This is a genomic window from Desulfobaculum bizertense DSM 18034 (assembly GCF_900167065.1).
Classification (GTDB): domain Bacteria; phylum Desulfobacterota; class Desulfovibrionia; order Desulfovibrionales; family Desulfovibrionaceae; genus Desulfobaculum; species Desulfobaculum bizertense.
The window spans coordinates 460012-517682 of record NZ_FUYA01000001.1 but is presented as its reverse complement, the minus strand read 5'-3'; the positions used below and the strand labels follow the sequence as shown (position 1 = coordinate 517682).

49 protein-coding genes and 1 tRNA gene (2 of these 50 only partly in view) are annotated in these 57671 nt (G+C 53.0%); 18 read left to right on the top strand and 32 right to left on the bottom strand.

Features of this window, described 5'->3' with window-relative positions; genetic code table 11:
* Together B5D23_RS02365 and B5D23_RS02360 are read right to left on the bottom strand one after the other, a co-directional pair.
* A protein-coding gene (locus B5D23_RS02365; RefSeq protein WP_078683900.1) for a chemotaxis protein CheW crosses the window boundary here: on the bottom strand, positions 1 to 65 show its start. Its footprint begins 508 nt before the window's first position; only the first 65 of its 573 coding nucleotides appear in the window; it begins with the start codon at positions 63 to 65; its stop codon lies beyond the left edge, outside the window.
* Between the two features lie 351 nt (positions 66 to 416).
* Positions 417 to 971: a hypothetical protein gene (locus B5D23_RS02360; RefSeq protein ID WP_078683783.1), complete on the bottom strand. Its 555-nt coding sequence runs from the start codon at positions 969 to 971 to the stop codon at positions 417 to 419.
* Between the two features lie 272 nt (positions 972 to 1243).
* Between B5D23_RS02360 and rfaE2 the strand changes: the two genes are divergently transcribed.
* Positions 1244 to 1753, top strand: a complete 510-nt coding sequence (rfaE2, locus tag B5D23_RS02355; protein WP_078683782.1) for a D-glycero-beta-D-manno-heptose 1-phosphate adenylyltransferase — start codon at positions 1244 to 1246, stop codon at positions 1751 to 1753.
* Between the two features lie 588 nt (positions 1754 to 2341).
* Here rfaE2 and B5D23_RS02345 read toward each other — a convergent pair.
* The 8 genes from B5D23_RS02345 to B5D23_RS02310 all read right to left on the bottom strand — a co-directional run bounded on the left by B5D23_RS02345 (position 2342) and on the right by B5D23_RS02310 (position 8939).
* Positions 2342 to 3946: a DnaA ATPase domain-containing protein gene (locus B5D23_RS02345; protein WP_078683780.1), complete on the bottom strand. Its 1605-nt coding sequence runs from the start codon at positions 3944 to 3946 to the stop codon at positions 2342 to 2344.
* A gap of 561 nt (positions 3947 to 4507) precedes the next feature.
* Positions 4508 to 4711, bottom strand: a complete 204-nt coding sequence (locus B5D23_RS02340; protein WP_078683779.1) for a hypothetical protein — start codon at positions 4709 to 4711, stop codon at positions 4508 to 4510.
* Between the two features lie 3 nt (positions 4712 to 4714).
* Complete coding sequence (gene thyX, locus B5D23_RS02335) at positions 4715 to 5392, bottom strand: FAD-dependent thymidylate synthase (RefSeq protein ID WP_078683778.1); 678 nt, start codon at positions 5390 to 5392, stop codon at positions 4715 to 4717.
* A gap of 18 nt (positions 5393 to 5410) precedes the next feature.
* A complete protein-coding gene (gene ruvB, locus B5D23_RS02330) occupies positions 5411 to 6379 on the bottom strand; it encodes a Holliday junction branch migration DNA helicase RuvB (protein ID WP_078683777.1) in 969 nt (322 codons plus the stop codon).
* Positions 6380 to 6991 carry a Holliday junction branch migration protein RuvA gene (gene ruvA / locus B5D23_RS02325; RefSeq protein ID WP_078683776.1) on the bottom strand — a complete coding sequence of 204 codons (612 nt, stop codon included), beginning with the start codon at positions 6989 to 6991 and terminating at the stop codon, positions 6380 to 6382.
* On the bottom strand, positions 6991 to 7503 hold the full coding sequence (gene ruvC, locus B5D23_RS02320; protein WP_078683775.1) for a crossover junction endodeoxyribonuclease RuvC: 513 nt from the start codon (positions 7501 to 7503) through the stop codon (positions 6991 to 6993). The genes ruvA and ruvC overlap by 1 nt, the downstream gene beginning before the upstream one ends.
* 8 nt (positions 7504 to 7511) lie before the next feature.
* On the bottom strand, positions 7512 to 8255 hold the full coding sequence (locus B5D23_RS02315; protein WP_078683774.1) for a YebC/PmpR family DNA-binding transcriptional regulator: 744 nt from the start codon (positions 8253 to 8255) through the stop codon (positions 7512 to 7514).
* A 78-nt stretch (positions 8256 to 8333) separates the two neighbouring features.
* On the bottom strand, positions 8334 to 8939 hold the full coding sequence (locus tag B5D23_RS02310) for an RlmE family RNA methyltransferase (RefSeq protein ID WP_078683773.1): 606 nt from the start codon (positions 8937 to 8939) through the stop codon (positions 8334 to 8336).
* 70 nt (positions 8940 to 9009) lie between these two features.
* Here B5D23_RS02310 and B5D23_RS02305 point away from each other — a divergent pair, with 70 nt between their 5' ends.
* Both B5D23_RS02305 and B5D23_RS02300 read left to right on the top strand, forming a co-directional pair.
* The gene (locus B5D23_RS02305) at positions 9010 to 10530 is read left to right on the top strand and encodes a glycosyltransferase family protein (protein ID WP_078683772.1); all 1521 of its coding nucleotides are present in this window, start codon (positions 9010 to 9012) and stop codon (positions 10528 to 10530) included.
* Positions 10531 to 10624: 94 nt separating this feature from the next.
* A tRNA-Ala gene (locus B5D23_RS02300) sits at positions 10625 to 10700 on the top strand.
* 491 nt (positions 10701 to 11191) lie between these two features.
* On the opposite strand, the gene putP is transcribed toward B5D23_RS02300, so the two are convergent.
* The 3 genes from putP to B5D23_RS02280 all read right to left on the bottom strand — a co-directional run bounded on the left by putP (position 11192) and on the right by B5D23_RS02280 (position 15749).
* The gene (gene putP, locus B5D23_RS02290) at positions 11192 to 12667 is read right to left on the bottom strand and encodes a sodium/proline symporter PutP (RefSeq protein ID WP_078683770.1); all 1476 of its coding nucleotides are present in this window, start codon (positions 12665 to 12667) and stop codon (positions 11192 to 11194) included.
* 519 nt (positions 12668 to 13186) lie between these two features.
* A complete protein-coding gene (locus B5D23_RS02285; protein WP_078683769.1) occupies positions 13187 to 13825 on the bottom strand; it encodes a nitrite/sulfite reductase domain-containing protein in 639 nt (212 codons plus the stop codon).
* Between the two features lie 589 nt (positions 13826 to 14414).
* The gene (locus B5D23_RS02280; protein WP_078683768.1) at positions 14415 to 15749 is read right to left on the bottom strand and encodes a hypothetical protein; all 1335 of its coding nucleotides are present in this window, start codon (positions 15747 to 15749) and stop codon (positions 14415 to 14417) included.
* 117 nt (positions 15750 to 15866) lie between these two features.
* On the opposite strand from B5D23_RS02280, the gene B5D23_RS02275 reads away from it, so the two are divergent.
* Together B5D23_RS02275 and B5D23_RS02270 are read left to right on the top strand one after the other, a co-directional pair.
* A complete protein-coding gene (locus B5D23_RS02275; RefSeq protein ID WP_078683767.1) occupies positions 15867 to 16466 on the top strand; it encodes a class I SAM-dependent methyltransferase in 600 nt (199 codons plus the stop codon).
* A gap of 125 nt (positions 16467 to 16591) precedes the next feature.
* On the top strand, positions 16592 to 17773 hold the full coding sequence (locus tag B5D23_RS02270) for a sensor histidine kinase (protein WP_078683766.1): 1182 nt from the start codon (positions 16592 to 16594) through the stop codon (positions 17771 to 17773).
* Between the two features lie 522 nt (positions 17774 to 18295).
* Here the strand turns inward: B5D23_RS02270 and B5D23_RS02265 are convergent.
* The 3 genes from B5D23_RS02265 to B5D23_RS02255 form a co-directional block, all read right to left on the bottom strand.
* A complete protein-coding gene (locus B5D23_RS02265; RefSeq protein ID WP_078683765.1) occupies positions 18296 to 19120 on the bottom strand; it encodes a metal ABC transporter permease in 825 nt (274 codons plus the stop codon).
* Positions 19117 to 19941, bottom strand: coding sequence for a metal ABC transporter ATP-binding protein (locus B5D23_RS02260; protein WP_078683764.1), 825 nt, complete (start codon positions 19939 to 19941; stop codon positions 19117 to 19119). Before B5D23_RS02260 ends, B5D23_RS02265 begins: the two co-directional genes overlap by 4 nt.
* An 87-nt stretch (positions 19942 to 20028) precedes the next feature.
* Positions 20029 to 21261 (bottom strand): cation diffusion facilitator family transporter, encoded by a 1233-nt coding sequence (locus tag B5D23_RS02255; protein ID WP_078683763.1) that lies wholly within the window; start codon positions 21259 to 21261, stop codon positions 20029 to 20031.
* 273 nt (positions 21262 to 21534) lie between these two features.
* On the opposite strand from B5D23_RS02255, the gene B5D23_RS02250 reads away from it, so the two are divergent.
* The gene (locus tag B5D23_RS02250; RefSeq protein WP_159445876.1) at positions 21535 to 22458 is read left to right on the top strand and encodes an ADP-ribosylglycohydrolase family protein; all 924 of its coding nucleotides are present in this window, start codon (positions 21535 to 21537) and stop codon (positions 22456 to 22458) included.
* A gap of 119 nt (positions 22459 to 22577) precedes the next feature.
* Entirely contained in the window at positions 22578 to 23540 is a 963-nt protein-coding gene (locus B5D23_RS02245) for a hypothetical protein (protein WP_078683761.1), read from the top strand.
* 34 nt (positions 23541 to 23574) lie between these two features.
* Here B5D23_RS02245 and B5D23_RS02240 read toward each other — a convergent pair whose 3' ends face one another.
* The gene (locus B5D23_RS02240) at positions 23575 to 25494 is read right to left on the bottom strand and encodes a TonB-dependent receptor (RefSeq protein ID WP_078683760.1); all 1920 of its coding nucleotides are present in this window, start codon (positions 25492 to 25494) and stop codon (positions 23575 to 23577) included.
* Positions 25495 to 25677: 183 nt separating this feature from the next.
* On the opposite strand from B5D23_RS02240, the gene B5D23_RS02235 reads away from it, so the two are divergent.
* The 4 genes from B5D23_RS02235 to tgt all read left to right on the top strand — a co-directional run bounded on the left by B5D23_RS02235 (position 25678) and on the right by tgt (position 30598).
* Positions 25678 to 26433 (top strand): SDR family oxidoreductase, encoded by a 756-nt coding sequence (locus B5D23_RS02235; protein WP_078683759.1) that lies wholly within the window; start codon positions 25678 to 25680, stop codon positions 26431 to 26433.
* Positions 26434 to 26987: 554 nt separating this feature from the next.
* Positions 26988 to 28730, top strand: coding sequence for an ARMT1-like domain-containing protein (locus B5D23_RS02230; RefSeq protein WP_078683758.1), 1743 nt, complete (start codon positions 26988 to 26990; stop codon positions 28728 to 28730).
* A gap of 84 nt (positions 28731 to 28814) precedes the next feature.
* The gene (nth, locus tag B5D23_RS02225) at positions 28815 to 29447 is read left to right on the top strand and encodes an endonuclease III (protein ID WP_078683757.1); all 633 of its coding nucleotides are present in this window, start codon (positions 28815 to 28817) and stop codon (positions 29445 to 29447) included.
* Positions 29448 to 29476: 29 nt separating this feature from the next.
* Positions 29477 to 30598, top strand: coding sequence for a tRNA guanosine(34) transglycosylase Tgt (gene tgt / locus B5D23_RS02220; protein WP_078683899.1), 1122 nt, complete (start codon positions 29477 to 29479; stop codon positions 30596 to 30598).
* 105 nt (positions 30599 to 30703) lie between these two features.
* Here the strand turns inward: tgt and B5D23_RS02215 are convergent, their stop codons facing one another.
* The 10 genes from B5D23_RS02215 to B5D23_RS02170 form a co-directional block, all read right to left on the bottom strand.
* Complete coding sequence (locus tag B5D23_RS02215) at positions 30704 to 33322, bottom strand: PEP/pyruvate-binding domain-containing protein (RefSeq protein ID WP_078683756.1); 2619 nt, start codon at positions 33320 to 33322, stop codon at positions 30704 to 30706.
* Between the two features lie 129 nt (positions 33323 to 33451).
* Positions 33452 to 34183, bottom strand: coding sequence for a hypothetical protein (locus B5D23_RS02210; protein ID WP_078683755.1), 732 nt, complete (start codon positions 34181 to 34183; stop codon positions 33452 to 33454).
* On the bottom strand, positions 34184 to 35458 hold the full coding sequence (locus B5D23_RS02205; protein ID WP_078683754.1) for a sulfite exporter TauE/SafE family protein: 1275 nt from the start codon (positions 35456 to 35458) through the stop codon (positions 34184 to 34186).
* A 16-nt stretch (positions 35459 to 35474) separates the two neighbouring features.
* Entirely contained in the window at positions 35475 to 35909 is a 435-nt protein-coding gene (locus B5D23_RS02200; RefSeq protein ID WP_078683753.1) for a response regulator, read from the bottom strand.
* Entirely contained in the window at positions 35906 to 36316 is a 411-nt protein-coding gene (locus B5D23_RS02195; RefSeq protein WP_078683752.1) for a response regulator, read from the bottom strand. The genes B5D23_RS02200 and B5D23_RS02195 overlap by 4 nt, the downstream gene beginning before the upstream one ends.
* A gap of 2 nt (positions 36317 to 36318) precedes the next feature.
* A complete protein-coding gene (locus B5D23_RS02190) occupies positions 36319 to 36759 on the bottom strand; it encodes a response regulator (RefSeq protein WP_078683751.1) in 441 nt (146 codons plus the stop codon).
* Complete coding sequence (locus tag B5D23_RS02185; protein WP_078683750.1) at positions 36756 to 38588, bottom strand: sensor histidine kinase; 1833 nt, start codon at positions 38586 to 38588, stop codon at positions 36756 to 36758. Before B5D23_RS02185 ends, B5D23_RS02190 begins: the two co-directional genes overlap by 4 nt.
* Positions 38578 to 39039 carry a response regulator gene (locus B5D23_RS02180; RefSeq protein WP_078683749.1) on the bottom strand — a complete coding sequence of 154 codons (462 nt, stop codon included), beginning with the start codon at positions 39037 to 39039 and terminating at the stop codon, positions 38578 to 38580. The genes B5D23_RS02185 and B5D23_RS02180 overlap by 11 nt, the downstream gene beginning before the upstream one ends.
* Before the next feature lie 218 nt (positions 39040 to 39257).
* Positions 39258 to 40691 carry a sigma-54-dependent transcriptional regulator gene (locus B5D23_RS02175; RefSeq protein ID WP_078683748.1) on the bottom strand — a complete coding sequence of 478 codons (1434 nt, stop codon included), beginning with the start codon at positions 40689 to 40691 and terminating at the stop codon, positions 39258 to 39260.
* Positions 40673 to 42160: an ATP-binding protein gene (locus B5D23_RS02170; protein ID WP_078683747.1), complete on the bottom strand. Its 1488-nt coding sequence runs from the start codon at positions 42158 to 42160 to the stop codon at positions 40673 to 40675. The genes B5D23_RS02175 and B5D23_RS02170 overlap by 19 nt, the downstream gene beginning before the upstream one ends.
* A 406-nt stretch (positions 42161 to 42566) precedes the next feature.
* Between B5D23_RS02170 and B5D23_RS02165 the strand changes: the two genes are divergently transcribed.
* From B5D23_RS02165 to B5D23_RS02140, 6 genes are all read left to right on the top strand, one after another.
* Positions 42567 to 43541, top strand: a complete 975-nt coding sequence (locus B5D23_RS02165; RefSeq protein WP_234985052.1) for a DUF362 domain-containing protein — start codon at positions 42567 to 42569, stop codon at positions 43539 to 43541.
* 22 nt (positions 43542 to 43563) lie between these two features.
* Positions 43564 to 45927, top strand: coding sequence for a carbamoyltransferase HypF (hypF, locus tag B5D23_RS02160; RefSeq protein ID WP_078683746.1), 2364 nt, complete (start codon positions 43564 to 43566; stop codon positions 45925 to 45927).
* Between the two features lie 165 nt (positions 45928 to 46092).
* Complete coding sequence (locus tag B5D23_RS02155) at positions 46093 to 47205, top strand: transglycosylase SLT domain-containing protein (RefSeq protein WP_159445874.1); 1113 nt, start codon at positions 46093 to 46095, stop codon at positions 47203 to 47205.
* A 142-nt stretch (positions 47206 to 47347) separates the two neighbouring features.
* On the top strand, positions 47348 to 48256 hold the full coding sequence (locus tag B5D23_RS02150; RefSeq protein ID WP_078683744.1) for a DMT family transporter: 909 nt from the start codon (positions 47348 to 47350) through the stop codon (positions 48254 to 48256).
* A gap of 72 nt (positions 48257 to 48328) precedes the next feature.
* On the top strand, positions 48329 to 48685 hold the full coding sequence (locus B5D23_RS02145; protein ID WP_078683743.1) for a hypothetical protein: 357 nt from the start codon (positions 48329 to 48331) through the stop codon (positions 48683 to 48685).
* 281 nt (positions 48686 to 48966) lie between these two features.
* Positions 48967 to 49749, top strand: a complete 783-nt coding sequence (locus B5D23_RS02140) for a DUF169 domain-containing protein (RefSeq protein ID WP_078683897.1) — start codon at positions 48967 to 48969, stop codon at positions 49747 to 49749.
* Between the two features lie 626 nt (positions 49750 to 50375).
* On the opposite strand, the gene B5D23_RS02130 is transcribed toward B5D23_RS02140, so the two are convergent.
* From B5D23_RS02130 to B5D23_RS02115, 4 genes are read right to left on the bottom strand one after another with little or no spacing between them, the layout of a single operon-like run.
* Positions 50376 to 52265 (bottom strand): peptidylprolyl isomerase, encoded by a 1890-nt coding sequence (locus B5D23_RS02130; protein ID WP_078683741.1) that lies wholly within the window; start codon positions 52263 to 52265, stop codon positions 50376 to 50378.
* A gap of 29 nt (positions 52266 to 52294) precedes the next feature.
* Positions 52295 to 54220, bottom strand: coding sequence for an aconitate hydratase (locus B5D23_RS02125; RefSeq protein ID WP_078683740.1), 1926 nt, complete (start codon positions 54218 to 54220; stop codon positions 52295 to 52297).
* A 50-nt stretch (positions 54221 to 54270) separates the two neighbouring features.
* Complete coding sequence (locus B5D23_RS02120; protein ID WP_078683739.1) at positions 54271 to 54540, bottom strand: hypothetical protein; 270 nt, start codon at positions 54538 to 54540, stop codon at positions 54271 to 54273.
* Complete coding sequence (locus tag B5D23_RS02115; protein WP_144012509.1) at positions 54506 to 56176, bottom strand: chorismate mutase; 1671 nt, start codon at positions 56174 to 56176, stop codon at positions 54506 to 54508. The genes B5D23_RS02120 and B5D23_RS02115 overlap by 35 nt, the downstream gene beginning before the upstream one ends.
* A 359-nt stretch (positions 56177 to 56535) precedes the next feature.
* Here B5D23_RS02115 and B5D23_RS02110 point away from each other — a divergent pair, with 359 nt between their 5' ends.
* Entirely contained in the window at positions 56536 to 56772 is a 237-nt protein-coding gene (locus B5D23_RS02110) for a hypothetical protein (RefSeq protein WP_078683737.1), read from the top strand.
* A gap of 149 nt (positions 56773 to 56921) precedes the next feature.
* Here B5D23_RS02110 and sat read toward each other — a convergent pair whose 3' ends face one another.
* Positions 56922 to 57671: the 3' portion of a sulfate adenylyltransferase gene (gene sat, locus B5D23_RS02105; protein WP_078683736.1), read on the bottom strand. Its footprint extends 531 nt past the window's final position; 750 of the gene's 1281 nt are visible here — the last part of the coding sequence; the start codon falls outside the window, past its right edge — the gene reads right to left on this strand; its stop codon occupies positions 56922 to 56924.

Sequence of the window (57671 nt, the reverse complement as noted above, 5' to 3'; positions counted from 1 at the left end):
TACAGCTCACCCGCCAAAACAAAACTCAGATACTGACCAGCTTCTTGTGCTTTTTGCTGTACCATAAGTCCTCCGCCAAAAAACGGAGCGCCAGACTGAACATAAGTTTTCTTCAATAACGCGCATCCTTTCGCGTCAAAAAAAGGCAGGCTCCAGCGCTTTCCTGCCTCGCTTGGAGAAAGAAAACCCGCACCAGCTCTCGTCTGGAGAGCAATGCAGACTTCTCCACCTCACTATCAGTTCTGCCCTGTCCCGTGCCGATTTGCAAGCCCAAAAGCAGCCCCGTATCAGGAACTCATTCTCATTTTCAAAAGAGGGTCCCGATATGTCTTGAAATATATTTTTCACTTTTTTTTGCCCGCCACGCACAAAAAAAGACCCCGTTTTACCGAGGTCCTCTTTTCAGTTCCAGCGTCCTATTTCTTTTGCATGACGTGGCTCACATCTGCCATAACGTCTTTCATCATGTCTTCCAGCGAGGAGGACAGCAGTTCCTGCAAGGTCGCCTGTGTCGGCAAATCCGTGGTATCCCACGCCCCTCGATAGGTCTTGTCAAAAATCTTCCTCTCACCCTGCTCCAGCGTAATCTGGAATTTCAGGACCAGCTGCTGCTTCAGGTATGACGTCCGAAGGCGTGCTTCGTATAATGTTCCGCCAAGTCTATACGGCTGTGAAAAAGGGCCATCGTGCACCTGTGGAGAAACAACACGGCAGCCACGAAGCTCCAGCTCATCCCGCAGTGCGGACTGTATCCAGCCCGGCACATCCCTGTCGGTTTTCAGTACCTTGCCCTCTCGGACAATAAACTGCGTTTCCTTTCGGGCATCGTGCATCGGCTCAAGCTGCACCTCTCCCGTACAGCTTTCTGCCCAGCGATCAGGAGAATAATTGAGTTGTACAGGCTGTTGCGAGGCACATGCTCCAAGCAGCAAACAACACAGTCCAAGTGCTCCAATCCAAATTCTTTTCATTAGTAACCTCATGTATCAGAAGTGAGTGGTGAGTCCCTCTCTCTCCTCATTTCTCTACGTGTCTTCTCAGAAATTCTCTGTTCCTCATCATGATTTTTTCCCCGGAGCAAGCTTCATCTCACATTGTGCAAAATTTGTGACCACTTGTGTAATTTTCTGTGGACAATCTCTCCCCCCACGGAAATGACGTCTCATTCAAAAAAGGCTATACCTGTCTGCACGCCCATGACGGGCGTTTCCCCTCAACTTTTTTAGACCAAGTACACACAACTATGAGCACTCCGTTCCCCTCCGCTCAGGAAAAAATGCTGAGCCGTGACGACATCCCCAGCGTAATTGCGCCCCTGCGCAGCACCAGGCGCATCGTTTTCACCAACGGCTGTTTCGATATTTTGCATGCTGGGCACGCCGACCTTTTGGCCCGCGCTCGCCAGCTCGGTGACTTTCTCATCGTCGGCGTCAACAGCAGCGACTCTGTACGCCGCCTCAAAGGCCCGACGCGCCCTCTCAACCCCACAGAGCAGCGCATGTATGTGCTCGCCTCTCTCGCGTGTGTGGACGCCGTTATACCCTTTGACGAGGATACTCCCTACGAGCTGATTCAAGCCGTTCAGCCTCACGTCCTCGTAAAAGGCGGCGACTGGGCTATCGAAAACATCGTCGGCCGCGACATCGTCGAAGCCTCCGGCGGCTCTGTCCACTCCCTCAAGCTCTTGCCCGGCTACTCCACAACAGGACTCATTCAAAAAATCCTCCGCACCTGCTCCGCAGAAGCAAAATAAGCCCAAAACGTGGCTTCAGCTCCCACTGAGGCCACATTTCCACATCTTTTACAAGCCCTTCGCGCTTTTTCCACACCAAACTACTCAGAATTATCCACCACCGCTAAAATCGCCCAGTATCGGAAATTCTGGCTACGAGACGCCGTCTCGTGCTCTGCAAGGGGCGCCGGTGGGCGGGACTTTTGTTGGGACTCTGTCCCAAACCCTGCAAGGGGCGCTGCCCCTTGACCCCGCCCAAGGACGAGGCCCTTGGGAATCCCGCTATCGCTCAAAAAAATACGGCTGAATGGGATGAAAGCTTCGCTTTCCTCTCCATCAGCCGTATTTTTTTGAGCTAGGGGAATTTCCTCAACGCGTGTGCTTCTACCTTTTCTGCCGCACTTATTTTCATTCTGAACGCTTGCGTTCAGAATGAAAATGGTGGCACACACGCAAAAGAGAAAGAGGCTCTCGACGCTAGCCCCAACAAGTTTAAAAGCCCTGCAAGCGAAGCTTGCAGGGCTTTTAAACTCGATGAGGATACGTAAGGGAATCATTCCCTTACGCGGGGTCCGGGGCTGGCCCCGGTTAATCCCACCTTCTCCTCTCCTAAAAAGTTTTAATGCGCTCGACGACAGTGTCGAGCTGGCGACCGAGGGGAGTCTGTAAAGAGATTTCTCGTTCGACGTTGGTGATGCCCTTGAGCACCGTTGAGTGACGACGGTTGAACTGACTGCCGATCTGCTTGAGACCGAGGTCAGTGTAACGACGGGCGAGGAAGAAGGCAGTGTTACGAGCCATAACAACGCTGCGCTTGCGAGTCTTGGAAGAGAGCTGCTCATACGTGAGGTCAAAGCTCTCACAAATGAAGCGCACAATCTTCTGTAAACTAAAGTGACTGACGTTGTTGCTGGTCGTGTAGTTCTGAAGAATATCGGCGGCGAGATCCATCGTAATGTTCTCACCAAGGAGCCGAGCCTTGAGAACGAGATTCTTAATGCAGCTTTCAATCTGACGCACATCATCGCGCAGATTGTCGGCAAGATACTCAGAGACCTCACCGGGAAGCACGACCTGATGCAGACTTGCCTTGGAGGTCACAATGCGCCGACGGGTGTCGAAATCAGGAGTATCAATAGTTGCGAGGAATCCCGCATTGAGACGCGAGGTCAAATGACCGTCAATGTCCTTAAGTTCCCTTGGAAGGAACGAGCTGGACATAACGATTTTGCATCCTCTGTTCTCAAGGGCGATAAGAGTCGCCAACATCTCATCCTGAGCAACCTGCCGTCCCTGAAGGAAGTGCACATCCTCAAGAAGGAGAACGTCGAGGTTCTCACGATACTGCGCCTTGAAACGTTCAACTTCTTTGGCGCGAATGGCGAGAATAAGCTGACGAGTAAATTCTTCTGCTGTTGCATAGCCAACGCGCACATTGCTGCGGTTGGAGGTGGTAGCGATTTGAGCACCAATAGCCTGCAACAGATGCGTTTTTCCCAGCCCGGGAGCGGAATTCAAAAAGAGCTGGTTTGTCATGAGCTGGTTGTTGCACATACCGCTAGCGGCGGCAAAAGCGAGCCGGTTGCAGGGTCCAACAACGAAGTCATCGAAACAGAAACGCCAGTTGTGGTAATCGAAAGTTTTTGGAGCCGCGGGGGTCAAGTTGGGAAGTCCCATCTGCTGCATGTGCTGCGGAGCAACGTGCTGGGGCTGCTGGGCAGGAGACGCGAGGCGAGCACGACGCTGCTGCGCCTGCTGGCCACGCTGGGCAAGTTCTGTAAAGGCCTCAGGAATGTTCTGAGTAATAATACGCTGCGCGGAGACAGGGCCTTCATGCTCACGAGCGGGAGCGGAATACTGAGGGGCACTGTTCGGCGCGGAGGGAGCGCCCGCCATAGCGAAAGCGGGCGTCGGGGCCTGTACGGATGCGGTTTGCAGCAAAGGCTGCTCAATGACAGTGGTTTTCACACGCTTTTCGCGTCTGCGAACCTTGATTTCGATGCTCGGACGACTGCCTAAGACCTGAGCGGCGGCGTCGGCGATGTCATCAGCCAACCTGTCCTTGACCCAGGAAGCAACAAAGCTGTTCGGCGCCAAAACGGTAAGCCCACCGGGGGATTGCTCGGCCTCAAGGGGTTTAATCCATACCTTGTAGGTGCCGGGTCCGGTCGTTTTCGCGAGTATATCAGATATTTGAGCCCAAGCTTCAGACATGACCATGATTCCTAGTCAGATTTCGGGGAAACAGCAATGCGGGTTGGCCCTCTGTTGCGCTTTGGTTACAGAAGGGGTTCTCCCCAATCGCCAGTGTTTCCAGCACACCGTTTTTATTTATTGATTTGAGAACACGCCGCGACCTACCGCGTGAAGCGAGGCAAGCAGAAAGAGAGTTCGCGCAAGCACTTCATGCGGTTTACACAACTTTTTCCACAACTCAGGAAAAAGTTATTAACAGGTCAATATCACCATTTCGGCGGTTATCTCAAATTTTAATTATTTTTTAGCCAATTGTTAAAAACTATGTTTTCAAAAAACACATTTTTACTTGACAGCCTCGTTTCACACTCGTCCTCACAAATGGAAAAGAGGCGTCGTCGGCAGGCGGGGGACGATACACGCTTCGTCCTCGCAACTCAACCGCAAACTTGCGAAAAAACGACGCTAAAGGAGAAAAAACTTTGTGCTTTTCTCCTCAAGCGAGTTCTGGTGCGGATTCTCCCGTGTCACAGGATCGTAAAGAAAATCCGCGCTATGTCTTTTTCAGTGGGGATTGCCCTAGGTCTGGTCCGGCCGGGAAGCTCCTTCTTGCAGCTCCTCCGGGTAATCCTCGTGGGAATACAACTTCCAGCAATGCTCGGAAGCTCCCAGCTCTATAAGGGTCTTGGCGATTGACTGCCCTCCTGCCCACCAGCGGTATTCAGGTTCGCAGTCAGTCGGAATGACGAGGACATCGTCCTCTGTGATGTATGGCTTTGACATGCCCTATGCCCTCAGCTCATCAGCTCGCTGCTGAAAGCTTTCAATGTCCTTGGCGTACTTCTCGCGAAGATCGCCAAACAGCGCCGGAAGCTCTGTTCCGAAACGATCCAGAAGCGGAAGCATAATCTCCCGAATCTGAGGATGGGCAGGAGAGTCACAGCGAAGACGGAAAACATGACGCCACTCTCGCAGATTTGCGGTCATGACAATCTCGGTTTTTAGGCTGTTCGGCAACACAGAACGGGCTTCCTGAGCCTTGGCACCCTTCTCAATCAAAGCAAGGTACAAACGCTCGGCCTGTTCCATAGATTCCTTCCAAAGCGCATATTCCTCGGAATCTTCATCCCAGAACAGCGGCCGAATCACCGTGATCTCGCTTCCGAACTTGTCTTTGGAGTAGTTGGCGTAGCGTGTGCTCTCCTGTGAATAGGAGGCAACTCGATGACGCACCAGCTCGTGGGTCACTCCACGGTCACAGACAAAGCGGACAGTTGCCGTAGCGTGCTCGATCACACTCTCGTGACCACTGGCAATGATGCGCTTCACAAAAGCCCGTGCAGAATCCGGGGTAATTTTGTCCTCGGACTTGTAGCAGGTCCGGCCAGCGGCTTCGATGTTGATCATCACGGCGTCCGGGTCGGGCATAAACATTATTTCAAATGATGCTGGTACAATCTTCATGGTCTTGTGCTGCCTGCTTTAACTCTCAAAAATTTTCATATGCGCATAGGCCTTGGAAGAGGCAACGCGCCCGCGGGGGGTCCGCTTCAAAAAACCGCACTGAATAAGATACGGCTCATAAATGTCCTCAATGGTCCGAACTTCTTCGGAACAGGCCACGGCCAGTGGTTTAACACCAACCGGACCTCCGCCATAGTGGTTGATAATGGTCGAAAGAATCTTCCGGTCCATGTAATCAAGCCCCTGCTCGTCAACATCCATTCGCAGAAGTGCTTTTTTGGCCAGCGTCTCATCAATGAATCCGCTGCCATCCACCATGGCAAAATCTCGCACTCGCCGCAAAAGCCTGTTCGCAATACGCGGAGTCCCGCGCGAGCGACGGCCAACAGTCAGTGCCCCATCCTCAGTGATCTCAACACCAAGAATACGGGCAGAGCGCGACACAATGCAGGCCAGTTCATCCGGAGAATAAAACTCCAGACGGTTAATCACCCCGAAACGGTCCCGAAGGGGTGACGTCAACAGGCCAATTCGAGTCGTTGCCCCAACAAGGGTAAACGGCTCAAGGTCTATCTTGACCGTACGCGCGGCAGGTCCCTGCCCAATCACCAGATCAAGCTTGAAGTCCTCCATCGCAGGATACAGAACTTCCTCAACCGTGGCGGGCATACGGTGAATTTCGTCAATAAAAAGGATATCGTTGCAGCCAAGGTTGGTCAAAATGGCTGCGAGGTCACCACTGCGCTCCAAAACAGGGCCAGAGGTCGAAACAAGGTTGACGCCAAGCTCAGAGGCCATAATCTGGGCCAGTGTGGTTTTACCAAGCCCAGGACTCCCATATAAAAGCGTGTGGTCCATTGCCTGCTCACGCTCTCGCGCAGCCTGAATGAACACCTTGAGGTTGGCGCAGAGATCTTCCTGTCCAACAAAGTCATCCAATCGCCGTGGACGAATCGTCTCGTCCGCCACACACTGCTCTGCCGCCATTTACCTTGCCTTCTGTGAAATCTTCTTTAACGCCTCGCGCAGGGCTTCGCCAACATCGCGGCTCGGATCTTCTGCAAAAACTTTTTCAAGAACATCCCGCGCTTCGCTTTCTTCATAGCCCAGATTTGCCAAACCTGCCAGAGCATCACGGAACGCAGCAACACTGCCACTTTCGAGATCAGGCACGGACTGTGCCGCTCCGAGCGAAGATTCCAGCTTGTATTTCAGCTCGACAAAAATGCGCTGGGCAGACTTTTTGCCAATGCCCGGCACCTGCACCAGTGTCGTATAATCATCGGCAATCACGAGACGTCGCAGATCATCCGGCCCAAACATGGAAAGAATGGCCAGTGCAAGCTTGGGTCCCACCTTGGTGATGGACAGCAGGATTTCAAACGTTGTTTTCTCGTCCCAACTGTTAAAGCCGTACAGCTCTATGGCATCTTCGCGCACGATAGTGTGAACATAAAATTCGCACTCCGAGTCCACAGGACCAAGCGAAGAAACACCGGTCGTTGTCAGGCCAATCTGATAGCCCACTCCGCCCGGTGTCAGAACTACACAGCCGCTTTCCATGCGTGCGGCAAGCTTTCCCTGAATGTATGCGATCATCATAGCCCCGTGAGCCGCTTCATGCGGCGCATGTTGAGATGACAAAGGGCAATGCCCAAAGCGTCACTGGCATCCTCTGCCCAGTCCGGTTTGGGTACCCCAAGAATCTGGGCAACCATGAAGGCAACCTGAGATTTTTGTGCCCGTCCGGTTCCGACAAGTGCCTGTTTTACTTTTGTAGGCTCATACTCGGAAACAGGCAAGCCTGCGACAGCACAGGCAGCAATTGCTGCTCCCCTAGCCTGCCCCAGCTTGAGCGCACTCATGGTGTTCTTGGAAACAAAGACATTCTCAATCGCGGCCTCGTCTGGCTGATATTTCTCAACCAGCGCGGCAATACCTTCATAGATTTTGCCGAGCCGTCGACCAAGATTTTTTTCACTCCCCATTCGAAGCGTCCCCGTCTCCACTAACCGGGCGCAACCCGAGACCTCGCGGACAATGCCAAAGCCTGTCACACGAGACCCCGGGTCAATTCCAAGTACACATACGTCTTTGGAGTCTGCACCCATAAAAAGACTTATCCCAGCTCAGCCAGAAGTTCGTCAGGAAGATTGGCGTTGTGGTAGACGTTCTGCACATCGTCGTGGTCTTCGAGCAGGTCAACAAGCTTCATGAGCTTCATGGCCTGATCTTTCTCAACGTCAATGTTGTTCTGGGCAATCATGGAGACTTCAGCGCTGGTCGGAGTCATTTCAGCCTCGGCAAAAGCAGCCTGCACGTCGGCGAAATCCTCGGGAGCAGTGCGAACTTCCCATGCTTCATCATCGTCGACCACGTCTTCGGCACCAGCATCAAGGCCAATTTCCATGACCTGATCTTCGCTGTACTGATCCTTGGGGAAGTACAGGAGGCCCTTCTTCTCGAACATCCAGGAAACACAGCCAGCTTCGCCCATATTTCCGTTATTGCGGGACAGGATGTGACGAACATCAGCTACTGTGCGGTTTTTGTTATCTGTAGCAGCGTCAACGAGCAGAGCAACACCTGCAGGACCGTAACCTTCGTAAACAACTTCAAAGACTTCACCACCGTCGAGTTCGCCGGTGCCTTTCTTGATAGCGTTTTCGATTTTGTCCTTGGGCAGGTTCACGGCCTTGGCGGCCTGAATGGCAGCACGCAGACGGGCATTGGATTCGGGATCACCGCCGCCTTTTGCAGCAAGAATGATTTCCTTTGCTGCCTTGGTGAAGGCTTTACCGCGCTTGGCGTCCTGACGCCCCTTTCTGTGCATGATGTTATGCCATTTACTATGACCAGCCATATTTTCCTCCAGCTCTGTTCTTAATGTATTATCGCGGGGGCAGCTTTATTCTCCCCCTCCCACTGCCAGGGCAAGCGCCTAGGCGTCTTCGGGAATTCCTTTAAATCCCATGCCAACAAAGAAAATTTCCTTGGACTCGGCGCGGGAACTTTTGGGCTTGAATGTCTTCACAGTCTTAAAATAGATGCGAAGCGTTTTCATATAGTTCTGGTCGTCTGGCCCCTGAAAGACCTTCACGACGAAGTGACCGCCCAATACCAAGGTTTGGCAGGCGACCGCAAGGGCTTCTTCTGCCAGATTCATGGAACGGGCCTGGTCAGTAAATTTATGGCCAATGGTTTTTGGGGCCATATCAGAAATAACCAAATTAAAAGGTCCACGTGACTCCAGTTCTGCGTTAAACTCATCACTACGCTCAAAAACGTCTTCCTGATGAAATGCCACGTTTGGCGGAAAAGACGTTTCTGTTGTCTGGATGTCTGCGGACAGGACAAAGCCCTGCTCACCGACCTTTTTTGCAGAAAAAAGCGTCCAGGAGCCAGGCGCTGCACCAAGGTCGAGAACCTTGTTTCCCTTGCGGAAAAGATTGAAGCGCTTGTCCAGTTCCTGAAGCTTATACACGGACCGGGCAGGATAATTTTCCCGCTTGGCCTTCAAAAAATAATAATCGCGGTACGTTTTCATAAGGTATCGCCCGAATGTGTCAGTAATTTACGGAATATGGTTTCCGACAAAACAGGGAGACAGGCCATCCATGCCGGAACGCCCACACAGACTGCGCATACAGACTGAGCTGGGGCACATGCAGTCCCTTTCTTCCGGGACAGCAACAGTGCTCAAGATGCCCGGCCCTGGAGACGTTCTGCTCCTCGGGCTTGGCCCAACGCCCGCCAGCCTGACGGACTTTTTCCCGGCGGGGAGAGCGGTATACGTCATTGAGGCCCCAGAGTTCAAGTCGCAGATGCCAGATTCATGGCTTGAGGAAATCCCAGAGCATTGGAAATTCGTTTCTGCGGATGATCTCAGCGACGCTCAAATACGTGCGGCACACATCATTATATACCGGCCTGCCCTTCGCTTCTTCCCCAGTTTCTGGGGGAAGATACTCGGTCGGAGCCGATGGCTCAAGTGTCAGACCAGCGGCCACATTGAGCCTCGTCGCTACGCAATTCTTCCCGGCTCAGAGAGTGATCTCCTTGTCCATGAAATCAGCGATGCCCTCGACCGTCTCTCTTTTCGCGTTCGCAGGGTGCTCCCCAGTCAATGCCCCGCTATTTTACCCCGGCTTCTCCAGTCCGAACAGCCAGAACTTTTTCTCAGCGTCAATTTTAGGGGACTCGACAAGTATGGTGAACTCTTTCACCTGCTTCAGGCTGCGGGAATCAAGGTCGCGGTCTGGTGTGTAGACAATCCATTTCATCAGATATGTGGTCTTCGCTCCCCCTTCTGGAAGGAACTGACCATCTTCGTCACTGACGAAACCTTTGTCCCGCTTCTGCGCCTGCATGGAGCGCAGAACGTCCACCATCTTCCGCTAGGAGCATGGCCAGAGCACTGCATTCCACAGGCTGAATCAAGCACAGATTACGCCCTCGAGAATCGCCTCGTTTTTGTTGGGCGTTCTGAGTTCCCGCACAAAAAAGAATTCTTTGCCGGGTGCAGCATGTCTTCTGAGCTTCATCAGGAAGGACTCGCCAAGCTCGAACAGGGCGAGCGTCCAGACTTTGAATGGAGTGCCGCCCGGTGTCAGGCCTGGCCCATGTGGCCGGGACCAGAAGTTCGCCGTGCTGGCTATGTCGCCGAAATGCTCAACATGGATTACCGCATAGCCTGTTTACAGTGCAATGCGCACAACAGGCTCACAGTTTTTGGGAACCCAGAGTGGACAGACCTTGTGCCCGACCTCTCTGACCTCCGCAAGCCGGTGGATTACTATAGCGCCCTTCCTGGAATTTACAAACAGGCAGGCTGGTGTCTCAATATGACCAGTCTTCTCCTCCCCAGAGGCCTCACTCAACGCCATTTCGACGTCTGGATTTCCGGCGGATTTCTCATCACGGACAGTACCCCCGGCCTTCACATCTTTCCCGAAGCCCTCACGCAGGATATTCGCTTCTCCTCCCCCTCCGACATCCCCGCCATCATGAAACGATTTCCACCAGAAAGCACCGCTCGCGACGACCTCCGCCTCGAATGGGTCAATCTCCTCCTCACTGAGCACACCTATGTGCATCGCGTCGGCGAAATCATGAACGTCATGGGCGTCTGTCTCTAGCACCACAGCACGAAATCCCTTGAAAAACTCAATTTTTGTCCTTGCATGTCCCGCTCAACAGGAGTAAATCCTTCTTTGCACAGCGTGCAACTGTGGGGATGTAGCTCAGTTGGGAGAGCGCAGCCTTCGCAAGGCTGAAGTCGAGAGTTCAAATCTCTTCATCTCCACCACAATTCGACTCCTTGGCGCGGACTTCTTTGGTTCGCGCTTTTTTTTGGGACGCTGTCCCAAACCCTGCAAGGGGCGCCGCCCCTTGACCCCGCCCAAGGACGAGGCCCTTGGGAATCCCACTATCGCTCAAAAAATACGGCTGAATGGATGAAAGCTTCGCTTTCCTCTCCATCAGCCGTATTTTTTGAGCTAGGGGAATTTCCTCAACGCGTGTTCTTCTGCCTTTTTCTGACCGCACTTATTCCTTTCGAACGCCAAAAGGCGTTCAAAAGGAATGGTGGCAACACACGGGGAAGAGAAAGAGTTTCTTATCGCATTCTCACCCAAGTTTGAATTTCATTCACGCGAAGCGTGGATGGAATTCAAACTCGATGAGGATACGTAAGGGAATCATTCCCTTGCGCGGGGGTTTGGGGGCAGCGCCCCCAATAACAACAATAAAAAAGGCCCCTCGCAGAGGGGCCTTTTTTATTGTTGTGAACGCAAAGGGCTAATCTTCGTTAAGCCCAGCTTTCATGCGGTCGAATTCACGCAGAATTTCGTCATTGTGCTGCGGGACGACCAAGTTCACGAGCAGAATCGTCACGAGGTTAGCGACAAAGCCGGGGACGATTTCATACATCATGGAGCCGAGTCCGGCCTGTTTCCAAACGATGAGAACGAGAGTACCGACGAGCATACCAGCGAGAGCGGACTGCCAGGTTGTTTTTTTACTAAACAGGGCGAAGAGGACAACGGGGCCGAAAGCGGCGCCAAAGCCACCCCACGCATACGCGACGAGGCCGAGAATGGTGTTGTTTGGGTTAAGGGCCATATACAGGGCGATAACCGAGATAATCAAAACACACAGACGGCCGACGAGCACCAACTCTTTCTGAGAGGCGTCGCGCCTAAAGAGCTTCTTGTAGAGGTCTTCTGTAAGAGCAGAAGAGGAGACGAGAAGCTGCGAATCGATTGTAGACATGATTGCTGACAGGATAGCTGCGAGCAGGATACCGCCAACCCAAGGATTGAACAGCTTGCTAATCATGTAAATAAAGACTTTTTCCTGATCGCCGCCAGTCAGTCCGTCAAACATGGGGATAGCGACCATACCGACCACAACAGCAGCGCCCAGGGAGATGAACACCCAGACAACGGCGATAATCGTTGCCTTAGGGAGTTCTTTCACAGAGCGAATACCCATGAAGCGGGTCAAGATGTGCGGCTGGCCAAAATAGCCAAGGCCCCATGCCATCGTAGAAATAATGGCAGTTATGGAAAGCAGCTCTCCTGTTCCGGTGTGGAACAGGCCAGTAGCGATATTTTTTGCATGCATTGTTGCTTCAATAACAGACACGCCACCGTTGTCAGCCACACCCATTGCGGGCACCACGATAATGGCGAAAAACATCAGCGCGCCCTGGAAGAAGTCTGTCCAGCACACGGCGCTAAATCCGCCAAGGAAGGTGTACGCAACAATAACGACCGCGCCAGAGATGACAGCGACATCGTAGTTGATGTGGAAAATAGACTCAAACAGCTTGCCTGCTGCGACCAACCCGGAGGAGGAATAAATCGTGAAGAACAGCAGGATAATGATCGAGGAACCGATTCTCAAAAGCCCTGTGGGGTCATGAAAACGGCTCTCGAAGAAGGAAGACAAGGTCAAGGTTTCAGTCTGCTTGGTGTAAACGCGAAGGCGGGCAGAAACAAAGATCCAGTTGAGGACAGTACCGAGGAACAGTCCAATAGCGATCCATGCTTCGTTCAAGCCTCCCAGGTACACAGCCCCAGGAAGCCCCATCAGCAACCAGCCGCTCATGTCACTGGCCTGAGCGGAGAGCGCTGTCACCCAGCTTCCAAGACCACGCCCACCGAGGATGTACCCTTCGATGCTTACAGTGCGTTTGTAATAGAACCAGCCAATTGCAAGCAAAAACACCAGATAGACAAAAAACGCAACCAACGTTTCTATCTGAATCATAGAGGCTCCTTTTTAACAGTTTCCCCACGCAGAAAAAGACAATGCATTCTCGTGCGCATTACAACAGTTCATCTTGTTCTCAAAAGGAGCTGAAAAAAGCTTTTTTCAGAATACAAGACTTATATACACTAAATTACGTTTTGGGGAAATATCCTCAAAGTATCGTCAAGGGGTCCAGCAAGATACACAAAAAATGATCAATTTCCAATGCCCCCTGTCAGGGGCCAAAATTTCACGATTATGTCAAACGAATTTGAACAAAAAATTATTTCAACTTTTTTCTAAAGAAATAAAAAGATCACGTATTTTTCAAATAGAGTATCCAAACTAGCCTTTGGCATTTCTACACATTCAAGAGGAAACAACTTTTCTCTCTATAATAAAAAAATTTCCACACTCTTTTTTTGCTCTTCACAAAGGCAATACAACTATAAAAATTTTTTTCTTTATAATTACAAACAAAAAAGGTGAGAAAGCTCTCGCCTTCCCACCTTTGTGCATTTTATTCACAAGCTCTGCTTAGCCCAGAAGTGCCTCGCGGATAGACTCGATGCCCTTCTCTTCAACAAAACGGGCAACTCGCTGCTTCTTCTTGGCATTTGCTGCATAGTAATTCAGGAATTTCTCCATCAAATCCAATGCATCTTCCGTGCTCAGCCCCTCCGCCAAGACGTCCGCAATGCGCGCACGACCAGCAGAATTGCCGCCAACAACCAAAGACCAGCCCTTCTTGCTGCCAATCAGGCCAAGATCCCGGACGTAGCTCTCTGCACAGCACATCGAACAACCAGAAATTCCAAGCTTAATCTTCGCCGGAACTGCAAAAGAACCAAAGCGCTCCTCTGCGGCATGAGCTGTCTCAAGTGCAGGCTGCATCCCAAAACGGCACCATGTGTTCCCAGGACATGCCTGCACGTAGTGACCCGCTACCTTGAAAGGAAGCTCCTCACACGCTGCATGCAACTCGTCCTCTTTCAATCCTATCAATGCAAAACGCTGTCCTGAGGTGATCTTCACCATCGGGGCATTATATTTACGCGCTACCTCTGCAACCTTCTCAAGCTGCTCAGGCGTTACAACACCAGAAGGCGGAGTTACTCGTACTGCGTAACTCTCCTTGTCCCTCTGCAAAATCGAACCAGCTGGTAAATCTGCCATCACTTTTCTCCTTGCTCATACCACAGCTCCCACTCTGGTATTCACTGCTTTTCTCCGCACAGGCCTCACCCGCGCAGAACGCGCACTCTGCACAAATACGCCCCTATTGGCAAATCTATCACCATGGTCCAACCAACATCCCTCTCGCGCTCCGCAAGAGGCACTGGGGTGGGCGGGTGTTGTTTTATTGGGACGCTGTCCCAAGCCCTGCAAGGGGCGCTGCCCCTTGACCCCGCCCAAGGACGAGGCCCTTGGGAATCCCGATTTCGCTCAAAAAATACGGCTGAATGGGATGAAAGCTTCGCTTTCCTCTCCATCAGCCGTATTTTTTGAGCTAGGGGAATTTCCCCAACGCGTGTTCTTCTGCCTTTTTCTGACCGCACTTATTCCTTTCGAACGCCAAAAGGCGTTCAAAAGGAATGGTGGCAACACACGGGAAAGAGAAAGAGGCTCTCGACGCTAGCCCCAACAAGTTTAAAAGCCGTGCAAGCGAAGCTTGAACGGCTTTTAAACTCGATGAGGATACGTAAGGGAATCATTCCCTTACGCGGGGGTTTGGGGGCGGCGCCCCCAATCTCTTCCCCACTCGCTAAAACACCTTCTCAAGCCAGTCATATGCACACTGCGAAAGGGTCAGCGCGGGTGGAATACCAGCTGGCGCACAAAAAAGTTTCGCTGGACAGTCGACGGGATGCGCAGGGAGCGCAGAACACCCCGAACAGATCAAAAAGTCAGTGGAAAACGACGGGGAAAAGAGAGAGGAGGCAGAACCGTGAAGCCAAACGCCACAAGGGGAAGAAGACGGGAGCGATGCATAAACAGCCTGAAAATCACGCTGAAGCTGCTTAAGAGTAATCTGCCCAGAACAGTAACTACTCTTGCCGCAACAACGCGGATCATACCGAACAAGCTGTATTCCTCGAATAGCGAGAAGAGAGGCAAGGGCTTTGCCAAAGGCGGAGCGCCCAGCATGAAGCGAATCCACAAAAAGAATCGTCGCCTTTGGAGACCGCTTTGGACACACCAAAGACTCAATGAAGAGAGAAACACCATGAACATCCAGCGTAGAAGAGGTCGACTTGGTAAAAAGGCGGGTTCCATACCGCATGGGATGCCCTTCGACCATCCACATAAGCTGCGCGGGATTCCGAATAAGCTCGTTGTGATAACGGTCCTTCTTGGGAAGAATAGTCAAAACTCCCTGCACAGGCTCAAACTTCGAAGACGATGGACCGTATAAGAAAATCATTCGTGACCGGCGCTTGAGCTTCCGATAGAGCCGCGTTTTGGAGTCATAAAAAAGGAAATCCCCGCTCCCCTTTGCCCCACTCAAGATGCTCACGACACGCCCTTTGCCCATGTCGTAATGCCCCCAGTATTCTTCGTCAGTGAAGACATCAGCTCCACACATGTCGAGAGAAAACGTATCGGCAAAGCCAGCCATTCCACACATCCCACCGACATGGATAACGCCGGACGTATCTTTGTACACACCGGGCAAATCTTTGCTTTCAGGCTTCTTCCCAGAAATGCGGGGGCTTATCCGACGCGCAGGACTTACAGAGGCAGGAGGACTCTGGGCATGAACAACAGCTTTCGCCCGAGCAACAGAAGGAGACGGCGCTGGACGTGATTTCGCTTTGACAGATTGTTTGATGGGGGCAGGAGCCTTGGGGATGGGAGCAACCGAACGCTCCTCCTTCGCTATGACATGCTCCTGCAAAGGCGGCGAGGCCTGTTGCTCAAGCTGATGAGAAGCCTTCTTTGCCACAGGCGCAGCAGAATACAACTCCATCGTACAAAGAAACCGATCAGAAAGAGGAGATGGGAGGTGTACATCAACACAAAAGACAAGCATAAGGGCAATGAGTCCGTGAATTACGGCGGACACGGCGAGACAGCTCAACGCGACCCAACGCCTCATGGTCTTTTCCCCTACATTGTGTAAGATTCAGTGCGCTTCCACTGGAATGAGCGTATACGATTTTACATTTATTCTAAAGCGCCTTTGCTGTATCGACAAAATCAAAGGAACCTTTTCATGAGCACAAAAAATCCAGTACTTGAGTATTACAACACGCACGCCGACACATTTTTTCAGGAAACGGTTTCTCTCTCGCAGCCCGCAGGCATGGAGCCTTTCACATCGCTTTGCCCTGCTCCTGCGCACATTTTAGACGCAGGCTGCGGCTCTGGGCGCGACAGCATGACCTTTCTCAAAAAAGGATACACCGTCACCGCCTTTGACGGCTCAAAGGAACTGGCCGCAAGAGCGTCACGGTACACAGGACTACCAGTTCATGTCCTGAATTTTCTCGACCTCGACTGGACCGAGCAGTTTGATGGAGTCTGGGCCAATGCGTCGCTCCAGCATCTCCCCTACACCACTTTGCCCAAGGGCTTTCTTCGACTTGCCCAAGCCCTGCGCACCGGTGGGATTATGGGGCTAAGCTTCAAGTATGGGACAACTGAAGGCCGCTCAGAGCAACGAGGCATTCCGTACAGTGGCATGGACGAAACCCGGCTCCGCGCCCTCTTGCCCACGGCTTCGCTTCGCGAAGAAAAAATTTGGGTAAGCGAAGATAGAAGAAAGGAGCGCAAAGGCGCGAAATGGCTTCACGCAATGCTTTCAAAGTATTAGCGCAAAATGTCCAAGATAAAGGACAAACCTTTTGACTCATTTTTTGCAAACAGCGTAAGATGGAGAATACAACTTCATCCATCACTCAAAGATTTTTCTTTCCCCCGACCCACGAGGTGAAGAGCATGAACGAATTCGAAGCTTCCCATATTGCGGATGAGCAGCACAGCGCTCAGGACAGCCCCCTTGGGAAAACTCTCCTCGTCATCGACGACGAAGAACTTATTCGTCAGAGCATCAAAGGCTATCTTGAGGATAGTGGCTATGTCGTTCTGGAAGCAGCTGACGGCCGAAATGGCCTCGAAATGTTTCGACTGCACGCCCCAGATCTCGTGCTTGTCGATCTCAAACTCCCTGAAATTGCGGGACTCGATGTCCTCGCTCAGATTTTAGCCGAATCGCCCCTCACTCCCGTTTTGGTGATCTCTGGAACTGGCGTGCTCTATGACGCCATTGAAGCACTGCGCCTCGGTGCGTGGGACTACATCACCAAACCAATTCAGGACATGGGTGTCCTCGAAGAAGCCCTTCTTCTCGCTTTTCGCCGGTCTGAAAAAATCCAGCGACGTGTTCGCTATCGCGAAGAACTTGAGCGCGAAGTCGAGCGCCGAACTCACGAGCTTTTGCTCGCCAATGAAGAACTCAACAAAAATATTGAGGATCGACTAAAAATCGAAAAGAAGCTTTCTGCCTCTCTCGAAGAAAAAGAGGTCCTTCTCAAAGAAATCCATCACCGCGTGAAGAACAATCTTCAGATTATCTCCAGCCTTCTTTATCTCCAGTCACAGCACATCCCTGACCCTCTCGCCAAGGAAGTCTTCACCGAAAGCCGTTGCCGCGTTAAATCAATGGCTCTCGTTCATGAAAAACTCTATCAGTCCACCGACATCGCTAAAATTGACTACAACGAGTATCTTCAGCAGTTTGTCGATTTTCTCAAGACCACGTATCTGCCGCCAACACACGACATTGAACTCAAACTCAATGTCAACGACGTTTACCTCCCCGTCGACAGTGCTATCCCTGTCAGCCTTATCATTAACGAACTGATTACCAACGCCTTTAAGTATGCGTGGCCGCAAGCCGTGACGGGCACCCTCACCCTTGACCTCGTCTCCAATGGAAGCCGCGTCGAGCTTGGCGTCGCAGACAACGGCGTCGGACTCCCAGAAAACTTCGACATACAGCAGGCTGAATCCCTCGGCATGCAGCTTATATCAAGTCTCGTTCAACAGCTCGGCGGAGAAATCCGCATCGACTCAGAACCACACAAAGGAACTCACGTTATTATTCGATTTAATTTTTAAGCTCAGGGGCTAGAATTACGAGACTCTATCTCGCGCTCTGCAAGGGGCGCTAGGGTGGGTGGGGTTACGAGACTCCGTCTCGTGCTCTGCAGGGGCGCTGCCCCTTGACCCCGCCCCAGGACGAGGCCCTTGGGAATCCCGATTTCGCCCGAAATAAAATGGGACCGAAATGTGATGAGAGCTACGCTCTCCTCTCCATTTCGGTCCCATTTTTTTCGGCCTAGTTAACTGAACGTGTGTTCTTTTTCTTTGCGCCTCAACCCTTTCTTTCTGAACGCTTGCGCTCAGAAAGAAAATGGTGGCAACTCGCAGAAGAGAAAGAAGCTCTCGACGTTATGCCCAACAAGTTTGAATTTGATTCACGCGAAGCGTGGAACGAATTCAAACTCGATGAGGATACGTAAGGGAATCATTCCCTTACGCGGGGGTTTGGGGGCTGGCCCCCAATCTTCCCCCCCACCCATCCAGCACTACCGCGCTGGGGCTGGCCCCCAATCTTTTCCGCCACCCGCCCATCCTACTTTAACGAGCAATAAAACCTCGTTTCTTCATAAAAAAGTCGTAAACGCCAATGAAGAGGTAAGAGACAACGGCGACGGCGATAATGGAGGCGCCGGAGGTCAAATCGAAATGATAGGCACAAATCAGGCCCACACAACAAAAAAGAGCCGCGAGAAGAGTGGAACGCCACATCATGCCGAGCAAACTGTTGGTGCGGTGAATGGCAATCCCAGGGGGGATAGATAACAGCGCAATCACGAGAATAAGGCCCACGACCCGAATAATCATCACAACAGAAACGCCGACCATCGCGAGCAAAAGAAAATAGAGACCGACAACGGGAACGCCACGCACCTCGGCAAACTCGCAGTCATAAGAAAGCGCCTCAAAATTCTTGTAAAAAATCAGTGTTGTTAACAGGATGGCACAATCCAAACCTGCCATAACCCATAAATCCTGAACAGGAACGGCCAAAATGCTGCCAAACAAAAAACTCATGAGATCGACATTGTAGCCGGGAGTAAAATCGAGAAGCAAAATACCAAAAGCCATGCCACCAGCCCACATAACACCAATGAGCGTGTCTGAACGATGCCTGTCCCGGGCTGTTACGGCGGCCATTGCCCCACTCGCGGCGAGCGAAAATCCAACAGCGCAGGGCATCACAGGCCACCCCATAAAAGAGGCAAGTCCAAGGCCACCATAGGCCGTATGGGCAACGGCACCGGAAAGAAAGACGAGCCTGTTCACAACGACAAGAGTCCCGATCACTCCACAGGCAATGCTGGCGAGAAGACCGGCAGCAAACGCGTTGCGCATAAACTCAAACTGTAAAATATCCATCATAAACGACGCCCCTCCGGAGTAATGAGTGCAGGAGCCTCTTCATCGTCGCACTCTTCCACAACACGGTGCGGAATATCTCCGTGAGCAAAAATTTCAACAGGACAACGTCCTTTTTCATCTCCGCCATACATCATCTGTAGCATGTCTTTTGTAATCTCTGGACGCGGATGAAAATGAAGAGTCCTGTTCACGCAGGCAACGCTGTGCGCTCCTGCGGCCACAACACTCAGATCATGGCTGACATGAATGATGCTCATTTCCCTGTTCAGTTCCATAAGCAAAGTCAGCAAGGCAGACCGCCCACCAGCATCGACACTGGCAGTCGGTTCATCAAGTAAGAGTAAGTCTGGGGAAGAAATAATAGCGCGAGCAATGTAAACCCGCTGCCGCTGCCCGCCAGAAAGCCGATCAATGCGCCGGTGCTGAAATTCCAACATACCAACGCGATCAAGAGCCGCCTGAGCGAGTTTTTTTTCTTTTCGACTAAAAAGCCAACCTCTCCCGGTCGCTCCGATGAGTCCCATCAAAGTGACTCCCAAAACAGAAATGGGGAAGATGCGTGTCGCTTCATTTAGCTGAGGCATATACCCAATGCGAGTGCAGACTTCGGATGGCTTCTTTCCAAGGATTCTGATTTCGCCAGAGCTTGGAGTCAGAAGGCCAAGCAGAAGTCGCATAAGCGTGCTTTTGCCACCGCCATTGGGACCAAGGACAGCCAGATAATCGCCCGCTGCAACGGTCAGATTGACGTCGCGAAGGATTCGGGTCAGGCCATCGTAGGAAAATGAGACGCCGCGCATTTCAACCACTGGATTATCCATGCGCCCTCCTCTTGCAAAAAGGAGCGGTGATCCGCTCCTCAAAGACAAAAAGGCAGTTGTAATTACAGAAAAAAAACTGTCAAGGGTTTAGGACGCGGGAGTCTCATTTGAAGAATGCAGATGCGCCACATCAGCACAAAGAGTACCATCCATTTCCAAAAGACGCACGCCAGCCTCTCGCAGCAGATAGCCTGCGGTTTTGTTCACGCCTGCCGAGCCAATGCACACCTCGTCAGGGTCCAGCTCCAAAAGCCACTTTCCAACCAAAAGCCCCTTGGTCTTTTCTGCGTCGCTGTGGGGATTGGGGAGCACCTCAAAATGCAAAACATTCCCGGTACCAGCGTCTACAGTTTCGACACGAAAATACGGTGCAGAGGCAAAGTGCTCTGAACTCTTTCCGCTCTCATCCTGCGCAGGGACAAAACGCCGTATTGTTACCGAATGGCCGTGATGCGTCCGTATGTGCGCCATCACGACACGCGGGAATTCCGCATAAAGCTCTTCTTCAAGCCGATCTGCAACCCGGTCTGCAACCTCATGCGAGGTCGTGTGCAAAATAACATCCAGATTGATGATATAGCGCCCACCAGCAGTGCGGCCCATGCAGTCCTCAACACTGCGGACCTGCGGATGTGCTTTCAGATAGCTCGAAATTTTCTCCTGTTCCTCTGGATCCATACCGGCATCCATCAAGTCTTTCAGAGTCCGAAAAAGTAATGTGCCTCCGGCCCAAAAAACAAACAGAGAAACCGCACCAGCGGCGTAACGCTCAAGATGGTAGCCAAAGGATTCACCGATCAGACTGGCGATAACCACGAGAGTCGAGGCACCGTCGACAAGGTAGTCACGAGCATCCGCGACAAGGGCTGTGGAGCCAAGCTTTCGCCCCTGAGCAAGCTGATACAGACCAAAAGAAACTGTAATAATCAGGGAAGCGACAGCAACCGTAAGAGCCAGCGTTGTGTTGGGAGCACCGGGAGTTCCTACAATTGCCCAGCGCCCAATCTCATAGGCGGCGAGAATAACGACAATACTGATAATAAGGGTCGCGACGGTTTCTGCCTTGTACAGACCGTACGGAAACGAGGGATGACGGCGCCCGGCGAGCCATAAGCCAACAAAGGCCGCGCCAGAAGCCAAAACATCAGTTGCAGAATGCAGGGCGTCGCCAATGAGCGAGGCACTCCCTGCGGCAAATCCCGCAATGCCCTTTGCTCCGGCCAGCGACGCGTTCACAAAAATTGAAAAGAGAGCACGTTTTTGCGCAGAACGCAGTTCCTTTTGCGCGGTTTCGTGAGCTTTCACAATACTTCCTTTCATGGGACTTTTTCCCATGCGTCATGCGGTGAAGGGTACGCACGGAAAACAGACAGTCAAGGTATTTGGCCTGTCTATTCTGCAAAAAAAGACGCATTTCTCATATGTTAGAGAAATGGGAACAGAGTTCCATGCTCTGTATGTAGCTCTAGTATAAAATATTTTCTAACGGTACGACCAGAAGCCGGGGAGAAATCGCTGAGATTCGCTTGCAACAAAAGACAAGAGCACATAAATAATAAAGAACCCCTCACCATTTCAACTGGAGTGATGCGTATGAGTACTTCGCTTTCACCACAGGAACGGGCGGCTGGCGCTCTCTTGGGAATGTTTGCTGGTGATGCTCTGGCTTTGGGTCCTCACTGGATATACAGCACGGACGAAATACATAAAAAGCTGAGCAATCCAGAGCAGTATTCTGCTCCAATCCAAAGCCAGTATCACAAAGACAAGGGAGCAGGAGACCAGACGCACTACGGAGATCAGGCTCTGGTTCTGCTGGAATCCGTCAGCGCTGCTCACGGCTTTGAACTGGAAAACTTCTTTGAAGACTGGCAAAAGCTCTTTGAAAAGTATTCGGGATACCGGGACAAGGCCACAAAAGAGACACTCAATAATATTGCGTCTGGCAGTGGTCCAGAAAGCTCCGGCTCAAATTCTGCGGACATTTCTGCTGCGTCACGCCTCGGAGCGCTTATTCCCGCGCTTTACGGAGACTTTGATGCACTGGAAGAGGCCGCTGTTGCGCAGGCCAGGATGACGCACAACACCCCGGTTGTTCTGGATGCAACCCGCTTTTTCGTCCGCGTCCTTCGGGATATTTTTGACGGCAAAAGTATGCCTGAGGCCATCGCATTGGCCTGTGCCGCAGACTACGAACAGGCAAACATGGAGCAGTCGCTTGAAGAAAGCCGCTTCATGCTCAACCTGACCAGTGTTGAGGCCGTCCCAAAGCTTGGACAGGGTTGCACCATGAATGCCGCATTTCGATCCTCGCTGCACCTGCTTCTTCGCCATCCTGAAAACATCAAAGACGCACTTGTCGAAAATGTTTTGTGCGGAGGCGACTCTGCCGCACGTGGCATGCTCCTCGGAACAGTCCTTGGGGCGGTCTATGGTCCGGCCGCAATACCAGAAAACTGGCTTGCCGAACTCACGGCAAAAGACCGGATTAGCACGGCACTCCAAGCTTTTTCCTAAACACAAACACCAAGGGGCTTCGGCCCCTTTTTTCATGCTTTACCTTCACCCAAAGCTATTCTATTCCAAGCTCGTTGGCACTACTTTCTCTATCAACCTCATTACAACACAAGAGAGCCATGTCAAAAGAGCTTCTCCAGGCGACACTAAAAACGTTTCGCGATGCAACAGAGGCTTCCATTGAGCTTTTTAAGGTGATGGTGCCTATCATCATTATCGTTAAGCTCTTGCAGGAATTTGACCTCATCCAGTATCTGGCCATCCCGCTTGGCCCCCTCATGCAGCTTGTCGGACTCCCTGCAAGCATGGGGCTTGTCTGGGCGACAGGCCTTCTCGTTAACAACTATTCGGGACTTGTTGTCTACATCAGCCTTGCTCCTGCGGCGATGCTCAACGTGGGGCAGGTCACGGTGCTCGCCACCATGCTTCTCATTGCCCACGCCCTGCCCGTCGAATGTAAAGTTGCCCAAAAGTGTGGTCCAAGCCTCTGGTTTCAGGTGCTCTTTCGCTGTGCAGTCGCCCTGCTCGCAGGCGTCATCCTCCATCTAATCTATTCAAACTTTGGGCTTCTTACCGAACCAGCACAAGTACTCTGGAATCCCGGCACGCCCCCGGCAACGCTTATGGAATGGGGCATCGATCAGCTTAAAACACTTGTTTCTATCTATGGCATCATTGTCGCCCTCATGTTCATGATGAAGCTCCTGAACAAACTTCGTATCACCGAAGCCATCAACTTTGTTCTTCGCCCCATCCTGACCTTTATGGGTATTGGCCCGCAGGCCGCGACGCTTACTGTTGTGGGCCTCACTCTCGGCCTGTCTTATGGTAGCGGACTCATCATGCACGAAATCCGCGAAGGAGCAGTCCCCCAGCGCGACATCTTTAGCGCCATGACCCTCATGGGCGTCGCTCACTCGCTCATTGAAGACCCACTTCTCATGGTCCTCATCGGTGCGGACTTCTCCGGCATCATGTGGGGGCGTCTCATCGTGAGTCTTGGCGTCATGGCCCTCCTCGTTAAGCTCGTCAAAACAATGCCTCGACCCCAGTTTATGAAAATATTTATGAACGCAGCCTAAAAAAAAGCCCCCGCCAAAAGCAGGGGCTTTTTTTTCAAAATTTCCACGACATCCCGACCGAAAGTGTTCGTCCAGACCACGGAAGCCGGTAGCCATCCTCCTCCCGGACATCCAGCAGGTTGTCACCAACGACGTACCCTTCCAGTACCCGGCTAAACTTCTTGGAAACTCGCATATTCACAATATGGAAGCTCTTTCGCGAAAGATCTTCCTCAGAATCCACGCTCTCGCTCCAGCCGTAGCCCAGATAGTTCCACGAAAAATACACTTTCAGTCCTTCTGGCAGCTTATACCAGCCCTCAAGAGCAAAAGTATTATCTGGCCGTTCCTGAAAAGCCTTATAGTTTCCGCTTATGTCTGCGGAAAGCGGGTCCAAAAACGTGTAGGCAAAGCGAAGTCGCAAATTTTTAATTGAGGAATTCGAAACAGAGCTTTCAAAACCATAAAATCGATAATCACCGTCATCTACATAGTGGTCATCAATATTTCTAATGGTGTTCTGGGTATCAATCCGAAAAACACTCAGGTTTACGCTCGTCTGCCAGTCCGGAATTTTCTGGATCACACCAAGCTCGTAGTGTGTTGCCAGTTCTGACTGCAAAGCCAGATTCCCCGCGTCCTGATCGTAAAGCTGCTCCATGGACGGGAAGCGCACCTTTCGGGACACCAGCGCCCGCAGTCGTGTATTTTTTAGTGGATCAACGTACACGCCGCCTAGCCCGCTCCACTGTACTTCATCCTCGCGGTTGGCGCTGCTATGACCATGCCAGCCGGAACCCAGCACAAGCCCGGCGTGCTTCCACAACTCCAGCTCATACTCCAGCGCAGCACTCCACGTATTCACCGTATAATCTTCCTGCACCTGCTTATTTGAAGTCGTCCCCGACTCCTCAGCCGTAAACGTCTCAAAATCGCTACTTCTCCACTGGTCACGCTCAACGGAGAACCCTGCCGACAGAGTTCCCGGAGCACCAAGGTGGTATGCGGCCTGCACCGTACCACCCGTGCGGAAGGTTTTCGTGCTTGAGTCCTGCACGGTGTTTTCCGTGCTGTAATTCAAAAAATCATCCCGGTGGACATCTCGCTCATTCAGGCGACTCGCGTAGACCCAGCCCCGCACATCCAGCGGAATCACAAAGCGATGTTCCGCCCCAAGCTGGATAGACATTGCTTCAACATCATCACGAGGTTTCAGCTTTCCGCGTGAAAGCACTCTGGGTTCATCCTCTTTCTTTCGCTCAACGATATTCAGAGGTGCCGCCGTTTCGGTCCAGTGATAGCGGCCAAGAGTATGGCTCCCATCATCTCCCGGGGCAGGTCCGTTTCCAAGTTTTGAACGCAGGCGCGTATAGCCACCATTAGCAAACAGTGTCATCCCATCCAGTCGCTTTTGCGCATGGAAGCCGGATTTTGAGCCTTTTCCATTTTGGAAATTAGCGTGCATGCTTCGAAAAATATTCGGAGCGTCGCCCTTAGTCAGGATATTAATTGTTCCAGCCGTGCCGCCAGGACCATAGAGCACAGAGCTACCGCCTCGAACAAGCTCAATGCGCGCCACATCTTTCAGCGACACGAAGTCTGTCGAAATTTCTCCGTCGTATGGCGAGGTCACAGGGATACCATTCAGCAAAACTTTGACGCTCGTTGCCCCAAAGCCCCGGATATCAAGGCGCGAATTTCCATCCTGATCGGACATCAAATAAACGCCCGGCAGCAAGGCTATCGCCTGTTTCAGCGTCTTTACTCCGGCAGCATGGATGTCCCCCGCCGTAACAACGCTTGTATCAGTGACTCGCCCCGTCGCACTCACGAAATGAGAGCGCCCCCGGTCATAATTCCCCGCCTGAGCCTCCACCGCGCCAAAAGCAAGCGCACAGCAGAGCAGCAGCACCTGCACAGCACGTGCGCTTCTGTTTTGCTCGGTTCTCTTTTTTTTCTGTTTCTCTTCCTTCATCGCAAACCACACATCGGCTCAATCAAAATTATCTTCTGGCTCTCTTCTCCAAAATTTATAAGGAGAAATATTCCGAGGTCAACAGTAGGAATCTGTTTGTAAGGGCTTACTCAGCCCTTGAAAGGCACGAAGAAATCTGTACTCTACAATCACTCCCGCAACATTTTTTACAAAGGAAGAGTCATGCAGAAAATCGTCTTGATTACTGGCGCAACGTCCGGCTTTGGCAAAGCCTGCGCAACACGTTTTGCCGCCGAGGGCTGGAAGGTCATCATTACTGGTCGCCGTCAGGAGCGACTCACCGAACTCGCCGCAGAGCTGGCACCAGCGCCCGTCCACACGCTCTGTTTTGACGTTCGCGACAACAGCGCTATCAAAGCAGCACTCGCCAGCATTCCCGAGGACTTTCAGGCTATCGACCTGCTCGTCAACAATGCCGGCCTCGCCCTCGGTCTTGAATCTGCCGACACCGCCTCTCTTGAGGACTGGAACGTCATGGTCGACACCAACATCAAAGGGCTGCTCTACATGACCCGCGCCATCCTTCCCGGCATGGTCAAACGAAACTCCGGCCACATCATCAACCTCGGCTCCATCTCCGGCACCTACCCTTATCCCGGAAGCAACGTCTATGGTGGGACCAAGGCTTTTGTGAAACAGTTCTCCCTCAACCTGCGCGAGGACCTCATCGGAAAGCCCATTCGCGTGACCAACATCGAACCCGGTCTCGCTGAAACAGAATTCTCGCTCGTTCGCTTTAAGGGTGACTCCAGCAAAGCAAAAAGCATCTACGAAAACGTTAACGCCCTCACCCCTGTCGATATTGCAGAATCCGTCTTCTGGGCTGCGACCCTCCCCGCTCACGTCAACATCAATTCCATCGAACTCATGCCCGTTAAGCAGGCCCTCGGACCTCTTAAAATCGTTCACAACGACTAGCGAGCTGTTTCACACTTGTGCAAGTGTTGTGGTGGGTGGGTGTTGTGTTATTGGGGCGCTGCCCCAAACCCTGCAAGGGGCGCTGCCCCTTGACCCCGCCCAAGGACGAGGCCCTTGGGAATCCCGCTATCGCTCAAAAAAACGGCTGAATGGGATGAAAGCTTCGCTTTCCTCTCCATCAGCCGTTTTTTTGAGCTAGTGGGCGTTTCCCGATCGCCTATTCTTCTGCCTTTTTCTGACCGCACGTATTCCTGATTGGTGGCAACGCACGGGAAAGAGAAAGAGCTTCTTTACGCCTTCTCACCCAAGTTTAAAAGCCGTTCAAGCGAAGCTTGAACGGCTTTTAAACTCGATGAGGATACGTAAGGGAATCATTCCCTTACGCGGGGGTTTGGGGGCTGGCCCCCAATTTCCCCCACCCACCCATCCAGCGCTAATGCGCTGGGACTGGCCCCCAATCTTATCCCCCCACCCACTCATCCAGCACGACTTTGCTGTCTGTAGCGAATGCCTGTAGAGTTAGGGAAATGGCATAAGACTGAACGAGGAGAGACATGCAAGAGATTCCGATGAACACCGCATCGCTGTATTTTGGAAAATCCGCACGCCTTGATGCGTGGCTGTTGCACTTCTTATCTGAAAACAACCTTGAATACACGATAGATCCGGACAAGAACGCATCGCAGGAACAGATGCGTTTCATGCTGTCACTGGAGGAAAATCAGGTTTATCTGCCATGCTCTGATCTGCTGGTACCGCACCTGTTGAGTTCGAAGCTTGATAGTGATCTCACGCGCCGCTACCACGAAAAATGGGTCGCACTGGTCAAGCTGGTTCGCCGCTACGTCCCGGACAAATACACGCGAAAGAAAATTATTCTGCTGTGCAGACATAAATACCGCCAAATTCAGGCATCGCCAATTGTGATTCCATCGCGAATGATGAAGCGGTTCCTGACAATTTTCATGACCCAGTCAGGGATAGAAGACCCTTTCCGCGGCATCCGCAGGAGATATAACCGACAGGCGCAAGAGGCTATTGAGTCGCCAGAACTGGATAGACTACTCAACGTGTGCCCGGAACGGTATATGAGCTGCAAAAGGCTGCAAGACCTGCGCTTTGATCTGGACCTGATGGAGCTGGAAAGGCTGATCCACCTCTCGACCATGTCAGGAATCTGGACCGAAGCGTACTACCAGGCGGCATGCGATAAAATCACCCCGACGGACCTAAGCGCACCGGAATCAACACGCTGCCTCGAAGAAACCTTTGGGCCATGCCCTGGCCAGCCGAGAAAAATCCTGTATATCCCGGACCGCGCGGGCGGCCTCATGTTTGATATCCTGATTATCCGCTCACTGCTCCGACAGGGCCATAAAGTCACGCTGGCAGTAAAAGAAGGATTTAACTTCGTCAGCCCGTCATTCTGGGACTGGGAACATGACCCAGTGCTGGCAAAACATATTTCTGACGCCTTTTTCCTGCAAAATAGCAGCGTGAGTAAAAACGAACTGCTGAGCGTCCAGCGCCAGCATCCTTTCCTGATTATTTCTGATGGCTCGCGAGAAGATTTAAATCTGTACCGCACGTCAATCACCTTCGCGCGGGCGTGGAAAGAGGCAGACCTCATCATGGCGACTGGGCACCCCCAGTTCCGCCGCCTCATTAACACAAGCCAAAAATTCAGCCGCGATGTGCTCTGCTGGTGGCGCGATAAAAGCGGCCGCTTCCAGATTCGGCTCAAAAAACGCCCCAAAAGCATCATTACTTTCTCAGAAAAAGATCTGGGCGATAAAGCTTTTGAAATCATCGAAGAAATGCGGGAAGCCAGAAATTCTGGACAAACCGTCATGTTCTATAGCGCAATTATTGGCTCCCTGCCGGGGCAGGTCGACCTTGCAATCAAGGTTGTCGACACCTATGTGCGTTACCTCCGAAAACGCCTCGCCAACACCTATATTATTAATCCCGCAGAACACTTTGAAGAAGGGATGGACGCGGACGACCTGATGTATATGTGGGAAAAGGTGCAGCGAAGCGGCCTTCTGAATGTCTGGCGTTTCCAGACCGTTGCTGACATTGAGCGAAGCTTTGAACTGATGGGGATGCGGGTCCCGCCAATCTGGGCAGGAAAAGACTCGACATTCTCCACGGGCTGCACCAAGGAGATGCAAATTGCACTCGACGTCCAGCGCAAGCACCGCGAACTCCAGATTATTGGCCCGGCACCAGAAAAATTCTTCCGCCGGAGCGAATACGGTGTTGGCAAATTCAGCGACGCCATTCTGGAGCAGTAGACCAGAATCCCAAGGGTGGAAAAAGGCGCCATATTCCTATACACAGCTTTTTCCGCCACAGCGCGAAAAGGAGACCAGAGACACATGACCCGACAGGAACGCGCAGACATCATTGCAGAGCGTCTTGCCCGGCGCTTTCCCGACCCGGACACCGAGCTGACATGGAATTCACCGTGGGAGCTTATGGTTGCAACGGTACTTGCTGCCCAGTGCACAGACGCCCGAGTCAACAAAGTTACGCCGGAGCTGTTCCGCCGCTGGCCCAATCCGGCCGCAATGGCCAAGGCCAATGTCGAAGAGGTTATGGAGGTCATCCACTCCACAGGTTTTTTCCGCAACAAGGCCAAGAATCTTGTTGCGTCTGCCAATCTGCTCATGGATGAGTTCAATGGCGAAATGCCGCGTACAATGGCCGAGCTGATTCGACTGCACGGCGTTGCCCGCAAAACCGCAAACATTGTGCTCGGCACGGCCTTTGGCATTCATGAAGGTGTTGCTGTCGACACCCACGTAAAACGCCTGACGTTTCGCATGGGGCTGACAGAATCCACCAATGTTGCTGTAATTGAAAAAGATTTGATGAAACTCTTTCCCCGCAAGCTGTGGGCAGACATTAACCACTGGCTGGTACTGTTTGGCCGTCAGGTGTGCAACGCACGCTCACCCAAGTGCCCGGACTGTGAACTGGCCGACATCTGCCCCAGAAAAGGGGTCTAGGTAGTATGCACGAAGACATTATTTCTCAACTGACAAAGCCCGGCGATTTCCGCGTTGCCGCCACAGAAGGCAAGGCACGCCAGGGCTATTTGATGACGGCACACGGACTGGTCAAAACGCCAGTTTTTATGCCTGTTGGAACCGTTGGCAGCGTCAAGAGCATTGACCCTCGCGACCTGCACGAGATGGAAGCACAGGTTATTCTGGGCAACACCTATCACCTGTATTTGCGCCCCGGCGACGAGCTTGTAAAACGCCGCGGTGGTCTCCATGCCTTTAATGGCTGGGACGGCCCTATCCTGACCGACTCCGGTGGGTTTCAGGTCTTTAGCCTGAGTGGCCTGCGCAAAATCACTGATGATGGCGTGGAATTCCGCTCCCACATTGACGGTTCCAAGCACTTTTTCACCCCCGAAAAAGCAATTTCCATCCAGCAGAATCTTGGTTCTGACATCATGATGTGCTTTGACGAATGCGCAGCATACGGTGCCAGCTACGAATACACCAAGAAAGCTCTAGAGCTGACGACCCGCTGGGCCAAACGCTGCCGCGAATTCCATAAGCCCGGCCAGAATGGCCAGCTGCTCTTTGGCATCACGCAGGGCGGATTCTTCCAGGACCTGCGAGACCGCAGCATTGCCGAGCTGAGCGAACTGCCTTTTGACGGCTTTGCTCTTGGTGGCCTGTCTGTTGGCGAACCCAAGCCCAAAATGCTGGAAGTGCTTCGCGCTTCTGCTCCGCTTTTGCCCGTGGACAAGCCGCGCTACCTGATGGGCGTTGGTACTCCTCTGGATATTCTGGACGGCATCGAAGCTGGCATTGACATGTTTGACTGCGTGCTTCCCTCGCGTAACGCCAGAAACGGCACGCTGTTTACATCGCAGGGCAAGGTGAACATCAAGCGCGCCGAGTTCAAGGAAGATGATTCTCCGCTGGACCCGGAATGCAACTGCTACACCTGCCGCACCTTCTCTAAGGCATACCTGCGGCACCTGTACACAGCAAAAGAGCTGCTTTCCTACCGCCTGAACACCATCCACAACCTGAGTTACTTCCTGAAACTCACCAAGGATGCCCGTCAGGCCATTCGCGAAGGCCGCTTTGCAGAATTCAAAAAGGGCGTCGAGGCCGTCTACGGTCCCAACAAATAGCCCTTTCCCAAGCCGATAAAAGAACGCCCACCTTGTGCTCGCAAGGTGGGCGTTCTTCGTTAGGGAGGAGTTTTTTAGTGCCACGAGCCTCAGTCACGCTGGGCTCTACTGCGACTGAGGCGAGAGCAATTTTTCAACATCGGCCATAATCTTTTTGCGGTGAATACTGGTGGCCTCAGCATCCGCCATAATCATGTCGAGCTGACGCGTGTGCATCGTCAAATACCCCATGACCCGAAGCTGCGTGCACATCACATCCTTTGGAAATCCTTCGTAGCGGGCAAGGACGGTATCGCCCCTGACGTTCACGTAAAAATCAATGTCCTCAAGAATCCCGCCAATAAACCGCGCACGCCGACAACGGCGATCATAATCAGCAGCTCCACCGGCAAAACGGAAATTCACATAGTTTCGCTGCGGCCGATCTCCGGCAACGGCTTCGACCGTTGAAAAATGAAACCCAAAGCGCGACTGCAAGTTGCAGTAATCACGGGACACCAAAAAATAATTCCGGTTCGCAAACTTGGACTGCAAGGCTGGGTGCAATGCAGGATTAACGGTCGCCTCGGCAACAATGGACATAAAGCCTCGCGTGTTAACTCGCGGCGGTCCTTCCCACGGGATAGCGCTAATCCCCGCCCAAAGGGCCAGCATGGGAACAGACGCAATATTGCTGATGTCCACAGAATTTCCGTCTTCTGGACGCACAAACCCATCCTCAAGATCAACGACCCAAAACTGGGTTGCTTCTCCCTTGTCCACCAGCCGCTTGCTCGCGCAGTCTTCCTGATCGCGATTCATGTTGCTTTCAAACATCTCGTGCACGGCCTTCTCATGACAAAAACGCGTAATGTCGTGCAACGAGCGAATGTTGCGCACCCGAAAATCCGGGGAATCCGGATCAACAAGGTTCAGGGGCAGAAGGAGCTTGCTGATCTGCCGGAGCAGCTCATAAACAGGACTGCCCTTCATGAGATCAGGGCGAGGCTTCCCCCGCTGCAACAGGTCATCCACACAGCCCGGATAAATCACACAGCCGTCAGCATCAACAGTCACAACCCGTCGAGGTCTCAGCGTGCTCAAGGCCCCGGTATGCCCTGTGATGACAGGAATACCAAACTCCCGCGCCACGTTGGCAAAATGCCCGGTCACACTGCCCTGCTCGGTCACAACCGCCGCGCACCAGTTCAGGAGTGAAGCCCACTTTGGCAGGGCCAGACGGGTCACGAGTACAGATCCGGGAGGAAACTGGAGGGCGTCGACATCACTTTCGACCCGATACACAGGGCCGCAGCCAACGCCGGGACTTGCCGTCTGGCCACCTGTGGACACAGGTTCGCCATAGCGCCGCGTCGCTGCCTCTGGCACGACTTCGGCAGAGTCGCGCCGCGCCAGAGGCCGACACTGGAGGATATACAACCGGCCATAAGTATCCAGACACCACTCAATATCCTGTGGTGTTCCGTAATAGTCTTCCAGCCGAGTCGCCATGTCCGCAAGTTGCAAGGCGTGGTCATCGCCAAGAGCGGGGGCATCAATCTGCTCTTCTGGCTGTTCGACCAGCACAACGCCCTCTTCCTTGCGGCATATATATTTTTCCGTTTTGTGCGCCGTCACCCGCGAGCGGATGTGCAACACGCTCTCTCCGGGATGCGGGCGGGAAACTTCTATGCGGTCCGGGGTCGCCTTCCCATCCACCACCAGTTTGGGAAGACCCCAGACCGCGTGAATGATAACCGCCCTGTCGCGTACATTCACAGGGCTTCTGGAATACACAACGCCCCCGGCTACGGAATCCACCATAGCCATACCACCAACACACATGGCGACGTCTTCATCGCGTATACCTCTGTTCAGCCTGTAGCTCAGGGCGGGTAACCCATACAGGCTAGCCACAACTTCCCGGTAGGCGTCTGCAAGTGTATCCCGGTCAACATTCAAAAGTGAGCGAAACTGCCCGGCAAAGGAGGTTCCTACGGCATCCTCACCAAGGGCACTGGACCGCAGCGAAATATGCAGATTCGGTCCAAGTCGCTTATTCAAAATATCAAACTGTTCAAAAAGACTGTGCTCCAGTTTCTCTGGGAGCTTCGTCTCCATTATTTTTTGCTGAATCTGGGCGGACAGCGCAAAGCGCTCGCTCATGTCTTCCACTTTCGTAGCCTGAATCAGCCGTTCTATCTCTTCCTGCAAACCGTCCTGACTCATAAACTCGTCAAAACCGCGAACTGTCACCACAAAGCCCGCAGGCACAGGCAAACCAATCTGACTGGTAATTTCACCAAGGTTCGCCATCTTGCTCCCCACAACGTCCGCAAGATTCTTGTCGACGATTTCCAGCGGAACAACCCTGTCCGTATTCATCTTGGTCCGGGTCGGAGCAAGGGCCTCCGTGATCTGTGTCTGTATGCTGTCAAAACGGCTAAACAGCTGCTGATATTTGCCCGGAGCGATGTTATCGAGATGCTTGATGACGTTGTACACGCTCACCGACATGGCTGTGCAGCTTGCCCGGACAAAGGACATGCCAAACACGCGCCCACCGTGCAGGACTTCTTCCACATCACTCATCAGCTCCAAAGCACGCGAGTTGGCAGCCAGCAGAATCTGAAAGCTGTGATGCTGGTTGCGACAGGCCAGTCTGCGTTCCTCACGCTCCGTACTGCTGGGGCGTTCCCGCGTGATGCCTGCCATTCTGTCAACTATGCTTCGAAGCCATGCCATGTGTGTTCCCTGTGTCGTTAGGGCTAAGGTTCTGGGAGGGAGTAAGGAGGGCCGGCCATGCCGGACCGGCCCCGTGTCAGGAGACCAACACAATCCTTGGGAATTGAGAAGGCGATCCCGATGAATGCTCTAGACTTCCTTCTTGTCTCCGGCGCTCATGACCAGTCCCAGTCCCTCAAAGAGATAGAAAATGGTCATGCCCCACCAGACAGTATAGAAGATGTAAAACACCAGAGCAAAGGTCAGAACGCCTGCACGATCGGAGGCGTGTTCTGGCTCAATCCCGTAGAAATTATAGCCAACTTCAACGGCTCGTTTCTGAATGCTGTCCATGAATGCGGCAAGCTGAGTCTTTTCCTTGCCGCCCTGATGCTTGAGTTCCTGACTCATTTCGCCAAGAGCCTGCCACCAGGTAAACAGCACCAGCCGTTCATCCATGCCATAGCGACCACTCACAGTGTCACCACGGTTTTCAAACATGTCCATCGAGTCTTCGAGGACAGTATTGAGGACCGGGCTTACAGCACCTGAGACTGTCAGCGTTGCATTTTCCACAGACACATCCGCGACTTTGCCCAGCACAGCGGCAATCCGCATAGCCAGCTCATCGGGATTCTTTTCGTCAGTGGGAGCCTTGAGTGTCAGTTCCAGCTGCTCACCGTCATACTCCTGCACTTCAGCCTCAAGCCCAGGGATATACTCTGTCGAGCCTTTGGCAATGGTATTAAACAGATGGTCGGAGTATTCCAGAGCGTTCATGCCGTCCCCATATAACGGGGAGAACATCAGCGCGAGCAGAACCAGAAAGACCAGTCCCATCGAAGAGCCGACCATGAGATGCTTTTTGTCGTAGTGTGCCATTTATGCCTCCTCTCGCAGCAGCTTCATGTTGCCGAAGAACTTCGACAGAACCCACACTGCGAAAATGCCAATGGTAATGAAGAACAGGAAGTTGCCAATATCCGTGCTCACAGAGGCAAGAGAAGGAGAAATGGAAATGACCTTCATGTCATTGAGCTTTGCCGGAAGGGCAAAGAGCCGGTTGACGAATCCTGCCAGAATTGCGGTGGCATAGAATCCGCGAATGTAGATTCCCTTGACGACCTTTGTGGTCAGCGCGCCAACCTGAATGCCGATCAGCGAGCCAAGCAGCATCCCCATTGCGAGGGTATAGAAGATGAATCCATAAATGGCATACTGGGAAATGGCGCCATAGCCAGCGGTAAAGATAATCTGGAGAATATCCGTACCGACTGTGGTAAAGGACGAAACGCCAAGGATGTACACGAACATAGGGAAGGTCAGGAATCCACCGCCAACGCCCATGATGGCTGCGGCAAAGCCAACAACGCCACCACACAGGGCAACAAACAGGGCCGGGATCTTCTTCCCGCCGGGAGTCAGATCTTCGTCAAAACTAATGAGTGGCGGAATACGACTTGCCTGCAAACACTCTGGCAACGAGCGACGGTGCGATTTTTTCTCGGCCGCGACCACCTGCTCTGCCTGCGGAGCGTTCTCGCTGCGACGCAGTTTCAGGAAATCCTGCAAGGCATAAATACCAAGGAAACCCAGCAGGAACACGTAAATGAGGCTGATAAAGGTATCAGAAAGAAGCGGGTTAAAGTTGTAGAGCGCGCGGTTAATGACACCGCCACCCGTCACGCCAAGGATGGAGCCAACCAGAAAGGCGACTGCCAGTCCCACTGAGACGTTGCCCAGCTTCTTGTGAATTGCCGTGCCCATGATGGCCTTGGCAAAGATGTGAAAGAGGTCGGTACCAACGGCCAGAATGCCCTTGATACCCGCACTCATCAGTGCCGGGGTAATGATAAACCCGCCGCCAGCGCCGATGCAGCCGGTAATAAGCCCGGCGCACAGGCCAATCACAATGGACACGCCAAAAATCACAGGCGTGTAGAATGCGGGTGAGTACGCCTTTTTCCCGCCCAAAATTGCCGGAAGTTCTGGTGACGCTATGGCTATGGAGCCGATAACGATTGGCACAACCATGAGGGCGAGAATGAACAGTCTTTTCTTACTGGTGAGTATGTTTCTGGATGTTTCCAAATCCCACCGTGCGTAGGCTTTGGAACCCTCCAAAAGCGCCTGATACATCTGCTTTCCGAGCTTCATGCTAAGCTCCTCCGTTTCATGTGTCCTCAATCGACGTTCCCGTGCGTTCTTTGGGAACTGCCCTATTTTGTTCTGCTGGCTGCTGGCTCGTGGCGTCCTGCAGCCGGTGTAAAAGAATTGTAAAATTCACAGGTTTGAGCAGGTAATCATAGGCACCAAGCTCCATGCCCCTAATGGCATCATCCATGTCGGCGTGCCCGGTGAGCATGATGACTTCTGTTTCGGGTGCATATTTCCGGATGTGCTTCAGCACGCCCATGCCGCCAATGCCGGGCATCTTTACATCCAGCACAACCACATCAAAAATGTCGTGCTTCAACACGGCGACCGCTTCTTCACCGCTTGCTGCACACATGACTTCTGCTCCGCGATGCGTCAGACGACGGGCCAGCGCCTCAGAAAAGGCTCGCTCGTCATCCACAAGAAGAAGTCGACATTCCAGATCGTTCATGACTGTGCCCTCTTGAGCCGAGCTGCTGCGCGCATCTTTTTCATAAGCGTCTCCAGCTCGCAGGGTTTAGTAAGATAATCAAACGCCCCGGCCCGCAGACCCTCCTGTGCTGCCTCCTGCGACCCGTGGCCGGTGAGCATCAGCACAGGCATGTCCGGCACCATGCGCCGGAAAATTTTCAACAGTTCGATGCCGTCCATGTCCTGCATCTTGAGATCAACAACAGCGAGATCGAATTCCTGCTCCCGTAAAGTCTGGAGCGCATCCCGACCTGAGGGCGCACCTGTAATGAGAATGCCGCGCCTTTTGAGGCGCTTTTGCAAAATCTCCAGGTAGCCCTTTTCGTCATCAACAAGCAGCACAGAAAGAGTGCGCTCCTGTGGATACGAGCTGTCGTGACCTGTCATGACTAATCCCCTCGCCGAAGCACAATGTTCTGGCTTTCCTCTTCGAGGATTTCGTCTTCCTCATCGCCCTTCCGCTCTTTGGCTTCGGTAATCTTGGCCGCAAGCTCTTCGATGTCGCAGGGCTTAATCAGGTAGTCAAAAGCGCCATACTTCATGCCATCAACGGCGGATTCAACAGTGCCGTGCCCGGTGAGCATAATGACCTGCACCAGCGGAAAGCTGGACCGAATGCGCCGCAGGGCTTCGATGCCATCCATGCCCGGCATGCGGATATCGAGAACCACCACATCCACATGCGTATTAAGAGCGAGCTTTTCCAGTGCATCCGCCCCGGAATGTGCACTCAGGCATTCAAAACCACGCTTCCCCAGTCGTCTGTTCAGGGCATCAACAAACGGCTGCTCGTCATCAACAATCAGCACGCCCGTTTTGAGTCGAGTCATGATGTCCTCTCCTTGTCCTGCTGGTCAGTGTCTGCACCGCCAGCCTGTTCATGTTCCGGCTGAGAAGGCTCATCCGGCTCCCCGATGGGCAAACGAAGCATGAACTCCGTGCCCACGTTTGGGGTACTTTCTACGCTGATTTCACCACCCATTTTCTGAACAATGCCGTACACAATCGACAGGCCCAGTCCGGTGCCCTTTCCAACGGGCTTGGTGGTAAAAAATGGATCAAAAATACGATTCAGATTTGCCTGTGGTATGCCTGCGCCAGAGTCACGAACCAAGAGCACAATGTCCTGCCCATCCTGCCGGGTGGTCACAGTCACGGTTCCGCCGTCACTTCCAACGGCATCCACAGCGTTATTGACAAGATTCAAAATGACTTGCTGGAGTTCCGAAGGAGAGGCAGACATACGTGGCAGATCCTCGGAAAGATCCAGCATGACTTTGCAGTTTCCACATCTGGAACGCTGATCTGACAGGCCCACCAGATCTGAGACGAGAGCATTAAGGTCAAGGGCCTGCGGGGTGGGATCGAGTTTGCGTGCAAACGAGAGCAGTTTGTGCGTAATTTCCTTGCATCGAATGCCCTGCGTCTGAATCTGATCCACAGAACGCTCGATTTCTTCCTGTATATTCTCCAGCTTTTCTTCGTCTCCGAGGAGATCCCCAATCCATCCGGCCTCCTCGACCATGATGGCAACGGGATTGTTGATTTCGTGGGCGATGCCAGCTGCCAGCTCACCAAGTGAGGCCATGCGACCAGCCTCTATGATCTGGTCATTCATGACTTCCTTTTGTTTGTCTGCCCGCCGGATGCCGCGAACCATCCACTGCGCAAGGAAAACAGCGGTTAAAATGATGGTTATTCCACCAGCACCAACAATGAAGAAAATAATTCTGCGAGTCCGCTGGAGTTCTGAAAAGGCATCCGCAACATCCTGCCGATATACGAGTATCCAGTCGCCACCCTTGAGTGGGGTCGAGACATAAATGGTATCCACATCCTGCGGATCGACATGCCGGAAGATAGATACCCGGTCAGGCATAAACGCCGATGCCCAGTAAGGTCGGAGGGGGTGACGGAGGGACCCGGGGTGCGTAGGTCCTTCCGTCTCCTCCACATGCTCTTGGTGCGCCTTTATGAACCACTGTGCATCGAGGGGCTGCTCATGCCGTGGTCCAGTCTGGAAAGTGCCCGAGGTATTGATGATGTAGGCGCTACCTGTTCTGCCAATACGTATATTTTCAACCAGCGCGTTAAAGGCCATAAAATCGATGGTGGCCCGAAGTATCCACGGTTCTCCGTTCCAAATCTGGCGGACCGCAATAATGAAATGCGGAACGCCCCGAAGTCCGAGAAACACGTCGCTGATATAAAATTCCTGATCCATGGCCTGCCTAAACCAGCCCGCATCGGAATAGTCCGCGTGAGCGAGGGCATACGGGCCAGCATAGGCAAGCTGGATCCCATCCGGGGCAACGAAGCCCAAATCCACAAAGGCTCCGCTAAATTCTTCCTGAAGGTGCTTGAGTTCTGTCTCCAGACTCAGGCTGTCACGCAGCTCATTGACATCAAGGCTGCGCGAGACCAGACGCAACTCTCCAAGCTTTTCAGACAAATACAGGTCTATTGTCTGCTGGTGCTTTTGCACCATCTCCCGAAGCTGGGCTTCGACCTTTTCTTCAAAGGCGGCCCCAAAACGGGAGGAGCTAATGCCGCTAATCAATAACAGTGGCGTCAGCGAGACCACGGCAATAATGCTGGCCATGATCTGCGTGAGCCTGCGGTAATAGCGGGAGTCGTGAAGAGCCTCTTCAGCTTTCATATTTCGGCTCCTGCGAAAGAGGGAAAGGAGAACATTTCTCGATTTCGGAAGAGGAGGAAGAGGACTGCGCATCATCACAGGCAAGAAGTCGTGCCACGGTCTGTTTCAGGGAGCTTGGGTCAGCTTTTTTTTCAACCACGGCTTCTGCCTGTGCCAGGACAACCAGATGCGCAGCCTCTGGCATGAGGGCATGGACGATCAGGGGGTGCAATGCGAGATTTCCATGCGAATCAAGAAGACCTTCCTCCAGGTAAGGAACCTCTATATCTATGACAAACACATCAGGCTCAGCCGTTGACTGCGCTGCTTTTCGCAGTTCGCGACCATCCCCCACAGACACAACGCAATAGCCTTCGGACCGAAACTCGCGCTCAAGAAAACGTCGAATCCGAGAATTGCGTTCTGCGAGAATGACTGTAGGAGTGTGCCCTTTGTGTGTTCGATTCTTCATGCTTTTGCATGAGCATCCTTCGTGCCAAAATGCACAAAAGTTTTAAAAACCTCTAAGCACCCGTCAGACAACAAAAAACCGCGACTCTGCAGAAAAGCAAAGTCGCGGTGTATTCGGATTTTTCGTTAAGATATTTTACACAGTGTAAAAAAGTTTGTGAGAAAGCGCACAATTCACATCACAACATAAAGAGGAATTCTCTCCTTGTCTGGCCGGGGTCACTCGTCTCTGGAAATGAGTGTATCTATCTGAATATCATAGCGATCTATTCGAGAAAGCAAAGTGGGCCGCGACATGCCTAAAAGCTTTGCCGCCTGCGCCCGGTTCCCCTCAGTCAGCCGAAGCGCCTCAGAGATGGCAATTTTTGCAAAGTAGTCGATGATCGTATCAAAACAGTGCCCTTCCTTTTTGGTGGTCAGCTGCTGCACAATCCATTTTCGCGCCAGACTCCCCACGTCTTCCTTTGCCGCAGGGTGAACATCCTCTTCACCATACAGGGCCTGATGCGCATTCTCAGGAGTCACCGGACACCCCCGCGAAAAGATCAAAGCCTTGTGCATGGCATTATTCAGCTCGCGCACGTTGCCCGGCCACACATGCTGCTCCAGAATCTGCAAAGCCTCTGGCGTCATGCCCGGATTATGCGTCTCCAGCTCCCGCGCATGCCGGGAAAGAAAATGCTCCGCCAGCAAGTCCACGTCCCCTTCCCTGCTGCGCAGGGGGGGCAGGTTCAGCGTAACCACCTTGAGCCGATAATACAGGTCTTCCCGAAAACGTCCTTCCTGAACAGCGGCCTCAAGGTCTCGGTTCGTCGCGGCAATAATGCGAACGTCAACGGAATGCGCCCGGGCCGCGCCCAGCCGCTCGACACTCTTCTCTTCGAGCAGGCGCAACAGCTTTGCCTGAATGGTAAACGGCATGTCGCCGATCTCATCCAGAAAGATTGTGCCCCCATCGGCCTGCTCAATTTTGCCCACCCGTCGGCTCACAGCGCCAGTGAATGCGCCTTTCTCATAGCCAAACAGTTCGCTCTCCAGCAGCGTTTCAGGAATCGCCACACAGTTGATAACGATAAACGGTTTTTCCGTACGGCCGCTGTGCTGATAAATAGACCGCGCCACCAGTTCCTTGCCTGTCCCGGATTCTCCACGCACCAAAACTGTGGCGTCTGTCTGCGAAACCCGGCCAATGGCCTTGTAGACTTCCTGCATGGCAGGGCTTCGCCCGACCAGCGCATAGGGAGAATCACTTTCTGGTGCAGCGTCCACATCGACCCGGGTTCGCATAAAGCGCCCCGCATCAAGAGCCTGCTCAACCAAAGCCAAAAGGTCCGGAACATCAAAAGGCTTGAGCACATAGTCAAAGGCACCAAGCTTGGTCGCTTCAATAGCAGTTTCCGTGGTGCCGAACGCCGTCATAATAATCACCGGAAGCCGAGGCTCGTGCTTATGCATGACCGTAAAGCCCTCAAGGCCAGTCATCCCCGGAAGCCGCACGTCCATAATCACAAGATCAGGACAGTTCTGCTCCACAACACGAATGCCTTCCTCGGCTGATGGAGCCTGTAAGACGTCATAGCCCTCCTGTCGCAGCAAACGCCCAAAGCTTTGATTCAGCTGGGCGTCATCATCAACTATGAGAATCGATGCCACGTTCCTTTCTCCTGTGCTGGAAGCGTTATGGTAAATGTTGTTCCCTCACCAAGGCGAGACTTTACAGTAATGGTCCCGTTGTGCTCCTCCACAATCCGCTTGGCAATGGACAGCCCAAGACCTGTGCCTTCTTCCTTGGAGGAATAAAAGGGCTGGAAAAGCCGGGAAAGGTGCTGCTCAGAAATACCCGGTCCGGTGTCCCTGACCTTGAGCGTCACAATGTCTCCCATTGGACGCACATAGCCCTTCTCTGCCGAGAGCGTAATCGACCCACCGCGGCCCATTGCATCGCAGGCATTAATGAGCAGATTGACCAGCACTTCTTTCAGCTGATCTGGATCGCCATGAATAGGCAGACTCTTCTCTGAACGATTGTGCACAATGTCGACTTCATACGAATCCAGTCGATGCCGCAAAAGCGTCAGCGCACTTTCCACAATGTCCGAAACATCCACGTCCTGTATCTGAAGTTTTGGCGGACGGGAGAACTCAAGAAAGTTTCGGGCGATACCGTCGATGTGCCGAATCTCTTCGGTAATGACCTCAAAGTCTTCTTTCTGGTCATCATTCAGGCGCAGACTTCGCCCCAGCGAAAAGAGGCGAATCTTTACCGAGGTCAGCGGATTGCGAATGCTGTGAGCGACGCCCGCTGCCAGCTTGCCTGTCAGTGCCCATTTTTCGGACTGTTTGAGCGACTCCTGACTGCGTTCAAGCTGATCGTGGGTACTGTCCACATCATCCAAAAGCCCCCGGACACGAATCCCAAGATCAGAAATATCATCGGGCCGCAACGGCACGCCGGGGCGTACATTCATCTGGTCTGCCATTTGGCGAATGGGGCGTAAAATCATGCGGACAATCACCCACGCCAAAAAAATTCCGAGCACCACCACAGCAGGCATTGTGGCAAGCGAAGCGTTACGAACCGCCTCCAGCTGACCTGCGATATCTTTGTTGGACCGAGCGAGAGCTGTTTCATGAATATGGCGATAGTCCTGACAGAGGTCCAAAAGTGACGCAAACTGGCTACGAATAAGTTTATGCAGGGCAGTGCCCTCTTCCTCTGCCCCGGCCCGGTAGCGCTCCAGCACGGTATCGCGGGCCTGCACATAGTTTTCGTAGGAGGTGTCAATGGACTGGAGAAGACGCATCCCCTCTGGCCCAGTGTCTCCCTTCATCGCGGTATCCAGCCACTGCCGAAAATTCTGGTTCTTTTGCGACAGCCGTTCCAGCCACTGCGGGTCCCGGTCCTGAAAATAATAGGTCGTAATGCCTTTCTGCTCCACAAGGGCTATGGTCAGCTCCTCCGAAGCCCGCATTGCCGCAGTGCTCCTGTTCACAACGGTTGTCATGATGCCATCCACGCGCAGGGCATACCACAGCGCCATCAGCCCAACGGCCACCGTTATGCCAACCAAGGAAAAAAGCAGAAAAAAGATGTGTCCACGTAAAGAGAGCCTGTTCCACATGATACATTCCTTCGAGACGCAAAAAGTTCATGTACTGCGCCAAGCGCCTGTAACGTCACTCATACGACAGTCACGCGACACCGATCACCACAAGCAGTCACAAACAAAAAATATTCTCAAGACATCCAAAAGAATCTGTAACACCATTCTTTACTTTTTTTGAAGCACCGCAATTTCATATTTTTGAACAGGATTACAGGCTCTTTTTGTCGCACTCCCAGAGATGATGCCTGCGCCCTGAACGGCGACAGTTCCTCGCGATTTCTTTCACAAAGAAAACATGCAAGCCTTTGGGTCTCAAGGAATTTTTCGTGTTGGAAAGCAGCTCTTTTTTCTTTTTTGCCAGGGCAGACTCCCCAAAAACTCGCCGCAACTTCGCGCCAGCACAGAGTTTCCGCACAAAAAAGTGCAGGACTTGCAAGGCTTCACAGCCCGGTATAACGTGCTTTTTATGCCATACCCCAAGACTGCCAGCGTGGCCCTTGCATCCTGCCGGGATTATGAAAAAAAATGCCTTGAGGAGCGTCTCGAGTCTCTCCTTGCGGCAACAGGTCTTGCTGTGCGCCCTGGAGAACGAATTCTTGTCAAACCCAACCTTGTTTCAGGAAAGAATCCCCTCGCCTGCACCGAGCCAGCACTCGCAGCGGCAGTCTGCGCCTATGCCCTCGACCATGATGCAGACGTGACAGTTGCAGATTCTCCAGCCTTTGGCTCTGCGGCGCTTGTCGCAGAAAAAACAGGTCTCCAGTCAGCTCTCGCCCCTCTGGGGCTTCGTGTCGAAACGCTTAATGAACCAGCCTCCAGAGGACTTTCCTTTTCTGCGCAGATTGGCGTCTCGCGCAAGGCTCTTGAGGCGGACCGCATTTTTAATCTTCCCCGACTCAAGGCCCACTGCCAGATGCGCCTCAGCCTTGCTGTCAAAAACCTTTTTGGCTGCGTCACAGGAATTCGCAAAGCCATCGCTCACAGCCGTTATGGAGAATGCGAAAACCGTTTTGAAGCCATGATTCTTGACATTGGCGACATGCTCCCTCCCAGCATAAACCTGCTGGACGGCGTCACCTGCATGCACAAAACAGGTCCGACTGACGGCGAAGCCCTTGAGCTTGGCTTTCTCGCACTTTCCGAAAATCCCGTGGCACTGGACACCTGCATTGCCCACATGCTCGGCCTTGAGCCTCGCGACCTGACCCTGTGGGCCGAAGCTGTGGAGCGTGGCATCCCCGGAGCCTCCCTTGAAGACCTCTGCTTCCCTCTGGAACAGCCTGACGCCTTCCCCTGCGATGCCTTCATCGTTCCACATATCCTCAAACCTGTGAGTTTCCGTCCTTCCCGACTTGCCCTGAGCGCGCTCAAGCGGCTCTGCGCGCACTTCCGATAACCTCCCAGCCCAAGGACAGCCTATGCCGACACAGCTTTCTTCCCCTGCACTCTTTCGTCATCGCTATACCATCACCGGTGCGGTGCAGGGGGTGGGTTTCCGCCCCTTTATTTATCGCATTGCCCTCCATGCAGGACTCACCGGAAACGTGCGCAACAGCCCCGAGGGTGTCATTATTGAAATACAGGGAAAGAGCAGCGAATGCGCCGAATTCGCCACGGCTCTACGAGAAGAACTCCCTCCACTTGCCCGTATTGTGACCTGCGACATGGCAGAAATTCCTCCGCTTGAATCCGAAGACGCCTTCGAGATTCTCCAGTCGACGGGCGGTGAAGGGCACTCCGTGCTTATCAGCCCAGACGTTGCAACCTGCCCGGACTGCCTTAACGATATTTTCGACATCAAAAATCACCGCTACCTCTACCCATTCACCAACTGTACAAACTGTGGACCGCGCTACACCATCACCCGCTCCATTCCCTATGACCGCGACAAAACATCAATGGCCTGCTTCCCGATGTGCGAAAGCTGCACCGAGGAATACACCAATCCGCTAGACCGCCGGTTCCATGCCCAGCCCAACGCCTGTCCCAAGTGTGGCCCAGAAGTCTGGATGACGGACAACGCGGGCAAGGAACTCTACCGCAAAGAGCCTTCACTTCCAGCCGCAGCCCGTGCCCTTGCCGAAGGAAAAATTCTGGCTGTCAAAGGGCTGGGTGGCTTCCACCTCATGTGTGACGCCCGGTCGTCCGAAGCAGTCCAGACACTCCGCCAGCGGAAAAACCGCTATGGGAAACCTCTTGCGGTTATGGTTCCAGACATGGACACGGCCCGCCAAATCGCCACCATTTCTGATGAAGAAGAACGCTGGCTCTCTGGCATAGAACGCCCCATTGTTATTCTCAGCACGCCAAGCTCTCCCCTTGCACCAGAACTCAACCCGGATACTCCTGACCTTGGCCTTGTTCTGCCGTACACCCCGCTGCACCACGTTCTCTTTTTCCTCTACAAGAAGCTTCTGCCCAAAGGGGCCATTCCCGCGCTGGTCGCAACCTCTGGCAACCTCAGTTCTGAACCCATCAGCATTGGGAACCGCGAAGCCATAAACCGTCTCGGAAGCATTGCCGACTTTTTCGTCCTTCATAACAGGGACATTCTCATCCGCTGTGACGACTCGGTCATGCGCGTTATAGAAGGCTCCGACGGCCCGCAGCCGTTGTTCTACCGCAAGGCCAGAGGCTTTACGCCCCGGCCCATCTTTCTCGATCACGCCGGACCAAGTGTTTTTGGTACCGGACCAGAACTCAAAGACACACTCTGTGTCACCAAGGGCGATCAGGCTTTCGTGAGCCAACACATTGGCACTATGGAAAATCTGGAAACCTTTTCCTTTTTCAAGGAAATCGCAGGGCACTTGCCTGCCATTCTCCAGACAAGCCCAGAACTCGTGGTCCACGACCTGCATCCGGACTACATGAGCACCCGCTGGGCAACTGAGGAGTCCCGAACACCGCACTGTGCCATCCAGCACCACATTGCCCACGCGCACGCAGTCATGGCAGAAAACGCCTTTTCTGGCCAAGCCATCATTCTTGCCCTTGATGGCACAGGCTATGGCGAAGACGGAACTCTCTGGGGTGGTGAGTTCCTCCTCGTTGACAACGAAGCCTGCACCCACACCCGCCTCGCGCACTTTCAGCCCCTCCCCCTGCCTGGTGGCGAGCGTGCAATCCGCGAACCGTGGCGACTCGCACTGAGTGCCCTCGTTGCGCTTGGCGAGGATATTCCCGGCACTCTTCCGTGGACCTCCGCGCACAAGAAAGAACAGCCCCTCGTCCTTTCCATGCTCAAAAAACAGCTCAACAGCCCCACCAGCACAAGCTGCGGTCGACTTTTCGACGCGGTGGCAGCCATCCTTGGCCTCTGCTCCAGCATAGATTACGAAGCTCAGGCCGCTATTCTCCTCGAAACCGCACAGGGCACCATGCGCGACGTTCAGGTACACAAGCCCTATCTTTGCGAACTTCGCTCAAGCCCAGACGGGCACCCTGCTATCTTTGAATCCCTCAAGCTCTTTCAGCAGGCCTTCCACGACGCCCAAAATGGTGAATCCCGATCCACCATCAGCCGACGTTTCCATCAGGGACTCGTCATATCTCTGGCAGAAGCCGCCCAGTCCCTTGCCCTCAGCACTGGCATTTCCCATGTGGGGCTGACTGGCGGAGTCCTTATGAACAAGACTTTGGCAGAACGCCTTCCACATTCCCTTTTAAAACGGGGGATAACGCCCCTAACACACACTCAGCTCCCCCCCGGTGATGCCTGCATCTCTTTAGGACAGGCCGCATACGGGCAGGCGCTTCTGCGAAAAAAAAGTTCTGAATAAAAAATACGCGTGGCTGACAGCTTTTTCTCCTGTCACGCCACGCTTTTTTTCTTTTATGATTCCAAAACGCTATGTGAATTCTTTTCCCAGCAGCTCTTTTCCCGAAGCTACTGAATGTGTGCACCCCCTTCCCGATTTTTCGAAAATTCTGATATGATGGGGGCTATGCCTATTGTACAGAGTCCACAAAACCCATCCCGCCGACGTGCATTGCGCACAATGGTTGCAGCCTCGCTGCTGCCTCTCATCGGCTATTGTCCGAGTTCCGCCGAAGCTACGACCGTCACCCTGCGGGCCTCTGCCCACCGGGATGCCTGCACTTCTCCCATCAACGTCATCATTCCCAAAAGCTATGAGCCACCAAGCACAGAACGCGACATGCGCCTCGTGCGAACAAAGCTCACAAAGGCCACCCTCGATTTTTTGCAAACGCACTACGCGGGCCGCAACGTTCCCCTCTGGGGCAAAAAGTTTGAGCAGATCGACTTTGAAAAGCGCATCTCAAACATCAGCTACTGGATTCTGCACGGCGTGCAGCAGCACAAAAAAATTTACCCCGTTGATCCTGCATGGATCATGGGGCAAATGATGGCCGAATCCTTTTTCTATGAGTTTGCGGTCTCCCGCGCCTTTGCGGTTGGTGTCTGTCAGTTCATTGCCCCCACAGCCCGCGGCTACGGCATGCTCTGTGCTGGCGACAAAGACGCCCACGCCAAGCCCCCCTACAAGGCAACAGACAAGGCAGGTCAGCTCAAGCGCTATTACGACATTCGTGGTGAATGGAAAAAAGCCCGAGCCAAGCGCAATGCCATTGGCGGCGGCCGAAGCACGCTCATGCACAAGGCTCTTGTTGCCTCATCAAAAGGAAAAGTTCTGCCCGAGGCCTCGCAGTACTTGCAGCAGAACAAAAAAGTCAGCGCCCTTGATACTCAGGTCAAAGACGCCCGCGACAAATACCGGGAATACATCAAGGCAAACCTTGAGGGACGCGATATTTTTAACGATGCGGACTACGCTTTTCTTTCCGGCTTTGACCAACGCGTAACCTACAACAAGCCCATTCCTGCAATGGTTCAGATGATTGCCGAGCATCTGCGCCAGCGAAACGGGAACATCATTGCCGCCGCCGCAGGCTACAACGCCGGGCTTCGTCGTACACAAAGCAAGGACCGTATCTATTCACCATATGGCAAACTTCCGAACTTCTCGGAGACCGTGACGTACGTCAGCCGTATTTTCATCAATCACCACGAGATTAGCCGCCGAATGACAGAGTAAGCACACAACGCAGAGTTCATCTTTATTTCCCCAATATTCTTTGCTATTCTTCCATATTGGGAGATGAATTTCTCTTGCTGTCTCCATGCTTGAGCGTTAGAACCCCTCTTTCAAACGAGATTCCCTTTTGGAGGTGTTCACAATGGCTCGTGGTTTGCTCTATGCCTTTATTTCGGCATTCTGCTTCGGGCTGCTCCCTGTATTGAGCAAGCTAGCTTTTGGTTGCGGCATGACGACATTCGAGATTTTACAGTACCGCTTTGGCTTTGGCGCGCTTTGTCTCGCTGTCTATTTTGCCATTGCCCGACCGCAGCTCTTTCGCATCAGCAGAGAAGGCCTCATTAAATCCCTTCTTGTTGGTGCTGTCTTTTTCCCCATGCAAAGCACTGGTTTTGTTGGGGCCGTCAAGTACATCCCCGCCTCAACAACGGCGCTCATTATTTACGGCTATCCAGCCCTGACAGCCATTGCCTCAGCAATTCTCTTTAAGCAGCCGCTGACCAAAAACATCACGACCTCGCTTGTGCTGATCTTCTCTGGCTGCGCCCTTGTCTTTTGTGATGCCTTCCTTCATTCCGCTGACTATCGCGGCGTCCTTCTTGCCGTCAGCAGCATGCTTGGCATCGCCCTCAATTTCATCATTGGACAACTTCTCCTCAAAGGTGAAAACGCCCAGTCCGTGACGTTTTACGTGCTTCTCAGCTCCGCCATCGCGTACTTTGCCGCAAACACGTATCTCTCCGGAGCACCGTCCAACCCGCTGGACCTCAGCAGCCGCGCCCTCATTATTTCTTTCTCTGTAGGTCTCATCAGCACAACCCTCGCCATTCTCTTTATGTATATGGCCATCGAAAAAGTCGGCAGCACATACACCTCGATTTTCTCATGTTTCGAGCCTGTCACTTCCGTCTTCTTTTCCTGGGTTCTTCTGAGCGAACCGCTCGCAGCATGGCAGCTTGCCGGTGCAGCGCTCATTATTGGCGGCATCATCTGGCCCAACAAAAAGCTTCTCTCCAAGCCTATTCCGCCCCGCGAGGCGCACTCGTCCTAAACAAAGAACACACCCCCTGTTTGCCTTTTTTCGCATGGCTATGGTATCTTTATGATACTCAGGGGGTGTGTCATGCCAGAGCTTTTTGAAGCACTCATCAGCATTTTTAGCCGGGCTTACGAGATCGGGCTGACTGTTATGACGCCCGTTCCAACCCTGCTCTATGCCTCCTGCTTCTTTCTTATCCTTCTCGCCTATCTCAAAAAATCACATCGTTTCGGGGTGATGCTCCTCCACTTTACTCTCGTTCTCTTTTTCTTCATCATCTGGAACCACCCCGCCTTTCGCTACTTCAAATTTAACCCCTGGCATGGTGGCTATGCCTACGTTTTCATCATGCTCGCGGTTATGATTTACATCCCCATTCGGCTCGTCTTTGCCTTCATCAATTTTTGGCAGGACTATCTCCAGCCGATTGACCGAATTTGAACAAGCATTTCCGCACCTTTCCCCCTTTTTTCTTTCTTTTTTCAGCACCTTTCCCAAACCGTCACCCGCGTCAAGCTATAAGACGCATATATTACAAGCATTAGTCGTATATTGTGAAAAAAATATCAAAACAAAGAAAATCTCTTCCCTCCTGTGAAAAATACGCATATCTCATGCAAACAGCCGCTTGAGAAATCAGGCGCAAGATCAAAAAATAGGACGTATCGGCGGGCACTCGCCCCGCCCAGGAACATTTATAGGAGGATTTCCCAATGGCAACTCTGAGTCATGACTACAAGGCAATTCAGCACACCCTGATGGACGAGCTGCGGCTCATGCACTACCCCATCTCTGTGAAGTACATCTTTGATGAAGCTGAACTTGAAGATTTCAAAGAGAACTGTCCTGAATTTTACACCCCTGTAAAGCCCATGACTTTTTGTCAGTGGGAAATCGCTGCACGCATGAAAGGCCAGACCGTCCTCGGCTACCCCGAAGACCAGGGCTGTGCCAATGCCCGCTTCTCTCTCGGCTGGAAAGGCATGGACGAGGCAGAACTCAAGTCCCACGCCAAGTATACCGTCAGCCCCGAGCAGGCCGAGCGCTTCGTGCTCTCCAAAGCCCGCCTCCCAGAAGGTAAGCTCCTCGCTGTCGTGGTCGCACCCCTCGCCGACACCTTCTTCGACCCCGACACCGTTCACTTCTACTGTGACAACATGCAGGCTTACCACCTCGCCGTTGACTATGCCGCTGCTCAGGACGTTCACCCATTAAAGACCAACATCACCATGAACTCCTCCGCTTGCGGCGGTAACGTCTACTCCTTCCTCGAAAAGAAGTTTAACCTGCTTCCGGCCTGTAGCGGCAGCTACAACGCAGGTAAAACAGAACGAGGCGAGATCAACGTCATTATCCCCGGTGAGCACATCGCCCCCACTGTTCAGCGTCTCCTCGACCGCAAGAACAATCTCGGCTCCTCCTCCATCACTCGCCCCGGTGACAACTTCCCCGGCGCAGACGTGTGCAAAAACTGTCCGCTCATTATCTTTAAAAAACAAAAGTAAGGCCCTCGCCCTTCATCCTGTCCCCCCCCTTCTTAAAGGGGGGGCTTTTTTTTGGACCAAACGAGACTCTGTCCCCGTACCTCTGCAAGGGGCGCCGGGAGGGTGGGTTACGAGACTCTGTCTCGTGCTCTGCAAGGGGCCTGCCCCTTGACCCCGCCCAAGGACGAGGCCCTTGGGAATCCCGCTATCGCCCAAAATTTAAGGGCCGGATGTGTGAAAGCCCTTGGCTTTCCCTTACATCCGGCCCTTAAATTTTGGCCTAATTAACTGGGCGTGTGTTCTTTTTCTTTGCGCTCCAACCCTTTCTTTCTGAACGCAAGCGTTCAGAAAGAAAATGGTGGCGAACTCGCAGAAGAGAAAGAGACTCTTTACGCCTTCTCACCCAAGTTTAAAAGCCGTGCAAGCGAAGCTTGCACGGCTTTTAAACTCGATGAGGATACGTAAGGGAATCATTCCCTTACGCGGGGTCCGGGGCTGGCCCCGGTTTTCTCCCACCCGCCCATCCACGCCCAATCTTCCCACCCACCCATCCACACCCCAATCTTCCCTCCCCCCCCATCCAGCCATAATGCCACAAAAAAAGGCCCCTCTTTGAGGGGCCTTTTGCATTCTGGAGTAAAGCGCTCTTACTCGAGGACTTTAGGCTCAGCGATTTTGATTTCAGCTTTTTCACGCAAAGAGGTGAGGAAAGCCTGGAAGATTTCGTTCTCGTTGGCCTGAGTCAAAAGCTGCAGGAGATACCCTTTCTGGGTTTCCCAAAGCTTTTCGTTAGGAGCAATGTGCTGCGCGACGCGAGCGATAACAACACCGTCGGCAACGGTAAAAGGCTTGGAGAGCCACTGGCCTTCCTTGACCTTAAAAGCTTCTGCAGCAAGCTCGGGGGCAGCGCCGAGACCAGCGATAAAGCCCTGACGAGAGAAGGGAGTGCTCATCTTGAGAGCGGAACTCTCTACGTCCTTCGCTGCGGAATACTTCTTGAGCAACTCCTGAGCTTTCTCCTGAGCAATTGTGATTGCACCGCGACGCTTGAGGGCCTCAACAATGCTAGGTTTCACTTCGCTCAGGGGAGCGACATGCTCAGGGGTTTCTTTCACCTTGGAAGCAAGGAGATAGCCATCGTTAACCTGCACGGGGGTGTCCGTTGCAGAGCCGACAACGAGAGTGAAGACAGTCTTGAGATCCTCACCCTTGAGGCCGAGCTGAGAAGCGAGCTGGTTTTCTGTAACCATGCCCGTGCTCTTGGCAGCCATACCGAGGGAGTCACCGATCTTGTCCATCTTGTCGCCAACCATGATCTGCTCAATAGCCTGATCGAGAAGGTCGGAGAGCTTGCCTGCGGCCTTTTCTTCGGCGATGACCTGCGTAATTTGCTCACGAGCTTCGTCGAGAGTCTTGACGCCAGCGGCGCGCTTCTTTTCAAGCTTGATGATGTGCAGACCAAACTGCGTCCGAACAGGCTTGGAGACAGCGCCTTCCTTGAGGCCGAAGGCAGCCTTTTCAAACTCAGGAACCATAGCGCCACGGCCAAACCAGCCAAGGTCGCCACCACGGGAAGCGGTTGGTCCTTCGGAATATTTTTTCGCAAGAGCGGCAAAGTCGCCACCACGAGCGAGTTTCTTTTCAATGGACTGAGCCTTGCCCTCGGCCGCCTTGACGTCTTCGTCAGAAGCGGAAGGATCAAGCTTCAGCAAGATGTGACGGGCAGAAACCATCTCAGGAGTTTTGAACTGAGCGGTATTTGCCTCGTAGTACGCCTTGATCTCATTGTCTGCGACCTTCTCGGAAGCAGCGAGAGCAGACGGAGTGAAACTCAGATACTCAAAGCTGGCAACAGCAGGAACCGTGAAGCTTGCGCTGTGCTCTTTGTAGTAGGCTTCGATTTCGTCATCAGAAGGAGTGACCTTGTCGGCAAAATCGCGCCAGTTCAGGAGCTGATACTCAACGCGAGCAGTCTGCGCCTGGAACTTGAACAGCTCGTAAGCATCTTTCTCAGAAACGGTTGCGCCGAGGTTCAGATACTTGAAAAGCTTTTCCTGGCTCAGCTGGCGGCGAATATCGGCTTCGAAAACGCCGGGGGTAATGTGCTGAGAGCGCAGAACCTGCTTGTAGATCTCCTGATCGAAGGCGTTATCCTTGTTGCGGAACACCTGATACTGGAGGATTCGGGAACGAACCTCATCCTTGCTCACGGTGATGCCCAGTCTCTGGACTTCGCTAGCGAGAAGGGTTTCATTCACCATGCGGTTCAAAACCTGCTGCTTGAATGCAGGGGTTTCGAGAGCAGCGGCAGAAACACCGGGGTTCTGACGACGCACGCCTTCGATGGCGCGCTGATATTCCATATTAAAGTTCTTAATAAGGATAGGAGTCTCGTCCACATAGGCGAGTACCGCGCCACCACTGGCACGATTGCTCATGGTACCAGAGCCAAAAGCCAGCACAAATACTGCAATAATAATTGCAAAGATGACCTTAATAATCCATGAACTCGCATGCTGCCGCATTCCGTCGAGCATAGGTTCTCCCGATAGTCGTTCTAAAGACGTTAACGTTCAATAGACTGCCGCACGTAATTCAGCAGTCCACCTGATTGGATAATATCCAGTTCTTTTTCCGTCAAATCATTCATGACTTTGATCTGTTCGCTTCCATTTTTCAAAACCGAACAGCTGCCGCCGGGCACAATCTGAGAGCACGGGATGCTCAAGACATCACCGAGCTGAATCTCGGCATGATCTTCCTTGCTCTCGAACATGAGCGGGAGGATACCAAAATTCACAAGATTTGCCCTGTGAATGCGGGCAAAAGATTTGGCAAGAACAGCTTTGACCCCAAGATGACGGGGCGCAAGAGCTGCATGTTCTCTGCTGGAACCCTGCCCATAATTTTCGCCAGCCACGATAACGCCCTGCCCTGCTTCTTTCATGCGAGAAACAAAGCCTGAATCCGTGCGCGAGAAGACATACTCACTAATTGCCGGAACGTTAGACCGAAGCGCAGTAATCTGCGGGCCAGCCGGCATAATGTGATCTGTTGTAATATCATCTTCGAGCACAAGTTGCACAGCAATTTCGAGCTGTTCAGGAAGTTTTGTGAACTGCTCGAGCGGTACAATGTTTGGGCCACGCGAAATGCTAAGATCTTTAGCATTTTCTGCTGGAAAAATGAAGAGATGGCGGATGCTTGGAACCTCATCCGGAAGCTGAGGAAGAGCAGGAGGCGTGCCCCAGCTTGCGGGGTCTGTGAATTCGCCGCGCAGGGCGAGCATCACAGCAGTTTGCGGACTGACAAGATACACCTGTCCGTCCTGAGTTCCGCTCCGGCCTTCAAAATTTCTGTTGAATGTGCGGGCAGAAACGCCTGCACTGTTTGGAGACCCTCCCATTCCAATACACGGTCCACACGCACACTCAAGCAGGCGTGCCCCGGCAAGGATAAGAGGAGTAAGCGCACCTTCGGCCACAAGCATACTCAAAACTTGCTTGGAGCCGGGAGCAATAAGAAGATCAGTTCCTGTGCTCACAAGCTTGTCCTTGAGAAGCATCGAAACCATTTTCAAATCTGCGTAGGAAGAGTTCGTGCAGGAACCGATTGCAACCTGATCGACCTTGAGGCCAGCCAGTTCGCGCACAGGCACCACCCTGTCCGGCATATGCGGGCAGGCAGCCAGTGGCTCAAGTGTAGAGAGATCAATCTCAATGACTTCGTCGTACTCTGCCCCTTCGTCCGCAACCAAAGCTTCCCATTCATCCTCACGACCCATGGCCGCAAAGAATTCACGAGTCCGCTCATCACTGGGGAAAAGAGAGGTGGTTGCGCCAAGCTCTGCGCCCATGTTTGTAATGGTCGCGCGCTCTGGAACCGAAAGCGTGGCGACGCCGGGTCCGGTGTATTCCATCACCTTGCCAACGCCCCCCTTGACCGTAAGCAGGCCAAGAAGATGGAGGATAACGTCTTTTGCTGCTGCCCAGCCCTGAAGCTTCCCTGTGAGGTGAACATTCACCACCTTGGGCATTGCCAGCATGTATGGCTCTCCAGCCATTGCCAGCGCAACAGAGAGTCCACCGGCTCCAATGGCCAGCGAACCCACACCACCCGCCGTGGGGGTATGGCTGTCAGAACCAACAAGGGTTCGGCCGGGACGCGCAAAGTTTTCGAGATGCAACTGATGGCAGATGCCTGTTCCAGGGGGAGAAAACACAATGCCATACTTATTTGCAACGGACTGCAAATAGCGATGGTCATCCGCGTTGCGGAATCCCATTTGCAATGTGTTGTGGTCAACGTAACTCACAGACCGCTCTGTTTTGACAGCATCGCAGCCAAGAGCTTCGAACTGTAGCGACGCCATCGTTCCGGTGGCATCCTGCGTGAGTGTCTGATCTATGCGGATTGCGATTTCCTTTCCGGCAACCAACTCTCCGCGGACAACGTGACGACTGAGTATCTTCTGGGTCAAGTTCATAGGCATCCCTTTTCAGTGTAAGGCGGTCCCAGATGGGACCGCCGTTATCATCACAATCAGTGCATCAAAAAGGCTTTTTCCTCCTCAGCCAATCGCAGACGATTCTGTTTTCGCCTACGAAACTCCATCTCGGTTGCCAGCCTGAGTTTATCCTGCTGCAATCGGAAAATATCCTGCGCATAATATACCCCTTGCGCGGGATCCTCTTCGGCCATCAGTTTTTTCACCTGGGCCTCAACAGTCTCCTTTTGCAGCTTCAGCTCCTCAAATTCTTGAGAAAGCCGCTCAAGCTCAGCCGATACGGACTCTTCTTCCTTTCTTTCCACTTTCTTCAGGCTCCTTCTTGTCAGGTTGTGGAACAAAACCATTCACAAAAAGCTGCCAAAAATCTGGCCATACAGAAGCCAGATCACCAGGATTCGCAAGCAGGATTCCCGGTGCGACAAAAGAGACCAGAGCCAAAGCAAGTGTCCAGTCAGCAGTGGGGCTGACCCAGGACTCCTCGCTCTCGACCCAAGAACTGCCTCTGTCGGAGCCTGTCACTACAAGACGGCCGGGCTTAACACGCACAAAGCGGCCAAGGCGGTCACCAAGGTCCATAGCGGTTGCGCTATCAAAATCTTCTGCAATCGCAATACGGCCACCAGACTTGGCAACCAGAGATGCAGCAAGTGCCAGCGGAACCAGCTCGGAGCAGTGCTCAAGCTCAAAGTCGAGCGCCTCAGGACGAGCATTCAGTTCCACAGTGATGTCTTCTTTAGACACATTCACTGTGCAGCCAAGGCTCTTCAGGAAGGATTCAATCTCACCCGCAATGCGGCGCTTGGCAGGCCAGCGGCCTTTCAGCACAACCTTGCCCTCTGTTGCATACGGAACAGCAAGCACGGAAGCGCACAGCATCGGATCAAGAGAAATAGCAGGATTTTTCGGCACAGCGTAGCGGGCAGGACGAACGCTAAAGGAATCTTTCTTCAGCTCGCATGGCACACCGCATTCTTTCAGCAGTGCGGCAACGCGGCGAAGCAGTCCTTCGTCATCCCAGCTCTCGTCCCAGGTGAAGGCAATGCCATCTGGGTACGTGGGGCCAAACAGTGCCAGTGCGGCAGCAGCCTCGGCCGGGAAGCCTTCCGGTACGCTAAAGCGAGCGCTTGTCATGCCTCCGCTTTCCATGCGCACAGGCACACCAGCGGACTGAGGCTCAAGGCTCGCCAGACGAACACCAAGACCTGCAAAAACATGGGCAACAGCACGAAGGTCCATGACCTTCAGGGATGCGCCACCAGTAAAGGTGGAAATTCCCGGCTGTCCAAGAACCATCGCCATGCACAGGTAAAGGTTCAGCGTCTCGTTACCAACGTAAATTTTCTGTTCGTGAAAATCTGGAGCCTTGCCAGCATTGATGACTTTCCCCTTTTCAAAAATCAGGGAAGCACCACCCTTATTCAAGGCTTTCAGCAGGTCTGCAAGTGCATCGTTCAGCACGATGGGGTGCAGCTCTGTCTTTGCCTCTGCTGCGGCAGCAACAGCAGCCCACATCCGTGTCTCTTCCAGATCACGGGGGCCATCGATGCTCACATCAAGAGACTCGCACTTCGGGAACAGCTTGAACGTACGGCTCTTGTTGCTGTTCTCATTGCGCACAGAATTATATGCAAGGCCATTCGCAAGATTGAACAGCTTGCGAGTTGTCGCAGCGTCCAGACCCTCTCGCTTGACCAGCTCGTCCCAAGCAGAACGCATACGGCGTTCCTGCCCCGGATCAGCAAGGGCTCTGCCTTTGCGTTTACGAGCATTTGCAGCCTTGGAAAGCAGGTAGCACCGTTTTCCAAGAAGTCGTGTCAGCTGCCGGTCAATGGAGACCAGTTCCTCAGTAATGGACCGTTTGTCCCTGGCGTCTGGACGGCGCTCGTCGCGGCGTTCATCGCGTTTGGCGTATTCGCGTGTATATTTTCTATCGTTCATAAATTTCTTCCGGTAAGCAGAAAGGAAGTCCACTTTCGTATCCTAACTCCACCTTTGGAGCAAGTGGCCCCCTTGTGGGCTTTCCCCCCACAATCTCTACTTTCCCCCCGCTATTCAAGGGTTTCCACAGAAGCCTCCCATCTCGTAATCATTTCACAAAAGCTCCCCTTTCGCAAAATTCACGAGCAAAGCGGTGTTCACTAACATTATGAGTAGGTGGGCGTCGTGTTCTGCAAGAGGCGCTAGGGTGGGCGGGGACTCTGTCCCCGCACCTCTGCAAGGGGCGCTGCCCCTTGACCCCGCCCAAGGACGAGGCCCTTGGGAATCCCGCTTTCGCTCAAAAAAGAGGGCTGAATGGGATGAAAGCTATGCTTTCCTCTCCATCAGCCCTCTTTTTTGAGCTAGTGGCATTTCCCGAACGCGTGTTCTTCTGCCTTTTCTGCCGCACTTATTTTCTTTCTGAACGCGAGCGTTCAGAAAGAAAATGGTGGCAACACACGGGAAAGAGAAAGAGCTTCTTTACGCCATTCTCACCCAAGTTTGAATTTCATTCACGCGAAGCGTGGATGGAATTCAAACTCGATGAGGATACGTAAGGGAATCATTCCCTTACGCGGGGGTTTGGGGGCTGGCCCCCAATCTTCCTCACCCCACCCAACATGACCGAACGAAGGAGAGAAGCGACAAAAAAGGGGAGGTGCAAAGCACCTCCCCTCATTCAGCACAGAGTCGTACGCAACGAGCGCTATTTCATGGCATCGCCAGAAGCAGCGTGCTGCATTTTGATCTCGACCTTTTCGGTGAGACCTTCGTAGTAACCGCGGAGAATGGTAAGGATTTCTTCACGGCCGAAGTGATCCGGAACATCAGCTTTTTCGGAGAGAGCCTTACGAAGCTTGGTACCGGAAAGGATAACGCGGTCTTCCTTGCTGTGCGGGCAGGTACGCAGGGAGGCCATGCCGTCGCACTTGTAGCAGTAGAAGGTCCAGTCGATCTTCATGGGCTTACAAAGGAGGGCCTTGCCGGGAGCGTCGCAAACGCCGTCAGCGTAAGGAATCTTGTCGAAGATTTCCTGAGCTTCGAACAGACCGTAGAAGTCGCCAACACCAGCGTGGTCACGACCGATGATCATGTGGGAAACACCGTAGTTCTGGCGGAAGGTAGCGTGGAGCAGAGCTTCACGAGGACCAGCGTAGCGCATGTCCAGAGGGTAGCCAGCGTTGATGATGTTTTCTTTCACGAAGTAGTTGTCGATCAGAGTCTGGATGCACTTGATGCGGACTTCGGCCGGGATGTCGCCGGGCTTCAGGTTACCAACCAGTGAGTGGATGATAACGCCGTCGCAGACTTCAACAGCGATCTTTGCGAGGAACTCGTGAGAGCGGTGCATGGGGTTACGGAGCTGCAGAGCAGCAACGCGGCTCCAGCCACGTTCGTCGAGCATAGCGCGGACTTCAGCAGGGGTCAGGTAGACGCCCGGGAAGCGGTCGCGGTA

Coding starts and splice junctions, on each gene's coding strand:
- B5D23_RS02360 (WP_078683783.1), bottom strand. CDS start 971: ATGAAAAGAATTTGGATTGGAGCACTTGGACTGTGTTGTTTGCTGCTT.
- rfaE2 (WP_078683782.1), top strand. CDS start 1,244: ATGAGCACTCCGTTCCCCTCCGCTCAGGAAAAAATGCTGAGCCGTGAC.
- B5D23_RS02345 (WP_078683780.1), bottom strand. CDS start 3,946: ATGTCTGAAGCTTGGGCTCAAATATCTGATATACTCGCGAAAACGACC.
- B5D23_RS02340 (WP_078683779.1), bottom strand. CDS start 4,711: ATGTCAAAGCCATACATCACAGAGGACGATGTCCTCGTCATTCCGACT.
- thyX (WP_078683778.1), bottom strand. CDS start 5,392: ATGAAGATTGTACCAGCATCATTTGAAATAATGTTTATGCCCGACCCG.
- ruvB (WP_078683777.1), bottom strand. CDS start 6,379: ATGGCGGCAGAGCAGTGTGTGGCGGACGAGACGATTCGTCCACGGCGA.
- ruvA (WP_078683776.1), bottom strand. CDS start 6,991: ATGATCGCATACATTCAGGGAAAGCTTGCCGCACGCATGGAAAGCGGC.
- ruvC (WP_078683775.1), bottom strand. CDS start 7,503: ATGGGTGCAGACTCCAAAGACGTATGTGTACTTGGAATTGACCCGGGG.
- B5D23_RS02315 (WP_078683774.1), bottom strand. CDS start 8,255: ATGGCTGGTCATAGTAAATGGCATAACATCATGCACAGAAAGGGGCGT.
- B5D23_RS02310 (WP_078683773.1), bottom strand. CDS start 8,939: ATGAAAACGTACCGCGATTATTATTTTTTGAAGGCCAAGCGGGAAAAT.
- B5D23_RS02305 (WP_078683772.1), top strand. CDS start 9,010: ATGCCGGAACGCCCACACAGACTGCGCATACAGACTGAGCTGGGGCAC.
- putP (WP_078683770.1), bottom strand. CDS start 12,667: ATGATTCAGATAGAAACGTTGGTTGCGTTTTTTGTCTATCTGGTGTTT.
- B5D23_RS02285 (WP_078683769.1), bottom strand. CDS start 13,825: ATGGCAGATTTACCAGCTGGTTCGATTTTGCAGAGGGACAAGGAGAGT.
- B5D23_RS02280 (WP_078683768.1), bottom strand. CDS start 15,749: ATGAGGCGTTGGGTCGCGTTGAGCTGTCTCGCCGTGTCCGCCGTAATT.
- B5D23_RS02275 (WP_078683767.1), top strand. CDS start 15,867: ATGAGCACAAAAAATCCAGTACTTGAGTATTACAACACGCACGCCGAC.
- B5D23_RS02270 (WP_078683766.1), top strand. CDS start 16,592: ATGAACGAATTCGAAGCTTCCCATATTGCGGATGAGCAGCACAGCGCT.
- B5D23_RS02265 (WP_078683765.1), bottom strand. CDS start 19,120: ATGATGGATATTTTACAGTTTGAGTTTATGCGCAACGCGTTTGCTGCC.
- B5D23_RS02260 (WP_078683764.1), bottom strand. CDS start 19,941: ATGGATAATCCAGTGGTTGAAATGCGCGGCGTCTCATTTTCCTACGAT.
- B5D23_RS02255 (WP_078683763.1), bottom strand. CDS start 21,261: ATGAAAGGAAGTATTGTGAAAGCTCACGAAACCGCGCAAAAGGAACTG.
- B5D23_RS02250 (WP_159445876.1), top strand. CDS start 21,535: ATGAGTACTTCGCTTTCACCACAGGAACGGGCGGCTGGCGCTCTCTTG.
- B5D23_RS02245 (WP_078683761.1), top strand. CDS start 22,578: ATGTCAAAAGAGCTTCTCCAGGCGACACTAAAAACGTTTCGCGATGCA.
- B5D23_RS02240 (WP_078683760.1), bottom strand. CDS start 25,494: ATGAAGGAAGAGAAACAGAAAAAAAAGAGAACCGAGCAAAACAGAAGC.
- B5D23_RS02235 (WP_078683759.1), top strand. CDS start 25,678: ATGCAGAAAATCGTCTTGATTACTGGCGCAACGTCCGGCTTTGGCAAA.
- B5D23_RS02230 (WP_078683758.1), top strand. CDS start 26,988: ATGCAAGAGATTCCGATGAACACCGCATCGCTGTATTTTGGAAAATCC.
- nth (WP_078683757.1), top strand. CDS start 28,815: ATGACCCGACAGGAACGCGCAGACATCATTGCAGAGCGTCTTGCCCGG.
- B5D23_RS02215 (WP_078683756.1), bottom strand. CDS start 33,322: ATGGCATGGCTTCGAAGCATAGTTGACAGAATGGCAGGCATCACGCGG.
- B5D23_RS02210 (WP_078683755.1), bottom strand. CDS start 34,183: ATGGCACACTACGACAAAAAGCATCTCATGGTCGGCTCTTCGATGGGA.
- B5D23_RS02205 (WP_078683754.1), bottom strand. CDS start 35,458: ATGAAGCTCGGAAAGCAGATGTATCAGGCGCTTTTGGAGGGTTCCAAA.
- B5D23_RS02200 (WP_078683753.1), bottom strand. CDS start 35,909: ATGAACGATCTGGAATGTCGACTTCTTCTTGTGGATGACGAGCGAGCC.
- B5D23_RS02195 (WP_078683752.1), bottom strand. CDS start 36,316: ATGACAGGTCACGACAGCTCGTATCCACAGGAGCGCACTCTTTCTGTG.
- B5D23_RS02190 (WP_078683751.1), bottom strand. CDS start 36,759: ATGACTCGACTCAAAACGGGCGTGCTGATTGTTGATGACGAGCAGCCG.
- B5D23_RS02185 (WP_078683750.1), bottom strand. CDS start 38,588: ATGAAAGCTGAAGAGGCTCTTCACGACTCCCGCTATTACCGCAGGCTC.
- B5D23_RS02180 (WP_078683749.1), bottom strand. CDS start 39,039: ATGAAGAATCGAACACACAAAGGGCACACTCCTACAGTCATTCTCGCA.
- B5D23_RS02170 (WP_078683747.1), bottom strand. CDS start 42,160: ATGTGGAACAGGCTCTCTTTACGTGGACACATCTTTTTTCTGCTTTTT.
- hypF (WP_078683746.1), top strand. CDS start 43,564: ATGCCGACACAGCTTTCTTCCCCTGCACTCTTTCGTCATCGCTATACC.
- B5D23_RS02155 (WP_159445874.1), top strand. CDS start 46,093: ATGCCTATTGTACAGAGTCCACAAAACCCATCCCGCCGACGTGCATTG.
- B5D23_RS02150 (WP_078683744.1), top strand. CDS start 47,348: ATGGCTCGTGGTTTGCTCTATGCCTTTATTTCGGCATTCTGCTTCGGG.
- B5D23_RS02145 (WP_078683743.1), top strand. CDS start 48,329: ATGCCAGAGCTTTTTGAAGCACTCATCAGCATTTTTAGCCGGGCTTAC.
- B5D23_RS02130 (WP_078683741.1), bottom strand. CDS start 52,265: ATGCTCGACGGAATGCGGCAGCATGCGAGTTCATGGATTATTAAGGTC.
- B5D23_RS02125 (WP_078683740.1), bottom strand. CDS start 54,220: ATGCCTATGAACTTGACCCAGAAGATACTCAGTCGTCACGTTGTCCGC.
- B5D23_RS02115 (WP_144012509.1), bottom strand. CDS start 56,176: ATGAACGATAGAAAATATACACGCGAATACGCCAAACGCGATGAACGC.
- B5D23_RS02110 (WP_078683737.1), top strand. CDS start 56,536: ATGAAAGCTATGCTTTCCTCTCCATCAGCCCTCTTTTTTGAGCTAGTG.